This is a genomic window from Peribacillus sp. NPDC006672 (genome assembly GCF_050274955.1).
Classification (GTDB): domain Bacteria; phylum Bacillota; class Bacilli; order Bacillales; family DSM-1321; genus Peribacillus.
Window position 1 is genome coordinate 1 of sequence record NZ_JBNNOR010000021.1, and the last position, 57,671, is coordinate 57,671.

Consider the following 57,671-nt stretch of genomic DNA (forward strand, 5'->3'; position numbering starts at 1 on the left):
AAGACGATTTCCATTCAAGTATCGAATGAGAATCGTCTTTTTTTAATTTGATTTACCGTACTAGTTAGAAAAACGTGAGTTTTTCAGCAGCCTCCCGCAACGGCCATCCCTTTTTCCCAACTCATTCATCGACTACGATGTTTCCACCATAGAAAGTTACTCTCGTTAATGGAATCTCCAGTTCACGAGCCATTTTTTTCAACTCTCGCTCTTCTCTTTCCGTTACAATTGAAATAACAGTGCCATCTGCACCTGCACGCCCTGTTCTCCCTGATCTATGGATATATTGATCGATGTTATCAGCCATATCAATATGAACGACTGCAGTGAGGCCTTTTATATCTAGCCCCCTTGCCGCTACATCCGTTGCAATCAACATCGGGGATTTTCCGGAACGAAGCTTGCGCAGCGCCTTCTCCCGGTCGACTTTATTGGATTCCCCGTGAAGCACACCCATTTCAACACCTTTATAACTCAGCTTTTCATGTAAGACGCTCAGCTCTGCTATATCGTTGAGGAAGGCAAGGGCCTTCACATCTTTAAGTCTTGTGATTTTCTCAAGAATCTTGGATTTTTCCCGTCTCTCTACAACAAAGTAAAGATGGTCCACTTTCGATTCCATTTTTTCATGCTTATCGACCTTGATCATTTCTGGTTCATTCATGAATCCTCTGGCCGCTTTTTCAGTTTCCTCTGGCAGTGTTGCCGAAAATACCATGATTTGCCGGTCTTTTAACGTTGTTTTGATAATATTATTGATCGTTCCCATATGCTCTGGAGTGATCAATTGGTCACCTTCATCAAGTACAATCGTCTTAACTTCATGCATCTTCAATTTTTTTTGGGCAATCAATTCGTAAATCCGTCCTGGTGTTCCAGCAATGACCTGTGGATGCTTCTTCAGTTTGTCCAACTGCCTTTTTACATTAGCACCGCCGATGAATGCTGCACCAGTTATGCCGCTTCCCTCTGACCAAATGCGAATTTCTTCATTTATTTGCATGACCAGTTCACGGGATGATGCCAAAATCAAAGCTTGGGGCGATTTTTTTTCAGGATCTATCTTTTCTAGCAATGGCAGTAAATAAGCTAAAGTTTTTCCGGTTCCAGTCGGTGATTCAGCCATGATGTCTTTCCCCTCAACAATCACGGGAATCGCTTTCGTTTGAATCGGGGTAAGTTGTCCGAACCCGGATTTTTTCCAGACCTCTTGTATATATGGTTTTCTATCGTTCACTAATGCAGGTAATTCGCTCATATCGTTCTCCTTTTAATATAAAACTTTTCCTATCTTTCATAGTACCATTTATTCTTGTCCAGTAGCCAACGGAATACGAATAGTAACCGTCGTCCCTTTGTTTATCTCACTTTCAAAATGCATTTCCCCATCAAGGCGATGAACGATTTTCCGGCAAATCGCAAGCCCGATCCCTGTGCCCTTTTCCTTTGTCGAATAAAAAGGTTCACCAATCCGTTCGAGGCGCTCGGGTACCATTCCTATACCATTATCACTCACGCTGACTACAGCTTGATCATCGATGATTTGCAGCGACAAATCAATTTCCCCATTACCCTCAATCGCTTCAATGCTGTTCTTGACAATATTGATTATCAACTGTTTAAGTTCGATTTTATCAGCCATAATATAAATCGGTTCGGCGGTTTTAACCCTGAACCCCATCTCGATATTATTCAAATTCGTCTCTGCTTTCATTAACGTGAATACCTGTTGTAAACTGTCGGCAAGATCAATCCTTTGGAAAGCGACATCCTGTTTTTTTCCGAGAACCAACAGTTCACTTGATATTATATTTATTCGATCAATTTCCTTTAACATGATATCAGAATGCAGCGGATTAACTTCCTTCGTCATGTCCATTAACTGTACGAATCCTTTTAACGATGTCAGCGGATTCCTTATCTCATGTGCCACGGCGGCAGCCAGATGCCCGATTACGGATAGCTTTTCAGACATGATCATCAATTCCTCTTCGCGCCGCGATTCAGTAATATCCCTAACGATTGCATATACTCCAAGCAACTCCGCTTGAACGATGATCGGTAAAAAGGTTACACGGATTATCCGCTCTTCATCACTCTTATTCTGAATGGTCGTTTCGAATTTTACAGCTTCACCTTGAAGGGACTGTATAAAGAAAACAGATACCTTTTCCCGTTCATTCCAGTTGATGAGATGCTTCGCATTCTTGCCTTTCAAATTGTCGCTGTGATGACCTAGCAGCTTTTCAGCTTCTGGGTTAATCGAAACGACATTACCTTCGAGATTCAGTTCAAGGACACAATCCGGGTTATGGTTGAACAACGACTGATACTGTTCATCCTTCAGATTAAATTCCTGTTGGGACCTCAACATTTTCCCTGTCCAATACCTGATTATGAAGTATAAGAAAAGCCCGGTTATGAGAATGAACATCCACCCTTTGGAATGTTGAAACATTGCATATATCTGAACATCTTCCTTTGCCTGTGTCATAGAGATGTAATCCGTCACGATAATCCATAAGACCCCAATGATTATATATATAATAGCCACTTTACATGCAATTTTATGAGATTGGTTCATGTTTTATCCTTTGTATTGTTTTTTGGTTTATTATTCCCAAAACACTCAAAAAAAGCCCTCATGTTTTCAACATAAGGACTCTTTGGATATTGTATCATATATATTGCATTCATTGTTTCATATCTCTAAAAAATACAGCACCATTTTAACTGGACTGTTTCAAAAGATCAAGAGAGGTTTTTGATGGCCTGATTGAATTCCTTTTCTATATCTTTTGAAGGTTTGGCCGATAATAAGCTGAAGACAACCACCGCTATTGTACCAGCAATGAAACCGGGAATGATTTCGTATACTTCAGAGAACTTATCGATCATTTCCCAGACGATCACGGTTGCGGTACCGACAATCATTCCCGCCAGTGCTCCCCATTTCGTCATTCGCTTCCAGTACAGGCTAAACAAAATGACCGGACCGAAAGCCGCTCCAAAACCAGCCCATGCGTAACCCACCAATTTAAGAATCGTACCACTGGGATTAAAAGCTAAAACAAGGGCTATGGCGGCAATTGCCAAAACGCCGAACCGTCCCACCAGCACTAATTCCTTATCCGATGCATTCGGCCGAATGAACTGCTTATAGAAATCATCCGTCAGAGCACTTGCCGAAACTAACAGCTGAGACGCAATAGTACTCATGACCGCTGCTAAAATTGCCGCCAACAAGAAACCTGTAATTATAGAAGGAAACAGTTCTTTAGCTAAAATGATGAAGACAGACTCTGCATTTCTTTCCCCTAAAGGACTGCTTGTCAGGTTAAAATATGCAATCGCCACCAAACCGGTGAACATGGCTCCTACGATAGCAAAAATCATCCAGCCCATACCGATTCTTCGTGCACTTTTCAAATCTTTAACAGATGAAACCGCCATGAATCGAACGATTATATGAGGCTGCCCAAAATAACCAAGTCCCCACGCCAGAAGAGATATGATGCCGATGGTTGATGTTCCTTCAAAAGCATGCAATAAATTCGGGTTAACCGATTTTATTTCATTAAAGGTAGGATCCCAGCCACCAATATTTACAATCGTGACAACTGGTACTAGAATTAAGGCAATAAACATAATTGTACCTTGTACGAAGTCCGTCCAGCTAACAGCCAGAAATCCGCCAAACAATGTGTAAAGAATAACGACGCTCGCCGTCAGCCAGATGCCCCACCGGTAATCCAAATTGAAAACCGAGCGGAAAAGCTCCCCGCCCGCTACCATACCTGAAGATGTGTAAAAGGTGAAGAAAATTAAAATGACCGATGCTGATACCACTTTTAAAATCCGGGATCCATCTTTAAAGCGATTTCCTAGAAAGTCGGGAATCGTAATCGAATTGTCGGCCACTTCCGTATATGTCCGAAGTCGAGGCGCCACGAATAACCAGTTTAAATAAGATCCTGCACACAGGCCGATGACAATCCAGCCAGCACTTAAACCGCTTATGTACATTGCACCCGGAAGACCCATCAATAGCCAGCCGCTCATGTCGGATGCGCCTGCGCTCAGTGCAGTTACAGCTGGGCCCAAGTTCCGTCCACCAAGCATATAATCTGTTAAGTTGGCCGTTTTCCGATAGGCTAAATAACCAATTAACAGCATACCTGCCATGTATATTCCAATTGATATTATAATTCCATAATCCAAAAATGAATCCTCCTATTACTTATTGGTTTTCTGATAAATATAGGTTAAATTTTCATCTTGTAAGCTTATCAGAAAAAAAAACATATGTTAAGAAGTTCTTGCACCTTTCAACGATTTCACTTTCAATATAATTAAGATATAAATGAGTTTTCGATTCATTTTATGAGATTAGATTATTAGGAGGAATACGCCCATGCAATCCTATATCGATCAGCCAGATGGAGTCTTTCCCTCTGTTTGCTCTCTTGACTGTCCTGATCAATGCGGTTTACTGCTGCACAAAAAAGACGGGAAAATCATTAAAGTCCTAGGAGATCCTAATCACCCAGTCACCAAAGGGAGTATTTGCAACAAAGTCCGAAACATGACTGCTCGTCTATATGACCCCAATCGCTTAAAGCAGCCATTAAAGCGCATCGGTCCGAAAGGAGAAGGGAATTTCACTCCAATCAGCTGGAAAGAGGCCCTTGACACAATCACTTCAAAGTGGAAAGACCTGATCGAAATGCATGGCCCGGAAAGCATACTTCCCTACAGCTTTTATGGGAACATGGGCAACCTCAGCGCAGAAGGTATGGATCGGCGTTTTTTTCACAAACTTGGTGCAAGCATGCTTGAGCGCTCCATCTGTAACGCGGCCGGGTCAGTCGGATACAGCTATACAATGGGTGGTTCTTTCGGCACCGACCCTGAAGAAACGATTCAATCAAAGCTTTTCATCTTGTGGGGCATTAACGCGGTGAGCACAAATATGCACCAAGTTACGCTTGCCCAGCAAGCCCGAAAAAACGGGGCCAAAGTAGTTGTCATTGACGTACATAAAAACCAAACCGGTAAGTGGGCAGATTGGTTCATACCGATCCTTCCTGGTACAGACACTGCCCTCGCCCTCGGTTTAATGCATATTCTATATGAAGAGAATCTAGTCGATCAGCCTTTTCTTGATGAATACACAGTGGGTGCTGCTGAATTGCGCGAACACGTCCGCCAATATGACCCTGCGACCGTCTCCGCGATCACTGGCGTTCCAATTGATGACTTATATGAATTAGCCAAGATGTATGGCACCATCACTCCATCATTCGTTCGAATAGGCAATGGCCTGCAGCACCATGACAATGGCGGCATGGCAGTACGTACCATTGCTTGCCTGCCTGCGCTTACCGGCCAATGGATGGTGGAAGGCGGCGGAGCCATCAAAGGGAATTCAGGATATCTTGCTTTTAATACAAATGCCTTAAGACGTCCTGATTTATTAAATAATAAAGCTACCCGGACCATTAATATGAACCAAATCGGTCAAGCTCTTTTGGAAAAGGAAAACCCGATTCGATCCATGTTTGTATACGGTTCCAATCCAGCACTTGTCGCTCCGAATGCAAATAAAGTGAAGCAAGGTTTAATGCGGGAAAATCTATTCACAGTGGTCCATGACCTATTCTTAACCGAAACGGCCATGTATGCTGACCTTGTCCTCCCTGCCACATCTTCTTATGAAACGGAGGATTTTTATAATTCATACTGGCATAATTACGTCCAAATACAAAAACCTGTAGTCAATAAATATGGCGAGTCGAAATCGAATGTTGAATTGTTCAAACTTTTGGCTGTTGGAATGGGCTTTGAGGAACAAGCTTTTAGAGATTCAGAGGAAGAAATGATACGGCAGGCGCTGAATTTTCCCGATAACCCGCATTTAGAAGGCATCACCTATGACTCCCTATCAAGGAATCAATTTGTCAAAGCAAAGATGCGCAGGATTTTTCCAGGCAAACTACCGACACCAAGCGGTAAAATCGAACTTTATTCCGTTCGGATGAAACTGGATGGATACCAGCCTCTGCCAACATATACGCCAATCATAAAAGACAGCGACCTGCCATTTTTATTCATACCGGCACCTAATCACAACTTCTTGAATTCAACCTTTTCAAATAATGCCAAACATATCTCCTTGGAGAAGGAACCGAAGCTGCACATGAATGCCGCTGATGCCAAAACATTAGGGATAGCTTCCGGAGATATGGTTAAAATCTGGAACGGACGCGGTGAATGCTTGCTTACCGCTGCTCCCGGTGAAAATGTGTTACCCGGCGTACTAGTCAGCCAAGGCTTATGGCAGAATACACCTGAGACCAAACAACACATCAATTCCCTTACCCCAGATCGCCTTTCAGATATGGGTAATGGCGCCGTTTTCTTTTCAGGACGGGTGGATCTTGAAAAAGTCCAACAAAAGTAAATCAATGTCTAGCACTCTTTGAATATATCTGCGACTTTTTGGATTATATCTACGAATCTGGTATTTTATCTGCGGTTTTCGGATGATATCTGCGGTTCTGGCTTTTTATCTGCGGTTCTGGCTTTTTATCTGCGGTTCTGGCTTTTTATCTGCGGTTCTGGCTTTTTATCTGCGGTTCTGGCTTTTTATCTGCGGTTCCACAAAAAAGGCTGTTCCATAAGGAACAGCCTTTTTTGTCCAGTTATTTACTCTTCATCAAACCAACCTGTTGGTTGAATATCCAAGTTATTATTGATTTGCTTCACTTCCGTATAAGCCTCGTAACCGAAAGTGCCGAGTTCACGTCCATTCCCGCTTTGCTTGAATCCTCCCCAAGGAGCTTCATTATAGGTCGGATGATATGAGTTTATCCACGTGATGCCGGCACGCACTTTTTTAATGACACGGTATGCTTTTGCGATATCATTCGTGAACACCGCTCCCGCTAAACCATATTTCGTATCATTGGCAAGTCGAAGAGCTTCAGCTTCATCCTTGAACTTTTGAACGACAAGCACTGGGCCAAAAATTTCTTCCTGTACAATACGCATATCCGGTGTCGTATCAACAAAAATGGTAGGTTCGACAAAATACCCCTTTTCCAAACCTTTTCCTTTAATTCGATTCCCCCCGACGATTAACTTGGCTCCTTCTTCCTTTCCAATTTGGATATACGATAAGATCTTGTTCATATGTGCCTCTGAAACTACAGGGCCCATTTGGCTCTTTTCATCAGATCCTGAACCTACTTTGATCTGTTTTGCCTTCGCGGTAAGACTTGCAATGAACTGATCGTAAATGGACTCCTCCAAAAGTAACCGAGAGCCCGCTGAACAAACTTGTCCTTGATTACAGAAAACCCCATATAGAGCATAATCCACTGCAGTCTCAAAGTCAGAGTCCGCAAATACGATATTAGGCGATTTTCCTCCGAGCTCCAATGTCACCTTCTTCAGGTTACCTAGTGAAGCCTCCATGATCTTACGTCCTGTTTCCGTTCCACCCGTAAAGGCTACTTTATCGATTTCCTCATGTTCGGCAATGGCCTGGCCGACAACTGGCCCTGCTCCTAACACAAGGTTTGCGACACCTTTTGGCAATCCGGCCTCTTCCATGATTTCAAATAGTTTGACCGCTGTCACTGGTGTAACCTCTGATGGTTTGAACACAACTGAATTCCCTGCAGCAAGTGCCGGGGCCAGTTTCCAGGCTGACATCATTAAAGGGAAATTCCAAGGAACGATCTGCCCGCATACACCGATCGGTTCCCTTACAACCATCGCTTGCTGACCATCAGGAACTTCGTAAGTCTGACCTGTCGGTTTTGTAGCCAACCCTGCATAATATCTAAAACAGGCGGCTGAATCATCTATGTCATAACGAGCCTCACGCAATGGTTTCCCATTATCCAATGTTTCCAACGCAGCAAGTTCTTCAGCTTTTTCTTCTATTTTGTCGGCAATTTTGAACAATATGCGAGCTCGCTCCACTGCCGGAGTACCCCACCATCCACCTTCATAAAAAGCATATTTTGCTGCCTCGACCGCTGCATCCACATCTTCCTGTGTACCTTCCGCAGCTGTAGCAATAACTTCTCCCGTGGCCGGATTTAATACATCCCTCTTTTCACCTGAAGTCGAATTCACCCATTCCCCATTGATGAACATCTTTAAGTCCAGTGCTCCCGTTCCTTCTTTTTTCGTGTTATTTTGTAAAGTTTCCTGCATGTAAATTCCTCCTCGGTTTTAAGTTATCTACCTATATATAATATGAGCAAGATTCATGCCAGTTTGAAATATTAGGGAAATCACGTTTTCTTCCCCTTTCCCGTCAAACATTTAAATTCAATCGTGAATTACCTATTCATTTTTGCATAGCACATGGGCTATCTTTCATCTCAATCTCTTTCAAGATTTATAGAAAAATAAACCCTTCAGTTCAAAAAAGAGATGAGCAACTGCTCATCCCTTTTCTGATTAATTTCGATTAAAAATGACCAATTTCATTTCCGTCATCTCTTCAATGGCATACTTTAACCCTTCGCGGCCCATCCCGCTTTTTTTGACTCCGCCATATGGCATGTTGTCGACACGGTAAGTTGGGATATCATTAATGATAACACCGCCGACTTCCAATTTTTCTGCGGCAGAAAGAGCAAGATTGATATTTTCTGTGTAAATCCCGGCCTGCAATCCGAATTCGGAATCGTTGACCAAGTCAATCGCTTCCTCAACAGAAGAAACCTTATTGATCAAAACAATGGGAGCGAAGACTTCCTGACAAGATACCTTAAGCACTGCATCCACTTCCAGCAACACAGTGGGGTGCAGGATATTCCCTTCAGATTTCCCTCCTGCTGCAACGATCGCACCGTGTTGTTTAGCCTCATCGATCCAATCCAGGCTTCGCTGTACATCACCAGCGCTGATTAATGCCGAAATATCCACCGACGGGTCCAAAGAATCCCCAAGTTTCAAGCCATTCGTTGCTTCTGTGAATTTTTTGACGAACTCATCATATACCTCTTCATGAACATATGCACGCTGTAAGGAAATACAGACCTGCCCTTGAAAAGCGAATGCTGCCGATACACAGCGCTGGATGATTTTGTCGATATTTATCCCTTTATCAACGATGACTGCTGCATTCGAACCCAGTTCAAGACTCACTTTCTTTAACCCTGCCTTATTACGGATCCCGATTCCGACAGCCGGACTTCCAGTAAATGAAATGCTCTTCACCCTTGAATCAGTTACTAATTTATCACCAATCACCGAACCGCTTCCGGTAACTAAATTAAACGCACCTGCCGGCAAATCCGTTTCGGCTAATAGTTCAGCAAGAAATAGCGAAGATAGCGGTGTCTGGCTCGCAGGTTTCAGGACAAGTGTATTTCCGGCAGCAATGGCCGGGCCTACTTTATGGGCAACCAGGTTCATCGGAAAATTAAATGGCGTAATCGCACCCACAACGCCTAGAGGCTCACGGACGGTGTATCCTATTCTTCCTTCTCCGTCAGCTGTAGCATCCATCGTCAATGTTTCTCCATGAATCCTTTTGGCTTCCTCTGCTGCAAATTTATATGTGGCAATCGTCCTAGATACTTCAACCATTGCCGTTTTAATCGGTTTCGCTGCCTCTTTAGCAATAATTTCAGCTGCCTCATCTTTGCGGCTTTCTAAAAGACTCGCGAGCTTTTCAAGTATGGCAGCACGTTTATGACTAGGTAAAGCTGCCATTGTTTTTCTAGCTTGATAGGCTGATTCTATTGCCAAATCTACATCTTCAAGGCTTGCTGAAGGAATCTCCGCTAGAACTTCCCCGCTATAGGGAGACTTTAGTGTCGTGAACTTTTCAGCTTCTTGCCATTTACCATTAATGAATAATTTCTTTTTCAGCGTTTCCGTCATGACCATCCTTTTCACCTCTTATAAGATTTCTTTTTCGATAGCAGTAAATGTCTCATCAAGGATTTCAATTATTCTTTCGACTTCTGATTTTGTAATGATTAAAGGAGGTGCGAATACGAGTGTATCTTGATCAAACGTAACAGACCGACAAATCAAACCATTCTTCGCAGCTTCAGCAACTAGTCTTGGAGCAAGCTGTTTCTCAAAGCCTTCCCCTGTTTGTTTATCCTTTACGATGGAGATGCCGCCAATTAGTCCAAGTGCCCTGACATCACCAACAATCTGATGTTTGCTTTGAAGCTTCTTGAAGCCAGCTAGCAACTCTTCACCACGCTGTTTCGAATTTTCTATCAGGTTTTCGCGTTCAATTATTTCAATATTTTTCAAAGCAACCGCGCAAGCCATAGGATGGCCGCTGTATGTGTAGCCGTGTAAAAGCGTTCCTTTTGAAAGGGCAATAAAATCCTGATGCATCTTATCATTCAGGACGACCCCGCCTAACTGTGCATATCCGCTCGTCACACCTTTCGCAAAGCACATCATATCAGGTACAACACCAAAGTGTTCAATCCCAAAATAAGTCCCTGTTCTTCCGAAACCTGTAATGACTTCATCCGTCACCATTAAAATGCCGTATTCATCACAAATCTCCCTTACTTCCTTAAAATAGCCTTCAGGAGGAAGATTCACGCCACCGGCCCCTTGAATCGGTTCAGCTATAAATGCCGCAATCGTTTCTGGTCCTTCCTGTTCTATGACCTTACGCAACTCCTCAATGGAGGAACCATCCACATGGTAAAAATCCGGTGCGATTGAATTCGTGAAGTCCCGGAACGGCTTCAGGCCAGTCGCACTTGTAGCTCCCATCGCCACTCCATGATAGGATTTCGAGCGGGAAATGATTTTTTGACGATTAGGCTGCCCTTTCAAAAGCCAGTAATGACGAGCAAGCTTGATGGCTGTATCATTCGACTCCGATCCACCTGAAGTGAAGAAAACTGCATTCAAATCCCCAGGCGCGATGGAAGCGATTTTGGCCGCTAAACGGATTGCCGGCTCATTGCTGAAAGTGGCGAAACTTGAAGTGAAAGCTAACTTCGCCATTTGTTCCTTCGCGACTTCTGCCAACTCTTCTTGTCCATGTCCAATATTCACATTCCAAAGTGAAGCCATGCCATCAATGACGGTCCTGCCCGTGACATCCGTAAGATATATTCCCTTCCCTTCCTTAAAGATGAAACTTGGACCATCTGCCTGCTGTTGTTCGATTGCCGTAGTCGGATGAATAAAATGCTTTTTATCCAAATCGATTAATTCCTGAATACCCGTCGTTTCTTTGATCATGTAAAAAACACCCTTCTCTTGTAGTGGATTTTTTCAAGCTAGTTTATTTTTTTATTTATATATTTAGATATAGCAAGATGCATGCCAAATTATATGAGCCTTATATTAAAGGTATTTAAGGTATAACGATTCACAATCAAATCATCATGAGCATGTATTGATTCATATACAAATCATTCGATTCGTATTCAAATCACTAACACCCCCTACATTACATACGTGCTAAATTACAGGCATATTGTCGATTTCGACCTTTAATTTCTTATAGATGTAAAATAACCTGACATAAAACATTGAATTTTCGGAAGATTTGTATTATTATCACATTAATAATATTTCATTCATTTTGTGCCACTAGGTTAATCTAAACGAAAGCAGTTGGTATATATGCAGGTAGGTTTTGAACTGTACCAAAAACAAACCATGAAATTGTCATTAACTCCTGAATTACAGCAATCGATCAATATCCTTCAATATTCGACCTTTGAACTAATAGATTTCCTGTATCGACAAGCTAACGAAAATCCTGTTCTCGAAATAAGCGAAGCATTTAAAGAACCCCTCGCACTTTCTGAATCTAGCTTTCGTACACATAAAATAAGTTCTCATTTAAGAGGATCCTCCTCTAAAAGTAAAAGTTTCAACGGAGACACAGATTACAACCCTATCAATAATTATTCCGTCAATACAGAAACACTAGAAACCCATTTACTGGAACAAATAAGTATGCTGAGGGCATTCAAAGCTATCGAAAGGAAGATTCTCCAATTTTTGATAGGGAACTTAAATGAATATGGATTCCTTGAATTGGATGCAAATTGGACTGCCTCGCATTTTTCCGTGTCCGCGGAAGAAATAGAAGATATGATTCAAGTATTGCAATCCCTTGACCCCATTGGAGTCGGGGCTAAAGATCTGACTGATTGTTTACTCATTCAGCTGCGGGAGCATGAGGATTACAATGAATTGGCATATACGATCGTTAAAAAGCACTTACCGGATTTAGCAGAAAAACGCTACAGGAAAATAGCGGGCATATACAAAGTGACCATTCAGGAAGTACAAGAGGCCTCTGATTTCATCCGTACTTTAAACCCTCGCCCCGTCAGTCACTTTTCCAATGATATGACTCATTACGTCGTTCCGGATGTTTACGTGGAAAAAGAAGAAGAAGGATATCTGATTACAGTCAACGACAGCTACACACCCAAACTTTCCATCAATCCTTACTATAAGAACCACATCGCTATATATCCGGGTAATCCTGCTAAAGATTATGTCAAAGGTCACATAAATGATGCCCAATTACTTTTAAAAGGACTCTTACAAAGGCAAATGACACTTTATAAAGTGACAGCAACAATCGTGGAGGAGCAGCAAGAGTTTTTCATGAAGGGTATTGCTGGATTAAAACCTATGACACTGAAAGACATTTCGGAAAAACTCCAGCTTCATGAATCAACAATCAGCAGGGCGACGAGCAATAAATATATCCAGACTCCGCATGGCCTCTTTAAATTAAGGAACTTCTTTACTAGAGGATTAAACCGCGTAAACAGTCAAAAAACGGAATCAACGACGACCATCAAAGAAAAAATAAAGGTCTTGATTGCCGATGAAGATAAGATAAAGCCTTTTTCAGATCAGAAACTTTGTCAAATATTCGAAAATGAAGGGATGAAAATTTCCCGTCGTACTATTGCAAAATACCGTGAAGACCTCGGTATACCGGGATCTTTCAAAAGGCGCAGGTTTTAAAATCAAAAAGCTGACCATGTTAAACGTACAGCCAGTTTTTATTTTTAGTTTATTGTGTTCACAAAGCCCCCCCTTACCAGGATCAACGGAAATTATTGAATACGTACATTTAAAAAGACTCTTACAAAATATATACCATTCGAAAGAGTCTTCTATATTTTTACTGTTTCTTTCATTTACGACCACATTCGTGATGACTTCTGGTGCAGGTCCGTTGCCTTCCCACCAGGATTAATTCTTTTTAATCGCCCATAATGAGTGCCTTCTGGTTTTTTATCAGAAAACCATTTCCTTACAACAAAAACCCCTGAACCAGGGGCTTTATAACTTTGTTAATTCCCAATACCCGTGTAACTGATTTTCCCAAGTCCTCCCCGGTTCACTCGAAGAGAATTCAGAATCCATGTCCTTCATTATTAAAAAAGTTTTATCTTTTACCCCATTTATCCTCGAAAATAAGTTCATCCATCGGCCTTCTTTTTTCCCAATTGGCAAGTTCAAGAATGGGTTTATCCGGATATTGATCCGTATAGCCAATCGACATGAGTGCAATGGGTTCTACATGCGGTGGAATCTCCAAAATGTCACGAATATCATTTTTCTTATAAAAGCTTACCCATCCCATTGCTAATCCTTCCGCACAGGCAGCCAGCCACATATTTTGAATTGCACAGGCCGTGGATAGGATATCCGTTTCCGGGATGGAGTTCCTCCCCAAAACATGGGAGCCGCCACGTGTCGGGTCACATGTTACACAAATGGTGTAAGGTGCTTCTTTTAACCCTTCCACTTTCAAACTAAGAAACTTATTTTCTTTACCTCCTTCATAATGAATAGCTAGTGCCCTTCTTTCTTTATCCGCTGCCCATGCCAAACTGTTCTTGGTTTCCTGAGATGAAATTACAATAAAACTCCAAGGTTGCATGAATCCTACAGACGGCGCATGATGTGCAGCATCCAAAATTCTGCGGAGTATATCCTTTGAAATGGGCTTAGGCAAAAAACTCCTGATATCCCTTCGGTTATAAATGGCTTTATATACGGCAGCTTGTTCTTCATTAGTAAACATAATTTCCCCCTATGCTTCCGGCTCCCCAGAAATTTATCTAAAAATTCAATATGAATTTTACAGGTAAACCCTTACAATTAAAAGTGACTTTCCAGGTATCCCTGGATTCAGCTCGTTCCGTCCACAACAAGATTCGCTCTTTCTTGCGGCCTTTGCGCGTCAACATATAAATCTTCATGAACCATCCAATTATCCTCCCACATTTGACGCGCATTTTCACCATCCCGCTCGAGGCCACGTTTCAAACGCTGATCGCGGGGACATTCCACCCATATCATGAAATCATGGGACCCTGCCAATTCTTTACGGATAGAATACGTCCCTTCAATAATGACAAGGCCTTCAGCATGAACGATATGCCATTCGGCCATAGTGTCCGTTTCCCAATCATACCTTTGATACCTTGCATCTTTCCCCACAGTAAGTGGTTTTAGGACTTGGTTAAAAACCCGTTCCCAATCACAATCCGCTCCAATTTGTTTTTGGGCTGGGGGCAGCTGGATCCTTTTCGATGATGGCAAATAAAAATCGTCCATATGAACGACTGCGGTACCTGGACACTCCGCTTGGATACGGGAAGCGAGTGTACTTTTTCCAGACCCGCCCCGGCCATCAATGGCCATTATATATGGAGATCTTTTTTGGAAGATTTTGTGAATTTCAGCAATAAGATTTTTAAACGTATACTGTCCATTAAGTGTTGGAAAGTTCATAAGCATTCCTCCTATACTACTTATTTCTATTCGTCCTCCCTTATATTCCTTCCTAGAGGGGATAAAATGAAAAAAACTAAGAAGAAGGTGCTAGTAATGAATAAAATCCAATTTGCCGCCATTTTCGATATGGACGGCACCTTGTTTCAAACAAACAAGATATTAGGTTCTTCACTTGAAAGAACGTTTGAGATACTTCGGTCTGAAGGGAGCTGGACAGGGAATACCCCGCTTGCCACGTATCAAAAGATTATGGGCGTCCCCCTGACAGTCGTTTGGGAAACACTATTACCAAAGCATCCCGATCATATTCGCCGACAGGCTGACCAACTTTTTTTAGATTGCTTGATTCAAGAAATCAAACAAGGAAATGGTCAGCTTTTCCCTCTCGTCATGGAGACCTTGTCAATGATCAAACAGCTTGGAATTTCCATTTTTATTGCTAGCAACGGTCTAGTAAAGTACCTGGAAGAAATCTGTTCTTATTTTGGGCTGCATGAATTTGTTACGGACATATATAGCGTGGAAAGGTCCTCGAAAGGCTCAAAGACCGACTTGGTGCAAATGTTGTTGAAAGACTATCGAATTGAAAGCGCCATTGTGATTGGGGATCGAAAATCCGACATCGAGGCAGCAAAGAAAAATGGCTTATCGGCTGTTGGCTGCCAATTTGGATTTGCCGAAGAAAATGAATTGGCTGATGCAGATCTGTTCATCGCAGATTTTTCTGAACTTCAAACTTACCTTTCAAAATGGATACTAAAGGCCACTCACCAATAGCTTTTCCTGTTCTGCAAGCATCACGGCTATCTTATCCTGGATTGCCGTAATGCCTTTTTCTTCCACAAAATTATTCACGATGATCGAAAATATGACTCTTTCCCCTCTTTTGGTCGTCACATAACCTGATAGAGAGCTCGTTCCTGAAATGGTCCCTGTTTTCGCACGAACGTTCCCAGCTGCATTTGTCCCTTTCATTCTCTTTCTTAGTGTACCGCCTACCATCCGCTCTTCATCTCCTGCAATCGGCAAAGCCTTCAAGTAAGCAGGAAACCACGTTTTTTCCTGTACGGCATATAGCAGTTTCGTTATTTCATTCGCTGGAATCATATTGACTTGGGATATGCCAGATCCATCACGCATCTTGATCGTTTGCATATTGAGACCCATACCCTTCATTTGATTTCGAGCGACCTTCAAACCATCTTTCCAGCTTCCCTCCCCTTCTGCTTCTTTTCCCATTTCTTTCACCAAAACCTCAGCATGGCCGTTATTGCTCAATTTCATGAAAGGAATAAGCAGTTGTGAAAGTGGCATGGACTGATGAGTGGAGATCAAGTCCGCTCCTACAGGCGTTTTCCCTTTCTTCCTTTTTCCCAACACTTTAATTCCATATTTCTTCATTGACTTTTCAAATAGGCTCAGGGCATATTTTGTGGGATCTTTAACTGAGATCCATTCTTCGGTCACCCCGGCATGCTCCGGAATGGTCCCGGTCACCGTAATGACATCTGTGCCATGAGACCTTTCGACTTCAATTTTCTTTTTGCCGTCTGCCGCTACTGTTTTCGTTTTGTTGATGATCTTCACGTAATCCGTTTCCGGCTTCAGCTTCACTTTCGCCATTTTACCAGCCTTTCCCCCGGGGGTTATCTCCACGATGATGGTACCGGTATCGTAGTCATCATTCGGGGAAGCGGTTAAAGCTGAAACAGCTGCTCCGTAATATTCCTGTTCATCGCTCCAGACCAAGTCTCGGGAATAACGGATATCATCATACCAAGAATCATCCCCTATAAGATCTCCATGAACGAGCTTAACTTGCTTTTGCTTCAGTGATGATGCCAGTTCATCAAAATCCTTTTCCAATAATGTAGGATCTCCTTTTCCCTTAAGATAAACATTCCCCTGCAGAACATGGCCAACCTGCACCCCTTTTATGTATAGTTCAGTTTGAAAAACATGATCTTCCCCTAATGTTTCCAGCGCAGCTGCTGCAGTTAAAAGCTTAAGGTTCGAAGCAGGCCGCAATCTCGTTTGCGACCCTCGTTCATAAATCATTTCCCCCGATTCCGCTGATCGGATGGAAATTCCCGTTAACGCCCCTGCCAACCCTGGTGAACCATCCAGAATTTGTTGAATTTCCTGTCCTAGGTTTCCATCATCATTCGCAGCCTGCATCGATTCTCCATTAAAAAAACAAATCAAAAACAGGAAGAATATAAAACTCAACTTCCTTTTATATGTCAAACCTATCACTCCCACTCTAAAAACTCACCACTTCTATCTTGTCCATTTTACGGTCATTTAAAAAAGAAAATATCCACTTGATGGTCCCTATTTATACATACTCAAATAAAGGCAGGATTATTCGAACGCCATTCAATGGAATCCAATTGGCCATCCTGACTTCATGATTCATTTACATGTACGATTACAGGGAACTTTTTTGAATGATAATCCGTATAAGTATAAAGAAATAGTTAGGAGTGAATATATGTATTCAAAGATACAGCCACCAACGAAGAAAATCTCCAAAGAATCCGTGAAGGTTTGGCGGATGACCGAAGCCATTACCAATTTTATTATCCTCGCAGTCTTTGGCATCCTATTATATGTTGATGATTATTTCGCTTGGAAAGAATGGATTGGATGGATTTTATACGGACTTATCACATTATCTTTTTTCCATGCAATCTGGTCCATTTTCATTGAACCAATCTTGTTACAAAAGTATTGGCGTTACGACGTGAACGAAGAATTCATTCAAACAAAACACGGAGCTTGGAGTGAAACGCATGAACTCATTCCGATGACGAAGGTTCAGTCCGTCAAATTGAACCAAGGCCCGTTTTTGCGAAAATATAACCTTTATTCACTAAGTATCGGAACAATGGGGGACTCTCATGGCATACCTGCCATCCCCGAGAAAGAGGCGTATGAATTACGAGATAAAATTGCCCATTTCGCTAAAATTAAGGAAGTGGATTAACGATGGAAGAACATGCAAAACGATTACACCCTTTCAAAATCCCCTTCGAATTATGGAAATTGCTGAAAGGGAATGTGTTTTTCATAATCTTGCTTTATGTCCTGAACTTCGGTTCTGAAAAGATGTATATGAAGGTACTCCAAATCGCTTTTTTAGTTTATCTGATTTGGAATGTCCTTTCTATCATCCTTAAATGGTATACGTATAAATATCAAATCAAAGATGGAACCATATATATTACCTCAGGGCTTATTTCAAAATCTTATCGAACGGTCCCGCTTCATAAGGTACAGAATGTTCAACAACGTACGACGTTATTCCATAAGATTTTCCGCTTAACCTCTTTAACATTCGAAACAGGGATGACTGGTGATCAGGGTACCGTACCTTTTGAGGTTATTTCCCGAAAAGAGGCTGAACGGCTTGAGGTGGAATATTCTTCAAAACAGGAACTTCAGGTTATCGAATTGGATAGCTCCGAAGAACGAACAGCGGAGGATATGGAACCAATCAATAAAAAAACAATCCATTTCACGCCAACTAAACAGGAGGTTCTGAAAGCTTCCTTTACATCACTCAGCTTTTTGGCTCTTATCCCAATTCTGGCTACGTTATATAATACACTCGATGATTTTATCAATTTGGAGAATGCCGAAGGGTTCTTTGCCAAGTTATTGGATACGTGGTGGATCATAACAATCGTTCTAGTCGGCCTCATATGTATAGCCGTTGCCTTCGGAATCATTTCCACATTCGTTAAATATGGAAAGTATGAAATTTCATCCGATCACGATCGTATATATATCAAGAAAGGTGTACTGGATGAATCTGCTTTTTCCATTCAGAAAGAAAAAGTACAAGCTGTCGAAATCACCCAATCAATCATTAAAAGATTGCTAGGTTTGGCAGAAGTGAAACTAATCAGCGCAGGAAGTACGGGTGATGAAGAGCTTGAAACGAATACTCTCTATCCTTTTTTATCGATTGAACGGGCATATGGAATGGTAGAAGAGATTTTACCCGCTTACAAAGTGGAACGGTCAATGGAGTCGCTATCAAAGCAGGCCTTCAAAATCCGAATGCTGCGGCCCAGCTTTTTCTGGATTCTCACAACAGTGGCAATCTATTATTTCAAGCCCTCCCTATGGTATATATCGCTGATTTTACTTGCCTACATTTATACATTGAGAATTCTGAATTACAAAAATAGCCGTTACTTGTTAAATGATGAGTTTATTCAGTTTAAGTCCGGGAGTTTGGAAACATCACTATTCATTACCAAAAGAAGCAAGGTCATTCAAATTGAGGTGGAACGTACGAAGTTGCAAAAGCTTTTCGGGCTTGCCTCAATCGAAACAATCAACCGCTCCAAGCCTGTGCACCATACAAAGCTCCAAGATGTATCCGTTGAATGTGCTGACGAATTTTACACATGGTATACGGGCAGGACAAAAAATATCCAAGTCGAGTAAGATTCAATGATTGGAAGAGTTGACTATAGTCAGCTCTTTTTTATCATCTATATTCCCCTCCATGCCAACCGCATCCCATCCCTTATATATATGTTGGCGATTCACAAAATTAATATTGGCAATTTTCTAACTTCAATCTTCAAAAAAGTGAAAACAGACCGAAATATCTATAGAAGCCAAAATTAATTAGAGGTATATAAGGAGGATTGTCCATATGAAAAGTCTGAAAGACTGGTATTTTAATTCGCTGAAAAAACAAATATTGATTCCCTTTTTAGCTTTGATCATGATAAGCGGAATGGCCATCTCCTACATGAGTTATAAAAATAGTATCGATATGACGACCCAGGTATTTACCGGAACGACGGAAGAGCAAGTAAAATCAATGAACGATTCTTTCGAAATCTTCTTTCAAAAAACGGAGAATCAATTGGATAGGATCGGTAAGTACCCCATCATGAGTAATTTTGATAAGTACCCAGAATCCATAATGAATGAGTTTTCCAACACACAGTCCAGCAACTCTGAAATAAATAGTTTATATATTGGCACAGAGAAAGACGGAAAAATATTAATATTCCCAAAAGCTGAATTACCAGCTGACTTCGATCCAAGACAAAGGGATTGGTATCAATCCGCATTGAAACAAAAAAACAAGACCATTTGGACGGAACCTTATACAGATCAGGCGACGAATACACTTGTCATCACGGCAGCAAAAGCCAAATATGATGGTGATGAATTAATAGGCGTGATCGGCGTCGACATCTCGATAAATACATTGATCACGATGGTTAATCAAACTAAATTCGGAAAAACTGGTTATACGGTTTTGCTGGATAAGAAAGGGGTATTCGTTACACATCCAGACAAGAAAAAAATTCAACAGGATATATCAAAGGAAAATATCTTCAGAAAAATGAAAAGTGAATCCGGTTCAATGATCGAGGAATATGAAGGGCAAAGCCGGATCATCGGATACGCCACCAATCCAACCACTGGATGGCGAATAGCTGGAGTAATGGATAAAAATGAAGTGATAGTCCATGCAAGCCCGATGATAATCGGTAATATCATCACAATGTTGATTGTCTTTACTGTCACTGCACTATCTGCCATCTTCATAACCCGTTCTTTAACGAATCCCATTAAAATGCTGCAAGAATCCATTCGGAAAATGGCTGACGGCGATTTCACATCCACGACTTCCATTTCCAGGAAGGATGAGATAGGGCAACTTGCGGAAGACACCAACATAATGACCAGGAATATGAGCCATATGTTAGGGGTTGTCAACAACCTTTCCGATAAAGTATCCGATTCATCCATGACACTAGTGTCTAGTGCAGATGAGAATTCAGCGGCGGCTAACGAGGTGGCCATGACGATGGAACAAATAGCGTCCGGTGCCATCAACCAAATTGAAGTAGGGCAGAATAACGAAAGGGCTGTAAAACTTTTGGCTGACAAAATCAATAATCTTGAAGCGCAAGCTAGCAAGATGGCCACGGAATCCGAAAATATGTTCAAGGCTTCCGAAAACGGAATCACTCAAGTGCAAGACCTAAAACAGCAATTCAATGAAACTTCCCTGATATCCAGTAAGATGAGTACGGCAGTCAAATCTTTGGATGCACGGTCAAATGATATCAATGTGATTGTAAAGACCATAAGCGGAATTGCTGGACAAACTAATTTACTCGCTCTGAATGCTGCCATCGAAGCAGCCAGGGCAGGTGAACATGGAAAAGGGTTTGCAGTTGTTGCCGATGAAGTGAAAAAATTGGCCGAGCAGACGGAAAACTCACTGAAGGAAATCTCGGAAATCATTCAAGCCATGCAAACCGATACAACCAATACAGTTGATTTGATTGACCAAGTCAATCAAAAAATCCATCATCAAGATACTTCTGTAACGGATACTGAAAATGCCTTCAGTCACATTGCGTCAATTATCGCTAATACATTCAGCAATTTTGACGAAATAAAAAAGATGATGAACGAAATGGTATCCGAGGTCACACGGATGGCGGGTAATGCAGAACAATTAAACTCGATCAGCGAGGAAACTGCGGCAGGAACTGAAGAAGTATCTGCTTCCGTAGAACAAACGAATGCTTCCATGGAACAGTTAAATGCCCTGGCTAGTGAATTGGATGCCCTATCCCAGGAAATGCACAAGGAAATACAGAAATTTACATTCTAATCAAAAAAAAAGGACGGGCCCAAAAGGCTCCGTCCCTTTTCAACTTACAATTTATAGAGGTCTCCTACTGTTCGTTAGCGTTTCATCGGTCTCTGTAATTCCTGAGTAGGAAGAATTGGGTTTACTCGCATCCGAATCGACTAACACAAGCAGCTTGCCACTCTTAACATCCGCTTCATAACGATTCGCCTCTTCTTCAGGTATGCCCATACCGATTAATGTACCGGCCAATCCGCCAGTACCGGCTCCTACAGCCGCTCCGGCTAATGTGGCAGCAAGCGGGCCAGCTGCAAGTACCGGTCCTATTCCCGGAATCGCCAATGCACCCACACCTGCCAATAATCCGGCAGCGCCGCCCAAAATACCTCCGGTCGCCGCACCGGCTGCGAGCCCCTCTTCAACCTTTGTACCCGTTTCTTCATTCACTGTCTTTAATTCTTCTTTATCTTTCGCTACTACTGAAATATCTCCACGGTTATATCCTTGTGCCTGCAATGACTCAATAGCCTTAATGGCTTCCTCTTCAGTTTCATATACACCAATTATACGTTTATCCATATCTATCATCCTCCTTAAAGAATGTAAATTGTCGCTCTCCCTTTTCATACCCCAGGGGAAGAACAGGCTAAACGTTATTTAACAGGAAAATATTTTTGAGTTAACCCTTACTAAGAAAGGGTATATATAATAATAGTATGCATATTTTTAGGAGGTTTTCTTATTGCTAATCGAGTTACTTAAAGATTTAGTATCTATTGACAGTTCATCGAAAGAAGGAGCTAACGAAGCAGTTGAATACTGTGCGAACTGGCTTAAAAAACAAGGAATCACCGTAAATGTGATCGTTAATAACGGTTATAAAATGCTTGTTAGCGAGATTGGCAGCGGGGATAAAACCGTAATTTGGAATGGTCATGTCGATGTTGTCAGCGGGACGCCGGATCAATTTTTCCCTGAGGTTCATGAAGGAAATTTATATGGACGCGGGGCAGCCGATATGAAAGCTGGGGTTGCAGGGATGATGTGTGCATTTACCGAACTGAAAGATAAGGGCTTAGGTTTGAAAATCCAGCTTCAGATTGTATCAGATGAAGAAATTGGCGGGCTGAACTGTTCTGGATATTTAGCGAAACATGGTTACAGAGGGGACTTCGTAATCTGTGCTGAACCGACACAATTAGGAATCGGACTCCAGGCAAAGGGTGCACTTCAACTCGATATTGAAGTATCCGGCAAATCCGCACACGGAAGCCGACCATGGGAAGGCGTGAATGCAATCGAAAAGGCCTATGATCTCTATCAAAAAATAAAGGAACTTCCTTTCACCCGGGATCATACTCCCCTTTACTCTTCACCTTCACTTAACCTAGCAAAAATAAAAGGCGGGGATGTCTATAATAAGGTACCGGATGCCTGTTTGCTCAGTCTTGATATCCGCTATCTTCCTACGCAAACAATGGAAGAGATCATTGCTCAAATCAAAAGTGTGACAGGAAAGAATCTCCACCTTAATATGTACAGTAAACCTGTAAAAACAGAAGAGTCAGACCCATTCATCACACTGCTTCGTCCAATTATCGAAAAGAACACCAATCGAGATGCTGTCATTTTTGGACAACATGGCTCTGCAGATACCGTCTTTTTTGCGGCATATGATATACCGGCCATTGAATTCGGACCTAAAGGTGAGAACTGGCATGGAGATAGGGAATACGTTAATCTTGAATCTCTAGCAGTATATCAAAAAATGCTAGTCGATTTTGCTTCTGAATTTTCTTTAACTTAATCCATTTGGATGTTAAAATCTGGCATCGCTTAGATGTCGGATTTTTTTCATTTCCTGAAAATCCTCTCTCACTAAAATATACAGCAGGTAAATGTCTTTTATTGCGTTGTTTTTTTACAAAATATACGGGACTTTAAAACTAAGTATCAGGTAACCAAATTTTATATAATTAAACAAAATATTCCACAGCGTCAACACTATTAAACAAAAAAAGTGCTCATACTGACATAATAAATATATATTTCCATTTAATGAATAAGTCCTTTAGACCTAGTTTACATTACATTTATTTATCAACGGAAACGTTTTTGTAACACAATTACTATTCCACCGAAACATTATTGTCATATATACCTGTTATTCTAAGTCTACGATTTAAAACAAAGGAGACTATTCATTTTGAAAAAAATACTACTTCCACTATTCACTGCTTTCTTGCTGGTATTTAGTTTTTCCGGAGTTTCATCGGCTGCTACTACTACATACAAAGTTAAAAGCGGCGACACACTATGGGGTATCGCCAATAAACATAATATAACAGTCAATCAACTCAAAGGTTGGAACAACCTGAAAAAAGATAACATCCATCCAAATCAAGTTTTAAAGGTTAAGAAAACTTCGACCTCTGCTAAACCTAAAGCTAAAACAACTTCATCCAAGAAATATAAAACGATCACCGTCAATGCGACAGCTTACACAGCGAACTGCAAAGGTTGCAGCGGTATTACAGCATCAGGTCTTAACTTAAAGAAAAACCCTAACGTAAAAGCAATCTCAGTCGACCCTAAGGTCATTCCGCTAGGAACTAAAGTTCATGTAGAAGGATACGGGGAGGCCATTGCCGCAGATAAAGGCGGCGCAATCAAAGGGAATAAAATTGACGTCTTCTACTCTTCTCATTCAAAAGCAATGAATTGGGGCAGAAAAACGGTTAAAGTAAAAATCTATAAATAATGATAAGTGCCAGCCTGATATCTTTCAGGCTGGTCTTTTGTTTTTTCCACTTACACACTTTAAACAGCTAGTTCACCCTCAAACGATAAACATTTACCGAAAATTCAGTCAATGTTATGATTAGTACATCTTAACTAAAAGAGAGGTGTGCACTTTGAATATTGTCATTATAGGGGCCGGAGCACTCGGCTCCTACTTTGGAGGCAGATTGCAGCAGGCTGGTCAGCATGTTCAATACCTTGTCCGAAAAAAACGTGCCGAACAATTGAAAGAAAACGGTATCAGCATAACCAGCCCACATGGAAACTATCAATTTAACGACCTGCATATCACAGAAAATGTAATTGATATAGACAAGGTTGACCTTGTGATTCTCGCCGTAAAAGGCCAGCATCTGCAAGGTACCCTCACAGATTTAAAGGCCCTTGTTGAAAAGGGTGCAAAGGTCCTTCCGCTTTTGAATGGATTGGAACATATATCCATTTTACAGGAAGAACTGGGCGATGAAGCCGTCTTGGGAGGAAGTGCCTTCATCATTGCCACCCTTGATGAAAAGGGTCATGTCATTCACTCCAATGATAATCACGATTTAATCTATGGCCCGCTTCACCCTTCACAGAAAAAGATTTGTGATGAATTTGAACAGGCGGTCGGATCAGTTATCATGGAGGTAAGCAGGACGGAAAACATATTAATCAGGATGTGGATCAAATACATGTTCATCACCGCTTTCTCGGGTGTAACAACCGCCTCCAACCTCCCTATCGGCACGATACGGAGGTTCCCGGAAACCAATGGATTGCTGGAAAATGTCCTAGTTGAAATGAAGGAACTTGCAAACGCTTATGACGTCGGGATTACCGGGCAGAATATTGCTCAGGCTTTGGAAAACATGGCAGGTTTACCGGATGAATCAACCTCTTCCATGCATCAGGACCGCCGGAAGGGCCAAACCCTCGAAGTGGAGCATTTACAGGGCGGAGCACTGCGCCTTGCTGACAAGGCCGGTTTGAAACTTCCTGTGATTGAAACCCTTTATGCACTCATAAAACCATTTGAAAATTGATTTTCCCTAATACCGGAGCTCCGCCGGTATTTTTTTATGCTGCTCAGGAATACATATTTCCTCCTCTACCCATCATTTGAAATCCACAAGACCAAAAAGACCAAAAAGAACAATATCACCAAAAGAATATTCTGATTCTTCCTTCTGTTACACTATAGTCAAGTTAAGAAAGCGCTATCATATAGCAAAGGAGAATGTACCTTGAAAATATTAAAAAATCTAACAGTTCAGGTCATCATCGGTATCATATTGGGTATAACAGTCGGTTTCTTCTTCCCTGCTTTTGGTGAACAGCTGAAGATATTAGCTGATTTATTTATTAAAATGATAAAAATGGTCATTGCACCAATCATCTTCTTAACCGTCGTAATCGGGATCGGCGGTATGGGCGATATGAAAAAGGTTGGCCGCATCGGCGGAAAGGCCCTGCTCTATTTTGAAATCGTTACCACCTTCGCCCTTGCTATCGGAATTATCGTAGTTAATGTGTTAGGACCTGGTAAAGGTTTCAACATTGATTCAGTCGAAGGCGGAGATGTATCACAATATACAACAGCGGCTTCCGAAACTGAACATGGCGCAATTGCCTTTATTTCTAACATCATCCCTGATAATGCTGTTGCTGCAATGGCTGGCGGAGACTTGCTCCCTATTTTATTCTTTGCCGTATTATTCGGATTATCCATGGCTGCGATGGGACCAAGAGTACAACCTGTCGTCTCCTTCCTTCAACATATTGCTGATATTTTCTTCGGCATAGTCAGTATGATCATGAAAGTATCTCCATTGGCGGCTTTTGGGGCAATGGCTTACACAATCGGTAAATTCGGCCTTGGTTCTCTAAGGTCCTTAGGAGAATTAATGGGTAGCGTTTACATCACGATGGCTCTATTCATTATTCTTATCCTTGGTACAATCGCAAAAATCTATGGCTTTAATATTTTCAAATTCATTGCCTATTTAAAAGAAGAGATCTTATTAGTATTAGGAACATCTTCATCGGAATCTGCTCTTCCAAGCGTGATGAAAAAACTAGAAAAATACGGTTGTTCAAAATCCGTAGTCGGTTTAGTTGTCCCAACTGGTTATTCATTTAACCTTGATGGCACATCCATTTACTTATCCATGGCAGCAATTTTCATCGCTCAAGCCTATGGTATCGATTTAAGCATCTGGCAGGAATTAACCCTTCTGGGAATCTTGATGTTAACGTCCAAAGGTGCTGCCGGTGTAACAGGATCTGGTTTCATTACACTTGCTGCAACATTAGCTGCATTCCCGATGATTCCAGTTGAAGGTATGGCTCTTCTATTAGGGGTAGACCGCTTCATGTCTGAAGCACGTGCCATCACTAATCTTATCGGTAACAGTGTTGCTACAGTGGTCATTTCTAAATCCGAAGGTGAATTCAATCCAAATCAGGCCATCTCAGGTGATATGGGTGAAGTGGCCGTCTCATCGGAAAAATAATCGAAACCAATGAAGAGGTGTGCAACTTGCACCTCTTTTTTTTAATGTCTTCCTCCTACTCCCTCTTCAATGAATAGTCGAGTTTCAAAAAAATAGCCAATCAAATTAATTTCAGTATCATTGAAAAGTGTTTATACTTTTATGTAACAGGTAAAGGTATAAAGTTAAAAGTTTTTTAGTAGTTTGATGGATTTAACCAAAATAGGAGGCTATATCATGAAGGATTACGGATTATTTATTAACGGTGAGTGGTCGGATTTTGGGTTGGATAAAATTGAAGTGAAAAACCCGGCAACGGATAAAATAGTTGCCACCGTTCCTAAAGGCGGTGCGACTGAAGCAGCCAAGGCTGCAGATGCCGCTTATGAGGCCTTTACGGATTGGTCAGCACTCTCAGTCTACGAACGTGCCGAACTAATTTGGAAATGGCATCGATTGATTGATGATAATAAAGAAGAACTTGCCAAAATCATGACTGAAGAGCAAGGCAAGCCCTTTAAAGAGGCTCTTGGAGAAATGACATATGCAAATGGCTTTTTATCTTGGTTTGCCGAAGAAGGGAAACGGGTCTACGGCGAAACGATTCCTGCTTCCGTGTCCAATAAGCGTCTTTTCGTGACTAAGCAGCCTGTCGGAGTTGTAGCTGTCATTACGCCTTGGAACTTTCCTGCAGCCATGATTACAAGAAAAGTGGCACCAGCCCTTGCCGTCGGCTGCACAGTCGTCATTAAACCGGCAAACCTGACACCCATAACAGCTTTAAAAATGGCTGAATTAGCGGAAGAAGCTGGGATTCCAAAAGGAGTCATCAATGTCGTGACAGGAAAATCATCAGAAATCGGTGAAACTTGGCTTCAAGATACAAGGGTCCGTAAATTGACGTTTACCGGGTCTACAGAAGTCGGTAAAACCTTAATGAGGGGCTCAGCCGACACAGTAAAGAAAATCTCGCTTGAACTCGGAGGTCACGCACCCGCGATCGTTCTTGAAGATGCCGACCTTAATAAAGCGGTTGATGGCATCATCAGTTCAAAATTCCGTAACGCTGGACAAACATGCGTCTGTTCAAACCGCATTTATGTCCACGAAGCCATTCAGGAGGCCTTTATCGAAAAACTCGTTGCCAAGGTCAAAGAACTAAAAGTAGGAAACGGATTGGAAGATGGCGTCGATATCGGTCCGCTTATCGATCAAAATGCAGTGGATAAGGTTCAAAAACAAATTGATGAAGCAATCAGCAGCGGAGCTAAGCTCGAAGCTGGCGGAAAATCAATCGGCGGCCTTTTTCTTCAACCAACCGTACTGTCCAACATTGATGACAGCATGCTCTGCATGAAGGAAGAGACATTCGGTCCACTAGCTCCGATTGCATCCTTCAAGACCGATGAAGAGGCAATCAAAAGGGCAAATGACTCCATCTTCGGTTTGGCAGCTTACGTATTCACTGAAAATATCACCAAAGGCATCAAATTCACCGAGGCACTTGAATTCGGTATTGTAGGATTGAACGATGGACTTCCTTCCGTTCCACAAGCTCCATTTGGCGGATTCAAGCAAAGCGGGCTCGGCCGCGAAGGTGGACACCAAGGCATCGAAGAATTCCTTGAAGTAAAATATATTTCGTTAGGTTTGTAATTATTAAGCATTCGTTCCTTCACTAAGAAAACGGGCCCGACTCAAATGAGTCGGACCCGTTTTTTCATTCCAATATATCTTCTCCAAGCTTTTCCTCTTTCCGGATCCTGATGAACTTTACGATATTCAATACAATCGTTTTAACAACGGAATAAGTAGGAACCGCCAAAATCATACCGATGATACCGGAAATGTTTCCGGCAACGAGTAAAAGGATAATGATGGTAAGCGGGTGGGTGTTCAATTTTTTCCCGATGACTAACGGTGAGATGACATTACCATCCAGTTGCTGAATGATCGTTATAACAAGAATGACCAAAAACGCTTCGGCCGGTGAATGAATCAATCCCACAATGACTGCAGGCGCTGCCCCAATAAAAGGACCTACATATGGAATGATATTGGTAATCGCACCAATCAGCGCAAATAAGAACGCGTAAGGTAGATCAATGATTAAATATCCAATGAACGTTCCAATTCCAACAAACATGCAGACAAGCATCTGTCCTTGTATGTAAGTAGTAAGCGTGTCTCCCGTTTCCTTAAGTACCGTTAAAGCTGGTTTTCTATAGCGAACCGGTACAAATTTCATGATGGAACTTGGAAGCTTATCCCCATCTTTCAGCATATAAAATAGGATGAAAGGAACCGTCACTACTACTAACGTAATATTCGTCACTACACTGAAAACAGAAGACAAGCTATTCGTTATATTACTCGGTAAATTCATCAAATATTTTTGAAGCGAATCTCCTACTTCTTTCAAAGGAACATAATCTTGTTCCACCGTCCACAAAAACCATTTTGACTCAGCTGAATCTTCAATGAACTTCCTTACTTGATTGAAATAATCCGGGAGGTTATTGACTAAATCCGTGACCTGTCTGGAAAGTGATGGGCCAACCAGACCGACCAACAAACTAATCAATCCAAGGAAAAATACGTAAAGCAATAAAATTGCCAATCCCCTTGGCACCCTTCTTTTAACAAGGAAATCAACTGTTGGGTTGAACAAAAAGAAGAGGAAACCTGAAATCAAGATTGGAAAGAACAAAGTTGAAGTAAAAATCACAATTGGTTCAAAAAGAAAAGAAATCTTTGTACCAACATAAAAAAGTAAAGACAATAATAATAACTCTAACGTCCAAAAATGCAGTTTGGTCTTGAACAAATTATCTCCTCCACTATAACCATTCTATTTAACTCCCCTAAGGAAACAACATCATAAACTCGGAAAATCCTATGTATGATAATCTTTCATTGTTAGCAGTTTACCATATTTCTATAACTTGAATGAATAATTATATACAAAAATAAAAGAAAAAATCCTTATGACGCCATTCCCTATCTTTTTGATGGTTAAGCTTCATTTTACACTTTAAATCCGTTATATGTTGAAGGAAAAAGAACTAATCGGAAACATCATACAAATTACTTAAGGAAATAATCTATTTATCTTTCAATATTATTGGAGCGATCGAAGAGTTTCTCCAATATCTTAAAGAGGCTAAATAGCAAGGCGAACCCAATAAAAAAACCCGCTGTGATGGCGGGTTTTTGACTCTTATTTTTGATCTTGAAGTACTGCTTCAAGCATCGTACCGTTTTTAGCTAGGTTTGTATGCCATGAGAATGCTTTTTCAAGAACATGTGGAGTTTGATGCCCTCCAGTTTTCGCAACAGCTTCAGTGAAGTATGCACGAAGCTGCGGACGGTAGTCAGGATGCGCACAGTTTTCGATGATTAACTCTACGCGCTCTTTTGGTGCCAAACCGCGTAAATCAGCGATCCCTTGCTCTGTCACTAATACATCCACATCATGTTCAGTGTGATCCACATGAGAAACGAAAGGAACGATACTGGAAATATTGCCGCCTTTTGCATATGATTTCGTTACGAAAATACCTAAGCGTGCGTTACGGGCAAAGTCTCCTGATCCACCAATTCCATTCATCATTCTTGTCCCAGAAACATGTGTTGAGTTTACATTACCGTAGATATCACACTCTAACGCTGTATTGATTGAAATCAAACCAAGACGGCGGATGATCTCAGGGTGGTTAGATATTTCTTGTGGACGAAGAACTAGTTTATCACGGTATTTATCAAGTTCACCGTAAACCTGTTTTCCTTTTTCTTCAGCTAATGTAATCGAACACCCTGAAGCGAATTTAACTTTTCCTGCATCGATTAAATCGAATACCGCATCTTGCAGCACTTCTGAATACACTTCCAAATCTTTAAATTCAGAATCAAGGAAGCCAGCGAATACAGCATTTGCCACTGACCCTACGCCTGATTGAAGCGGAGCCAGGCTTTCAGTTAAACGACCGGCCTTGATTTCTTCACGAAGGAAGTTAATAAGGTGGTTGGCGATGGTTGCAGTTTCTTCATCCGGCGGCACGATTGTAGAAGGTGCATCAAGATCTGTAGAAACGACGACTCCCATTACCTTTTCAGGGTCAACCTGAATACCGATCGATCCTAAACGATCGCTTACGCTAGTCATAGGAATCGGTTCACGTTCCCCTTGTTTAGCTGGTGTATATATATCATGCATCCCTTCCAATCCTTCTGGATGGGATACGTTCAATTCAATGATTACATGTTTAGCTTCTTGAACGAATATGGCTGAGTTACCTACAGAAGTTGTCGGGATGATTAATCCTTCTTCTGTAATCGCCAGTGCTTCGATGATTGCAAAATCTATAGGGCCGACAATGCCTTGACGAACTTGTTCAGCTGTATGAGATAAATGCTGATCTACATATGTGACTTCATCAGCATTGATTTTATTACGAATGCCTTTGTCCGCTTGGAACGGTAAGCGTTTGTTAATGATACCAGCTTCCGCCATATGTTGGTCGACTTCCGGTCCTAATGAAGCGCCAGTATAAACATCAACTTTAAATTTTTCAGTTTTAGCTCTTTCAACCAGAGCCATTGGAATAACTTTGGCATCACCAGCACGGGTAAATCCACTCATACCAAGTTTCATCCCGTCTTTAATCCATGAAGCTGCTTCTTCCGCTGTAACAACTTTCCCCTTAAATTGTTCGTTGCGAATTCTTTTGAAAACGCTTTCATTCATACAAAAGACCCCCATTTTTCGCTTTTCTTACACTTAATTTTACCAAGCTAGTGTAATTGTTACATTCATTTCCGAATGAAAAGCCTTAAATAGAGCATAAACCAGCATTTTTTTTACACAAAGGAGTAACACTAAAATCCTAAAGCCCTTCTGAATTGACTTGCATATGTTTGACTGACTTGGATTTTGGAATTGTCCTTCATTATTAGTAAAAATGTAGAATGAAAATCAGGAAGGATTTCTTGTATATAGTTAATATTGACGATGTACGAACGATGCACACGAATGAATAAATCACTAGGTAAAATGAATTCCAATTCACTTAAATTCATTTTATGAAATCCACTCACACGTTCGGACTGAATTTTAGTTTTCCTATTTTGAGCTTCCAAATACATAATTTCATCATAAGGAAGCGGTATCCAGCGTTCCTCTGTTTTAATGGTCAAGAATGATGTCGGTAAAATTAATGGCTTTGAAGGCAAAATGGCTGTTACCGCCCCTAAAGGATTGCCCTCGTCCATGATAGGAACACTCAGCCCATAGTAAGGTACGCCAAAAACATTACTTTCAACTTGCACCCCTATTTTTTTACGAACACTCAGAGCTTTATATGTCGCCGTGTTTTCACTAATTAAATCACCCGGTTTTATTCTTAGGTCAACTTGTTTGCTCGGTTGATAATAAATATATTTTTTGGAATCAGCCACAGAAATTGAAGCATCCTTCGGAACAAACTCCCTGATGATATTTAAAACGGATTCGACCGTAAATTGATCCATTTCCCTTCACCTCTTAAAAGAACATATTAATAATTTCCCCATCATTAAACAGGGCATTCGCAAATAATTTTTTTGAAGGACTTACATTTTTTTGAATTTACTTTTCGGAAATTAAAGAAAAAACGAATTAACTAAGCGAAAAGTACCAAAAAAAGCAAAAAAATCGGATTTAAATTTATGTCCTTATCCATTATAGTTGGAAAGCTCCTAGATTTCCATGGGGGATTCAAGAAAAAATCTTCCTTATATAATAAAATTCACCCCGAAGTGATCCTTAAAATGCCATTGCCGAGAATTGGCATTAAAACATAAAGAAGCCGTTTCCTCTATATGGAGGAAACGGCTGAAAAGTTATTTTTTAGATCGAGGATCCTGAAAAGAGGATTTTATTCGAAGTGATAAAATTTCTTCTAAATTTTTCAATGGTAATTCCAATAAAAGGGGTCGGTCATCAGGTTGATATACATCCTCTAAAATGAGCGTATTAACGATCTTTTGTTTTTTTGCATTAACAATTCGGACCAGCCTCCCCATTTTCAGCTCCCTTTATTTATTGGATCCGGCACATTTGGTCATTAAATCACTGCATCAAATCTCATTCTTTAACGCATCATGGCCTTCTTTTCCGGTACGGATATTCACAACGTTTTCCAATTCATAAATGAAGATTTTTCCGTCACCTGGTTTACCGGTACTCAAGAATTCCCTTGCTACATCCACAACATCCTGAACCGGAACTTCACACACGACGATTTCGATCTTCATTCGATCATGTAATGACATTTCATGATTTCTTCCTCTATATGTTTCCACATAACTTTTCTGAAGACCCGTTCCTTTTACTTCCGATACAGTCATTCCGCTTACCCCTATTTTTGCAAGTTCCGTTTTGAATTATTCAAATTTAATGGGGCGTGTAATGATTTCTATTTTCGTTAAAACCTCGGACATATGATCACCCCCCTTTTAAATTGATTCGTGATAGGCTTTTTCTCCATGAAGTGTAAGGTCAAGCCCCATGTACTCATCTTCTTCACTGACACGTAACGGAACGAAAAGGTTAATGGCTTTAGCGATGATATATGTGACCACGGCAACAAAAATATAAGTTACAACGATCGCTACGAGCTGCTTCCATAATAGGTTGAAATCTCCATAGAATAAACCATTTGCCCCGCTTTCATTGACGGAAGTGGTCGCGAATAAACCTGTAGCGATGCCACCCCATGTTCCACCGATCCCATGTAATCCGAAAGCGTCCAGGGCATCGTCGTAGCCCAGTTTATTCTTCAAGAAGAATACGCCCCAAAAACAAACAGCGCCTCCTATGACCCCGATAATGATGGATGATGCAGGCGTTACAAATCCGCAAGCTGGTGTAATGGCAACCAACCCAGAAATAGCTCCGGATACTGCCCCCAGCAATGTCGCCTTTTTATTAGCCATATACTCAACGATCAGCCAGCCAACGATACCAGCTGCTGCTGCTACAGCTGTATTTACGAATACGTTCATCGCCACATCGTTGATTGTCAGTGCGCTTCCGACATTGAAGCCGTACCAACCGAACCATATTAATGATCCCCCTAGGAATGTTAAAGGAAGATTATGTGGTGCACTGTCCCCCGACTCTTTCCTTTTTCCTAGCAAAATCGCTAAAACCAGACCGGCAACTCCGGAAGAAATATGAACAACGTTGCCCCCTGCAAAATCAAGAGTACCCAACTCCGCTAACCAGCCGCCTCCCCATACCCAGTGAGCAACAGGAGCGTATACGAATAAAGACCAAAGGATCGTAAAAATCAGGAATGCCGAAAACTTCATCCGCTCGGCAATGCCGCCTGCAATGATCGAGACAGTTAAAACGGCAAAAGTCATTTGGAATAACATGAACAAACTATGAGGAATTGTTTCGCTGTATGGTCCAGGTGCAAAGCCTACATCCTTTAAACCAACCCAGTCCAGACCGCCCAGAAGTGTATTACCAGGTGAAAATGATAAAGAATAACCAATCAGCACCCAAAGAATCGAAATGACAGCAAGTGGAATGTAACTATGCATTGCTGTATTCAGGACATTTTTACTTTTTACCATCCCTCCATAAAATAAGGCAATCCCTGGTGTCATTAACCAAACCATCATCGTCGCCAAAAACATGAATACTGAATCTGCCATTTGCATATTGTGTTTTTCCCCCTCGTTTGGTATATGTTATATTTCTTAACATTAAATGTTATATTTTTTATCATAAACTTAATTTTCTAATAATTCAACTTATTTTTCATACTCCATAATAAAAATGTCAGGTTACATGACATAACTTGAATAAAGAACCGGAAAATTGCACTAAAAGTTTTCGTCGTTATATTTCTCCCTCTACTCATGCCCGCTTCATAGAATCCATTAAAAAAGGCCCTCTTATTGAGGACCCTTCAAAAAATATTCAGTTAACAGCAACGAGACACTTTCCCACCCTTTGCGTTATAGCGTTCATCCTGGGCTTCGCAGAAAAATTCTTTCCTGGTTTTCACGGGATCTTCAGGATGGTGCATTCTCATATGTGCCACATAGGTATCATAACTTGGCACGCCGACAAGCAAACTGACGAACTGCTTTCTGTAGCTGAGAATCTTAACTAATCTTTTCAACATTTCCTTCCCTCCCTTATGATGACCTCGATACATAAGGTGATTCATGTAAATCTATTTTCTCGTTCTTCAAGACCTTGATCCATAACTTAATGGCAGAAATCAGGACAGTGATCACAACAATCATGAAGATGGCACAAAGGGCAGCATCCACATAATCATTGACGATAACCCGTTTCATCTCGGCTAGATTTGCTGCCGGAGCGAGAATTTCCCCATTATCATAGGCCGCTTTAAATTTATCCTTATGTGCCAAAAAGCCAATCGCCGGGTTTTCGTGGAACAGCTTTTGCCATCCAGCCGTCATGGTCACTATCAATAAGAATGTAGTTGGCACAAGAGTGACCCATGTGTACGCTTTTTTGCCCATTTTGAAAAGGACTGTCGTCCCAAGCAGCAACGCAATGGCGGATAGCATCTGATTCGCAATTCCAAACAATGGCCAAAGGGTATTGATTCCGCCAAGAGGATCAATGACCCCTTGATATAGGAAATACCCCCAACCGATTACACAAATGGCAGTCGCAATAATATTGGGCAGCCATTTATTCGTTTCGGCAAATGGCTTGTAAAAGGTGCCGATAATGTCCTGTATCATAAAACGCCCTACCCTGGTTCCCGCATCAATGGTGGTCAATATGAACAATGCCTCGAACAGGATCGCGAAATGGTACCAGAATGCCATCAAGGACGCTCCACCGATCACTTGTGAGAAGATATGGGCCATACCGATTGCAAAGGTTGGCGCTCCACCAGTGCGTGATAAAATGGTCTCTTCCCCAACATCATCTGCAAGGCCGGTAATCATTTCAGGTGTCAAAATGAAACCCCAATCGGATATCGTAGCAGCGACTTGAGCTGGCTCAGTTCCCACAACGGCCCCCGGGCTGTTAATGGCAAAATAGATCCCTGGCGTCAGTACACAGGCTGCTATCATTGCCATGATGGCTACAAAGGACTCAGTCAACATAGCCCCGTATCCGATTGGGCGCGAATGGGATTCACGTTCAATCATTTTGGGAGTTGTTCCCGATGAAACGAGAGCATGGAACCCCGACACCGCTCCACAAGCGATCGTTATGAATAAAAACGGGAATAAATTTCCTGAAAAAACGGGTCCTGTTCCATCAATGAATTGAGTGACGGCAGGCATTTCAAGGCTTGGCATGACAATGAAAATACCAAGCGCAAGTCCGATGATCGTGCCGATTTTCAAGAATGTGCTTAAGTAATCACGAGGCGCCAATAACATCCATACCGGCAAAACGGAGGCAACGAATCCGTATACAATCAGCATGATGGCGATCGTTTCCCCACTGAAAGTGAACAACGGCGCCAATGTTGCGGATTCGGATACAAATCGGCCGAAATATAACGCAAGCATCAATAGTATGATTCCAATAATCGATCCTTCACCAACCCGTCCCGGCCTTATATAGCGCATATAGATGCCCATAAGCACCGCAATCGGTATGGTCGAGGCAATCGTGAACATACCCCATGGGCTGCCCACCAACGCTTTTACGACAACAAGGGCAAGTACCGCCAATAAAATAATCATGATACCTAGAATACCGATCATTGCTATCAAACCTGTAATCGGTCCAATTTCCTCTTTGATCATCTCTCCCAATGATTTGCCGTTACGGCGCATCGAGCCGAAAAGAATGATAAAATCCTGTACGGCACCAGCCAATACAACTCCGACCACAAGCCATAGTGTTCCTGGCAAATATCCCATCTGCGCTGCAAGGATGGGGCCAACAAGAGGGCCAGCTCCGGCAATTGCTGCGAAATGGTGGCCAAACAGCACCCATTTATTTGTAGGCACGTAGTCCTTCCCATCATTATTCGCTTCCGATGGGGTCTGCCGATTATCATCTAGCTCAAACACTTTCTGTGCAATGAATTTACTATAAAAGCGATATGCAATTGAATAAACACAGAGTGCTGCAGTGACAATCCACATGGCATTGATGCTTTCCCCCCGGTTTAGTGCGACGAAACCAAAGCTCCCCGCCCCCACCGCAGATATGATCCCCCAAAGAATGACCGATTTAAGCGCTTTCATTTTTCCATCTCCTCTCAATGGTTTACTTAAAGAATCTTCATACATATGGAGTTTGGCTCTGATCCATTTAATTCAAAGAATTTTATGTATATTCAGAATTATATGTTATTATAAGGTTTTTTAGCAATAGTAATTAAGTCAATTTGTCATGTATTTACAAATATCTTGTCGATTAATCTCTCTTGTTCCCACTTTATCTTTTGGTCACTTCACGATATGAACGTCAATATCACCGCCAGTCCGTTAAATATTCCGTGAATCAAAACAGATGGCCAGATGGACCCTGTCTTTTCGTATGCCCAAGCAAATACCAACCCGCTTATAAAATTGATTATTAATGTATTATAAGTAGGGATATGAACAACCATGAAAAGGAAGGAGCTGATGAACATTCCCCAACTCTTTCCCGTTCGGACTCTAATCCAACGGTATATGAAACCTCGATAAAAGATCTCCTCGTAAACGGGAGAAATGATGGCGGCAGAAATGAAGCCTATGAAGAAATTAAAGACTGTGACATTCTGTTTTACACTTTCCGTTTTTTCATTTTCACACGTTCCCCCTACTGCCACCATCAGGGCAAGCACCATAATACTGCTAATTATCAATAAAATGGTCCAACCTGTTATCGGCCCCCAGTAAGACGCAGCAAATCGGCGAACCCCCACTTCCTTCCAAGATAAGCTACACGGCCTTAAGCATACGGAATAAACCCCCAGCATAAAAACGATGGCCATAATGAAGCCCATGGTCGTTCCTGCATATAAACCATTCCGAAAAAATAAATCGAACTGCTCTCTCAGCAAGATTTCAATGAAAACAGGCACAATGAAACATGATAACCCCAACATCCATACTCCTTCCTTAATGCCCCAAGGATCACCTTTAAAATACTCATTCTTGTCAAAATCCATTTTATCCCTCCTGTTCAGTTAAGCTATAATGTAAGTGTAGATGATGACGCAACGTCATCTTCAATATTAATTTGGAGGTAAGGCAATGGAATTTTGGACCGTGGGGCAATTGTCCAAACTTGCGAACGTTACGATTAGAACGATTCGGTATTACGACCAAATCCAATTACTGACACCTGAGTTCCGACACGCAAATGGCCGTCGGTATTATACGGAAACAGACCTCAAAAGGCTTGAAAAAATTTGCTTGCTTAAAAGCCTTTCGGTCTCTTTAGATGATATAAAGACCGTGTTGGATAAAAAGGCCTTCAAAGAATTGCTCCTTCATCAACAACAACAGACAATATCAAGCATAGGGGAAGCTGAAAACACTCTTATGAACATCCAAACCTTGTTAAATAGCATAGAAGTCGAAGGAGATCTTGATTGGGAGCTGCTTCTGCCGCTAATCAAAAGAAAAGAACATAATCGTGATCAATTCTTCAGCAAAGAAGAAGGAAAAGCCTTGGACAAACTGCCTAAAATGGAAAAAGATAATATCCAAACGAAACAATGGATCAACCTAATAAAACGTATAGAAATAACCATCAAAAAAGGATTTCCTGCCGAATCCGAGGAAGGAAGGCTTATCGCTGAAGATTGCCTGCTTTTATCCGAATTGATTTTCCAAGGAAACAAAGATCTAGAGGAGAAATTCTGGGAAGTTCGTAAATCTGCAGCTGACTCTTCCTCGGCAGGTTTATATCCGGTAAAGGAAGAAATCCTCATATTTTTAGAGGAGGCAATCGCCTCGTTAAGTGAAATGAAATGCAAGTCCAAAGTATAAGGTTTTGTGACCAACACAAAAAATGTGCGCCAGACGGCACACATTTTTTTCTTCATCCGGTCTGATTTTCCTTTAATGAACTGCGATAGAGTTCGTAATAAAAACCCCTTTGCCTCAGTAATTCATCATGTGATCCCTTTTCAATGATCCTTCCTTCATCAAGCACCAGGATTTGATCACTTTGCTGAATCGTATTCAATCGATGGGCAATGACAAAACTTGTCCTTCCCTCCATCAAACGATGTAATGCTTCCTGGATTTTCAGCTCGGTAATCGTATCTATGCTGCTTGTCGCCTCATCCAAAATCAATAGAACGGGATTGGCTAAAATAGCCCTGGCAATCGATAAAAGCTGGCGCTGTCCCTGACTGATTCCACTGCCATCCTGATTCAAGATAGTATCATATCGATCAGGCAGTTTCATGATAAAGGAATGGGCATTGGCAAGCTTGGCTGCATCCACCACTTCTTCATCATTCGCCTCTAATCGACCATAGCGGATATTTTCACGAATCGTACCTTGAAACAAAAAGGAATCCTGTAAAACAAAGCCCATATGCTTGCGGAGACTTGACCTCGTCACCTGCTGGATATTCTGGCCATCGATCAAGATCCGGCCGCTGTTCGGCTCATAAAAACGCGCAAGAAGATTAATGATCGTAGTCTTACCGGCCCCAGTGGGACCTACAAGCGCGATAGTCTCCCCTTTTTCTGCATGGAAACTAACATCATATATCGTTTGGTCCTCATCATTGTACGAAAAGGAAACACCCTCAAAGTCCACCTCACCACGTACATCCAGAAGTTCAGAGGCCTGTTTCTCATCCACTTCTTCTTCTTTTTCATCAAGTATGGCGAAAACCCGCTCCGCACCGGCAACGGCCGAGAGGAGTGTATTGAATTGATTAGCCAGGTCATTGAGCGGACGGGTGAATTGCCTTGAGTACTCGGTGAAAATGACAATGACCCCGATGGAAACCGTTCCTATGCCGCTCAGCGCCAAAAAACCGCCGACAGCGGCTATTACAGTAAAACTTAAGTTGTTCAGTAAATTCATCAGTTTTGGAATCAGCCCAGAGTATGATTGTGATAGGAATCCGGCTTTCTTTAAGTTTTCACTCCGGGTGATAAAGTCACGGATCACTTTATCTTCCTGCGAAAAAGCCTTTACGATCCGTTGTCCCGAAATCGTTTCTTCTATAAACCCATTCAATTCTCCAAGGTTCTTCTGCTGTTCCTTAAAAAGCTTGCCCGTCCTGTTCGTTATCCACCTCAGCCCGAAAAACATAAGAGGAACGATGAATAAGGTTAAAACAGTTAATAAAGGGCTTAAATACAGCATCACTCCGATCGTCCCGACCAGTGTCAGCACACTTGAAAAAATCTGGATGACGGAACTATTCAAAGTGGAACTGACATTTTCTATATCATTCGTGACCCTACTCATCAATTCCCCATGCTGACGCCGGTCAAAAAAGGTAATGGACAGCTGGTGAAGCTTTTTGAACAATTGATTGCGCATCGCATAGACCGTATCCTGCGCGATTCCGATCATCCAATAATTCTGAAGCCACATGGATAGTGAATAGAATATATAGACTCCGAGAAGCCCGATAAGAAGGCTAATCAGCCCCCCGCTATCCTTTGTGACAATATAATCATCGATGGCCATCCCTACAAGAAAGGGGCCAAGCAATCCCAAAACCGAGCTTATCAGCACCATGAACAGGACATAAAATAGCAGGCTTTTATTCGTTGCTAAGTAGGGGATGATCCTTTTTATCGTATTCCATGAGTTGACCGGTTTTGCCTTTGCCTTATCGAGAGATATTCTTCGACTCAAGAGAAATCCCCTCCTCCCCAAACTGTGAGTGAACGATTTTTCGATAAAGATCACTTGTTTGAATCAAATCCTGATGTTTCCCCAGCGCAAGCACTTGGCCATTTTCCAGCAGCAAGATCTTGTCCGCCTCCATGGCTGTACTGATTTTTTGTGTAATGATGAGTGTTGTACATGTATAGGCCTTTAAAGCGGCGAGCAATTTACTTTCCGTTTTCAAATCCAGCGCACTCGTACTGTCATCCAGAAGAAGAATCTTCGGTCTGCGCACTAATGCCCTCGCAATCGATAACCGCTGTTTTTGCCCTCCGGACAGATTCACCCCTTTTTGCCCTAACTGCGTCTCATATTGTTTCGGGAGTTTCATTACGGTCTCATGAACCTGAGCATGCATGGCAGCTGCCATGATTTCCTCCATCGATGCCCCTTCTTTTCCCCAAGCAACATTGTTTTTTATGGTTCCTGAAAAAAGCAAGGCTTCTTGCGGTACATAGCCGATCCTTTTCCGCAGCGAATTCAAGGGAATATCTTTCACATCCTGGTCATCTATTAGAATGGATCCGCTCTCAACTTCGTATAATCTCGGAATCAGCTGAAACAAGGATGTTTTCCCAGATCCTGTCGCTCCTATGATGGCAAGCGATTCTCCCGGATCGATAGAGAAGTTCAAGTTTTTCAATACCGGTGCAACTGTTCCAGGATAGTGGAAAGATACATCCAGAAACTTGATGCCTCCCCCTTTGACGGCATCACTCTTGCTTTCAATTTTACCTTCATCAATATCTATCGGGGTTTCAAATATTTCCGTCACACGTTCCGCTGAAGCCTTTGCACGGGAAATGACCGTGATCAGCCATGAAAAAACGGAAAGTGATGCCGCAATCCTTGTGGCATAGTTGACAATCGCCACAACTTCCCCTACCTGTATATCTCCCGTTGTGATAAATTCACTTCCAAGCCAAAGAATGATCAGAATCGCCACATTCATGACCAGCATCAGAACAGGCATCGTCGTTTCAATTAAACGAAGGGAAGTCACAGTCTTTCTTTTCAACTCTTCATTCGCATCGTCAAACCGTCCGATTTCATGCTCCTTACGAAGAAAGGCTTTGATCAAGCGCATGCCTATCAGGTTTTCCCTCATGACCCCATTGACATTATCGAGCTTTTTCTGCACGAGCTTAAACATCTTAGCCGCTCGTTTCATAACCCATCCCAGGAAGAAAACAAGAACCGGAATCGAAATGACCAAAACAAGGGCGAGCTTCAAATCGACCGCAATCGCCATTATCGCCCCCCCGATTACTATCAATGGCGCCCTTGCCATGATACGCAGGCCCATGAAAACCGTATTTTGAAGTTGGGTTACATCATTCGTCATCCTTGTAATCAACGAGGAAGTCGGGATATTATTCAAATTCGCAAAAGAAAACGCCTGTATCTTACCAAAAAGGCTTTTCCTTACATCATGTCCAAAGCTCTGACTTACATGTGATGCTGCAAAGGAATTAACGATCCCGCCAAGAAATGAAAAAATGGAAAGTCCAACCATGACGCTTCCCCATATAATCACTACCGATAAATCTTTCTGTAAAATGCCATCATCAATTATTTTAGCAATAAATAGAGGTTGTAACAGTTCTACACCGAGCTCGACAATCATCAAGAATAAAGCAAGAATGATCAAGAGCCAGTATGGCTTAAGAAATGAGGCCAGTTTTTTCATCTATGACACCCTTCGATTCTTCATATGTAGATAGCATCTTTTTATCTCTCATTATACATTTTTATACAGGTTATTTAAAAGATTTTAACTGATTTAAAGGATTGGTAAATATCTTGTTTTTTTAAAAATAATACCCTTGACAAATAACAGGAAATAGGAGAGAATTCTAATTGATAATGATTTTCAATTTCATTATTGATCTCTGAAATTTGATAAACAATTACGATAATCTTATATCGTACCCTTTTGATATTGTACATAGATACAATGTCGCCCCGGCTTCTCTGTGCCTAGTAAAAATTATATGCTCATTAGCGAATGCAAGTCACTAGAATATTGCCCCCTCTTTATTCAAGTAATTTATTCACGTTGGAAGCATATTAGGCAGCCGGGGATTATTTTAAAAAAAACTAAAAAACATACATATATAAAGGAGCAGGATGATCATGAAACTCGAACAAATCATTAAGGAACGACGCAGTATCAAAAGATTTAAGGATACTCCTGTGTCACTAGATACTATTCAATCCTTATTGGAAACATCGACATGGGCACCGAACCATAAAATGACTCAGCCATGGCGCTTCATTGTGGTGCACGGTGATAGCCGATTAAAACTTGCTGAAGCAACTCGTGCTTTTATGGCAGGCAAAGAAAAAGACCCTGAAAAGAAAAAAGAAGCCGGTCAGCGCGGATACAACAAGCTAATCGGTGTTCCGATGTTTGTTGCAGTCGTAATGGAGGAAAACCCAAATCCAATGACTCGCGAAGAAGATTATGCCGCTACAAGTGCCTTGATCCAGAATTTCAGCCTGCTTGCCTGGGAACAAGGAATAGGGATGATTTGGGAAACGTACGGAATGATTCACAGCAACGAATTCCGTGAAGCTTTAGGTGTAAAACCTGGTGAAAAAATCGTTGGAAGTTTGCACGTTGGCTATCCCGATATGATTCCAACCCCGCGCCCTCGTAAACCGATAGACCAATTATTAACAGTGATGAACTAAAAAGGAAAGCCTCCATTTTCTATTTGGAGACTTTCCTTTTTTTAACGCTAAATTTTTTAAAGTGGAGAATATACTTTGCACCAAAGAAAATTGGTTACAGTATCGCCGGAACTTTAATTTTCAATATAAATTCTTCACTTTTATAGGTGAAATCCAAATAGCCTTGATGTTTTTTCACTATATCCGCGATGATTCTCGTACCTATTCCTTCATGTTCCCCCCGCTTCATCGTTTGACCATATTTCTCAAACAATGAATCCAAGATAGAATTAGGAATCGGCAGACAGCTATTACTACAAGATAATAGATACACCCCACTCCGTTTGTAAAACTGCAGGATGACATGGGCCGTTTCCCCCTTTTCCTCCTGCCACGCTTCAGCTGCTTCAATCGCATTAGCCAGCACATTCCCAATCAACGCTACGAGTTCCTGATCCTTAATAGGTAAAGAAGAAAGAGGTACATCCAGATGATAAACAATTTGTACTTCATTTTCCTTTGCCCTCCGGTACATTTGATGAAGGATCCCGGCAATGACCCCTTTTTCACCTTTAATCGATAGATTTGTTTCTTCAAATCCCTCTACTAATTCATTCATATACACTTTTGCCGCTGCCACCTCATCATGCTCAATCATAAATTGAAGCGCGGACACATGTTTCAGAAAGTCATGACGTTGACTACGGACCACCCGGAAGGTTTCATTAACCTGTAATCGTTCCTCTTTCATTTGTTTTTGTTGATTTTCCAGACGTAAACCTTTTACCCCAATATTCACTCGCACCCACTCAATTCCTATAAACAGAACAAATAAACCAAAATAGGAAATTGAAGGATTTAATAATAAATAAAGGATGGCAACCACAAACTGCATTCCTAATAAAACGCCATTCAAAAAATTTCCTAGGTAGAGTTGTTTATAGAGATAAGAACATTTCCAGTAAAAGCAAATGACGAAGAGGCAAACCAACATCACTACTATGTATAGAGGCAACTGACAAGTTGGTACCTTAGTTAATTCGTAAAAATTCCATGCTCCTAATAGAGCGACAATAATCGATAATGCATTCACAAAATTCACACCTTAAAAGTATTGGGCTTGCAAAAAGTCCACTCTTTCCTTCGTGATCATCGCCTGCTCCTCTATGCCTTCGAAACTCACGAGATAAGAATTTTTTGCGTACAATGAAAAGTTTTTCACAAAGTGAATATTAATGATGAATGAACGGTGAGAACGGATGAAATCTCTTTCCCTCAACTCCCCTTCCAGTTCATTCAACGTTTGATAGGTTTTAATCGGTCCATTTTTCGTATGTATGGTAGTCGAACGTCCAGAGCGCTCGATAAAAATTATATCCTTCTTTTGTAGAATATGGATATCATTTTTCTGTTTTAAGAACAGCCTTCCCGCCACTTCTGCCGTTTTGGACTTTTCTAGAAAACGATCAATTGATTTGACCAGCCGATCTTTCGAATAAGGCTTCATGATATAGTCATGTACGTTTAGCTCAAACGCATGGACCGCATACCCACTTGTACCGGTCACAAAAATGACAGCAATGTTCAATGCATGAGAATGAATGATATCCGCTAATTCATACCCGGACAAATTTGGCATTTCAATATCCGCTATTAGTAAGTCAATTGTTTCCTGTTTAATCTGCTCATAAGCATATTCAGCGGAGTCCGTAGAAAAAACAAGTTCGATACCCGGTATCTGAATTACAATACCATTCAGCTTATCCAAATCGATTCTCCGGTCATCCACAAGTCCTACTTTCATTTTCAACTCTCCTTATCTAGAATTATATTTATTTTACCATTCAAATATGGAAAAATGACCTTTTCGCGACAGTAAATGGTATTTTCACGACAAAACTACAGCTTCTTCATTCGTTTATTTGTATGATTAATACATCAAAAAGAGATTGCAGGAGGTTCTGAAATGATTGAAATTCATGAAGTCACAAAATCATTCCAAGATAAAAAAATATTTATAACCGCCCTTAAACACGTTTCCCTTGATGTGAGAAAAGGCCAAATTGTCGGGCTCCTTGGAGAGAATGGAGCAGGGAAGACTACCTTACTACGGTCTATTGCCACACTTTTGACACCAACAGATGGCTATATCAAAATTGACGGATTTGATACATTAGATAATCCGAATGAAATAAAGAAAAGAATCGGTGTCTTGTTCGGTGGCGAAACCGGACTATATGATCGCTTAACCACACGCGAAAACCTTGCTTACTTCGCCACACTTTACGGATTAAGTAAACATGAAACCAAAGTCCGAATTGAAGAGCTTGCCGTCATGTTCGGAATGAAGGATTATCTCGACCGAAAAGTTGGCGGGTTCTCAAAAGGGATGCGGCAAAAGGTCGCTATATCTCGTACACTCATTCATGATCCTGACATCATACTTTTCGATGAGCCTACGACAGGACTTGATATCACGTCATCCAACGTATTTCGCCAACTAGTCCTTCAACTGAAACAGCAGGGGAAAACGATCATTTTCTCAAGCCATATTATGGAGGAAGTTACTTTATTATGTGACTCCGTTGCCATGATGCATAAAGGGGAACTGATTTACAAAGGAAAGCTTGAATCGCTTTATATAGAGGAAAACAGTCGTGACCTGAACTATATTTTTATGTCAAAACTTGTAAGGGGGAACAAATCTCATGTTTCTTAATATGTATGTGAAAGAAATGAAGGAAGCGTTAAGAGATCGCCGCACATTGATTTTGAGTGTCTTCCTTCCTATTCTCTTATTGACTGGGTTAACACTATTTTATGAAAGTTTAATGACAACGGATGAAAATGAAACCTATACCCTAGCGGTCGATCCATCATTCAGCAAAGACGGCAAAGCCCTTCTGAGTGATTTTCCACAAATAAAAGTTAAATCATTCGGAAACCCAACTGAAGCTGTCCAAGAAGGCAAAGCCGCTGCTGCCCTTCAAGTAAGCGACGGTTTCATGGACCAAATTGAAAAGGGTGAGCAAGTCACTTTCAGCCTTTCCGGTGACACGTATAGCCAGGATAGTTCTTTCGCTCTTTCACAGGTCGAGTCAGCTTTAACACTTTTTGAAAAACAAATCATTCAAGATCGTTTGCAAAGCATCAATGCTGATTCTAGTTTGATTAGTCCGCTGCAGGTCAACATTAAGGAAGTGGGACTTGATACCGATAACGGGGCTTCCCTTAGCATTCTTTCCATCTTTTTACCGATGATTATCACGATGGCCATCAGCACTGGTGCCTACCCGCTTGCCTCCGACTTATTTGCAGGAGAAAAAGACCGCAAAACAATGGAAGCCCTGCTAATGACTCCCGTCAGCCGTGGGAAAATCCTTGTAGCAAAATGGCTGACGATTTCATCAATTGGAGCGCTTGCTGGAATCGTCTCCATTCTAGTCGTCACCTTAGAGCTCATTTTTTTAACGGAAGAACTAAGAAAAGGATTTGATTTCGGTAACGACATATGGATGATCCTTCCTATTGCCCTATTAATTACAGTTTTATTTTCAATGTTCATGGGGGCTTTGCAAATGTCAGCAAGCATCATATCCAAGACCGTCAAGGAATCCCAAAACTATATATCACCAATAACAATGCTTGTCATTCTGCCTGCACTATTCTTAGGCGGAACTGGGTTACATGAATTAACAACTAAACATTTTCTGATTCCTATTTTCAATATCTTTGCTCTTTTTAAAGAATTGATTTATGGTGTGATTGATTACCAGAACATCTTCCTTACAGCAAGCAGCCTCATTGTCTCAATCGTCCTATTCTTTGCTGTATCAAGGTTATTATTTTTGAAGGACAAGTGGGTATTGAATTAAAAAAGACGCGCTGAATTCTCAGCGCGTCTCTTATTTATTCGAACTGAATTTTCCTCATTCCTATAAATAAAAATACAAGAGCAAACACGAGTAAAATGGCTACCGAATCAAAAGGAAGAGAGCCATTTCCGGCGATATCCTTCAATCCCTTCATAGCCCATGTCTGAGGCAGAAAGTCAGCCATTTTCTGCATATAGATAGGTTCTATCTCAAGTGGCCAGTAAACGCCTGCAATCATGCAGGTGGATACAACAATGAGATTACCTGCCGCTGATTGCTGCTCTACCGTTTTAGCTAGACCAGCAATCATGAGCCCCAGACCCACAATCGCAAACAACATTGCTGAAACGAGAATCATCAAAGCAAACGGATCTCCCCACCTTACGTCAAAAAAGAAATGGGTAGCGACAATTAAGATACCGAATTGAATCCAGCCAATCAAGAAAAAGGATAACAGGTATCCAGCCGCAACCTCAAACCTAGATGCTGGAGTTGCCATTAATCGGTACCACACCCCGTTGCTTCTTGCTTCTAAAATCGTACCTGTTACACTCATCATCGTAATCATCAAGAACATGATGGAAAAGCCTGCAGCACTGCCTGATAAACCAATCTGTTTCGAAACAGCTCCCCCATCTGTGACAACTTTTTTAAGCCCTGCGCCTTCTAAATCCGAATTTTTTAATTTTTGATACATGACTTGCCATTCTTCTCCGCTTTGTTCACTCCAGGCCAAAGCAGCCCTCGTTTCAATCTCCAGCTTCGAAAGCTGATTGGATACGAATGCAGTAATCGTTTGATGGGAGGTAAATTCAGGAATATGCTGAAAATTAATCTGGGGATCTTCCCCCTCAGCCATTTTTGTTTCAAATCCCTTTTTAATGGAGATGACTCCCACAATTTTTTTTGCCTCAAGTTCCTGAAGCGCTTTGTCATTCGTACCTTTTTCTATAGTGAACAACGAGTTATTTTCATGAAGCTGTTCAAATAGCGACTGTGATAAATTAGTACCATCTTCATCAACCAATACTACGTTCAGCTTCTTTTGATCCCCATCCCCAAGTAACGTCCCGAACAAGAGTGTAAATAGCAACGGCATGGCAAACATGATGAGATAGCTTTGTGGTTTTTTAAAAATCCTTTGCATTTCCCAGCGGCAAATATTCCAGATCTTTCTCAAACGTATCGCCCCCTTAAACGCCAAACCCCTACTAATAAAGAAACAAAACCAATAGCTCCCAATATAATCAACGACGATAAAAGCTCGCTCCATCCTACCCCTGACATGATGTCTAGAAAACTGGACAATGCCCAATTATTCGGGGTAAAAGCAGATATAGGTTTAAAACTCTCCGGAAACACATAAATCGGCAGCATCGAACCGCCAATTATAGCAAAAATTTGGATACCAATTCCGCTGATTAAATCTGCTGTTTTCTCTTGCGTAATAAAAGCTGCTAACAGCATGGACAGACCCGCAACAGCCAAAGAATAAGCAAAACCTGTCACGATTACTTGCCCCTTGTTTTCACCCCAGTTAACGTTAAAGAAGATGGAGGTAGCTATATAAAAGAGACAAAATTGAATAAAGGCAAAGTAGAGTGTGCCCAAAAACTTTCCAACAAGGATGCCGTATTTACTCGTAGGTGTACTGTTTAAGCGTGCAAGCGTCTCTGTATGACGCTCTTGGATGATTGACTTTGCTCCAAGAGTCACGTTAAAAAGCAAGAACATCGCAAGCATGGCTGCGGCATAATATTGCATGGAAGTAACCGACTTTGCCCCTATGGATTGGTCACTGACTTCGATATTTTTTTTCCCACTTTCCATTAATGCTTTGGATACCTCACCGATATTTTCACTGCCAGTTGAAGCAGACCGTGTTGCAGCCAAGTCTTCCATAACGATTTGGGAAACCGTCGAAATCGTCTGTACCCGATCTACAAAGGAAATGATGATGGACTCGACCACCGCTGCTTTTACCTGTTTATCTTGATCCGTGAAAAGAGCAGCTTCTTCAAGGTGCTCACTCCACTTAGCAGGGATGGAAATCCCCACCTCTATATCACCATCTTTCACCATTTTTTCAAGCATTTCTTCACTTTCTACACTTTTTACTGTAAGGAATTTCGTCTTATCTAACACATCCCGTTTCAATAGATCCGCCATTTCATCTTTTTCGGTCACGTACAAGCCGACTGAAGTTTCCTGAAACCCCTCATCACCTCCAACTATATCTTTCAAGGCCGCTCCAAGAATCAACGTTAAGACGAGTGGCATGATTAACATCATGATAAATCCACGTTTATCAGTGGCTCGAACTTTAAAATCTTTCCATGCTATCAGAAAACTTTTCATTTTCCGCCCTCCTAATCACGTAGTGAACGCCCTGTTAATTGTAAGAAGAGACTTTCTAAGTTTGGTTCTTTCCTTTCAAAGGACAGCACCCTCACATCAGCTTCCACCGCACAGGAAATAATATCTGACACGATGTTCGAATGATGACTAACGACTAATTCCAACGTGTTCTTTTGCGTATTTGCAACGACATTAAAGACATTCTCCATCTGTTCAAGTTCCTTAAGCCAATTACCCTCAACGGAGTCAACCTGCAATGTAATCACGATTCCATCCGTTAACGAATTACATAATTCTTCTTTTCTCCCCAAGGCAATAATTTTACCTTCGTCGACAATACCTACCCGATCACATAAGTATTCCACTTCCTCCATATAATGGCTCGTGTAAATCACAGTCATCCCTTCTCCATTTAGCCTTTTTACTGTTTCTAAAATATGGTTGCGTGATTGCGGATCAATACCGACGGTTGGTTCATCCATAATCAAAAGTTCTGGCTCATGCATCAAGGCAGCCCCGATATTAATTCGTCTTTTCATTCCACCGGAGAACGTCTCGATTTTATGTTTGGCCCTGTTGGTTAAACCGACGATCCCAAGCACAACTTCCGCCCTTTTTTTAGCCTGTGATCGTGTCAGCCCATACATCCTCGCCCAGAAAAGTAGATTGTCAAGCGCTGACATCGTCGGATATAAGGCAATCTCTTGTGGAACAATCCCAATTTTCTTTTTGACCTTACGTGATTCCTTTTTCACAGAAAGCCCATTGATAAGAATTTCTCCCGCTTCATAAGGTAACAAACCGCAAATCATAGCAATCGTTGTAGACTTCCCAGCTCCATTTGGTCCCAGTAGACCGAAGGCTTCCCCCTTTTTCACGGAAAAGGAAACAGCATCAACAACTACCTTCTTACCGAATGATTTTTTAACCCCTTTCACCTCGAGCACCTAGTCATTCCTCCTCATTTACTCATTTCTCTTAATCTTATGTTGAAAGTAAAAATAAACCATCTACCTCAGGACAGAACTTGAAAATAAAAATGACCTTTAGCTATGCTAAAAGTCATCTATCCTTTGTAAGGTTTTATCTTCACTCTGAAAACGTGGTAATCCCATACCGCACGGCAAAGACCGCAGCCTGAGTTCGATCACGTAATTCAAGCTTGCTAATTATATTCGAAACATGGTTTTTCACAGTACCCTCAGTGATTGACAAGGTTGTTGCAATTTCCTTATTATTTTTACCATAGCCTAGATTCAACAGAACATCATGTTCCCGTTTTGTAAGATCCTGGAGGACTGCTGGTTTAACACACACTATCGTTTCCCTTTTTCTTTTAATCTCTTGCAGCATTTGAGCCGTTATTTCCGGAGGAAGCACCATTCCTCCGGAAATAACGGTCTTTATCGCATTAGTAATCATGTCCGCTGACATATCTTTAAGTAAATACCCGCTTGCTCCTTCTTGCAACGCAGAGAAAATGAGCTCACTATCTTGAAAAGTAGTCAGCATCAGCACTTTCGTACTTGGAAGGCTGGATGTGATTAGCTTTGTACCTTCTACACCATTTGTCTGAGGCATTCTAATATCCATTAAGACAATATCAGGCTTCATTTCCAAAGAGCTCTCATATGCTTCCATTCCATCGCTCGCCATCCCAACCACTTCAATCTCCGGCCGCAAATTCAAAAGCGCTGCCAGCCCCTCACGAATGAGGGGTTGATCATCAGCAATCAATATCCTTATCATGATGTTCCTCCTATCGCCCATCTTTTCTCAGCTAACGGAAACTCTACAAAGATGCGGAACCCTTTGTTCCCTACACTCTCGTATAATAACTCTCCACCCATTTCAGCGGTCCGGTCCTTCATGTTTTTTAACCCGATCCCTGGAATAATCTCACTTGCACCTTTACCATTATCTTCAATTTCAATCCTTATCTTTTCTGGCAAACAATCAAGCTTTATTGAGGTTTCAGAAGCCTCCCCATGACGCTTTGCATTCGTTAAACTTTCCTGTATCAACCGAATAATCGTTAGCTGAAGTGCGATTTGGATATTGCTTGGATTTCCTCGAAGTTCAAGAGTCGACTGCAAGCCTGTTGATTGATAAAAACCATCAAGCAGCCTATGCACACTTGGTAAAAAGGCTGTCTCTTCTTCCTCCTTCAAAGCTCGGACGGAAAAACGCATCTCTTCTAATGCCCCCTGAGCTAAATCCATACAAACCCCCATCGTCTCCTTCGCTTTATCCAAATCATACTTGATTAGCTCATTCGCTAATTCCATTTGCACAAATAAAGCCGTCATTTTATGCCCGACCGTATCGTGAATCTCCCTGGCAATTCTATTTCGTTCCCTGATTTTAGCTGCCTCCTCAACTTGATGAGAATAAGATTGTAGTTGTTGATGGGCCACCGATAGCTCTTCATGAGCCACATTCAATTGCAAGAATTGCTCGTTCATAACCTCGCTCGCTTCAATAAGTCGCCTAATCAAATTACCCACCACAGCTGAAAAGGCTACAAACGAAATACTCATCAAGTTATCCAGGAAATCTAACTCTCCTGTTTGCAGATAAGTTGCAGCCATAACCATCAGCCATAGCAAAACAAAAAGCAGCCCATATATTCTATGCCTCTTAGATTCTGCGACAACTATAAACAAGGTGACGGCTACCACGCCAACTAGAATCAAGTATAAAGTTGAATTCGGAAATAAAAAGCCTAACCCAAAACTAAGCAGGCCATCCAGGTAGATAACCCACAGCTTATTAGCTGAAGATTCATTATGAAAAAGCAAATAATGATTCAGCATAAATCCTACAGCAGCCACTATGACTACCCCTTTTAATAACACATCCGAATCAAGAATTCTCCAGTAATAGAAAAAGCTAATCATAAGAAACATGAAAATTCGTAGATTTATTAACCACACACCCATTTCGTCCGCCCTCTTTCGTTTCCTCTTCCTTCATCATGCCTAAATTATTGTGGAAAATAAAGGGTCAAATTGCAAAGGATTTTTAAACGACAAAAAAATGATAAAATAAGCCATCCATATGAACTCATGTTAATATGAATATACATTTAATTTTTTCATTTTGTCATGCTTCAGCATCAATTCCTGATTGTTACAGTGGTCGCATTGCATACCATAGTTTTAATAGCTATTGACATGCGCTTTTAGTCGAACGTACTAATTTTAAGCAAGTCCCCTTATTATCGTAAATACGTTTTGTTTACGAGGTTTTGAATTCACGGTAAAAAACCCCCTTTCCCAAGGAGGCTCTACATTCATTTTCTTAAAAAAATTCGTGGTATAAGGCCTGAATGGCCGTCTCTTCACTGTGCCCTTTCACACCGAACATCATGCTTACTTCCGAAGAGCCCTGGTTGATCATTTCAATGTTCACCTTTGCTTCGGCCAACGCTTTTGACGCCCTTGCCGTTGTACCGACATTATGACGCATTCCTTCACCTACAATCATGATTAAGGCAAGATTATGCTCCACATTCACTTCATCGGCATGAAGCTCTTTCTTGATTCGTGAAATGATTTTCTTCTCGGTTTCACCCTCCATCTGGTCCTGCCTTAGAATAAGTGTCACATCATCGATGCCTGATGGAATATGCTCATACGAAACTCCGTAATCTTCAAGGATATGCAGCAGCTTCCGGCCAAAACCAACTTCCCGGTTCATCAAATATTTGCTAATGTAAATACTGCAAAATCCTTTATCACTTGCAATCCCAATAACCGGCCCATTCGTATTATCCCGTGTACTTACAATGCGGGTCCCTTGTGCAGTCGGATTGTTTGTATTTTGTATATGGACTGGTATTCCCGCACGGAATGCAGGAATCAGCGCCTCGTCATGAAATACCGAGAAACCGGCATAAGAAAGCTCCCGCATTTCGCGATAGGTTAATTCCCTGATTCCCTTCGGATTGGAAACCACATTTGGATTCACCGCATAAACGGCATCCACGTCCGTAAAGTTCTCATACAAATCGGCTTTGACCCCATTTGCAAGAATCGAACCTGTAATATCGGAACCGCTTCTTGAGAATGTTAAAACCTCACCATCTAACGTGTATCCGAAGAACCCCGGGAATACTACTATTCCAGGCTCATCACGCAGAGCATATAACCGATCATACGACTCAGGCATCACCTGGGTGAATCCATCTTCATCTGTTACGATCAAGCCAGCCTTCTTTGGATTTATATAATGAGCCTCTACACCACGGCTTTGAAAATAACCTGCGATTAGCTTCGCATTATTATCCTCGCCACTGGCCATTAAAGCATCCAAATAGCGCTTCGGGTTAGATTGGTCTGCATGCAACAGTGTTTTTAAATTTCCATGAATTCCAGTGATGACCTCCTCGGATATATTTAACTCCTCAGCAATGCTCGCATAGCGGGATACTACATCTTCTATCAAATGCTCCCCATTATCCCCGCGCAGCTGCTGTTCCGCAGCCTCAATCAATAAATCCGTCACCTTTATATCATTTGAATTGCGTTTCCCTGGAGCCGAAACGACCACAATCTTCCTCTCTGGTTCAGCAACCACAATTTCGAATACCTTTTTCACCTGTTCACCTGACGCAAGTGAACTTCCGCCAAACTTTGCAACTTTCATTACGACATCCCCTATTTTTGAAAATATTCTGTCAAAATTATCTCTTCCTATTATTACGTTTTTTTACGAAACAATCAAGCAATAATTCCATTCCGAGAGGACATTTGTATTTTTAAAAAGCACAAAACAGTGAGTTTACTGAATGAGAATAGCAAAAATAAAAAAAACAAAGGCATATGCCTTTGTCTACTTTTTTATGGCTGGTACAATTTGAACGTTGATTGGAACGTAGGGGCACTCGCTTTCCGCGGGCGGTCCGGGAGCCTCCTCAGCTTTCAGCCTGCGGGCTCTCCCTTGGACGCGTATTTCCCGCAGGAGTCTCGCACACCCGCTCCAATCAACTTTGTTTTAACATTTAGATAGAACCGCTTTTGCCTATAGTCTCAGTTTGTAGACAAAAGGGGTTCGGAATGAAAACGTTCCGAACCCCTTTTGAAATTCCCTTTGAATTTTGCTCAAGATTAAGTGCATTTGTCTTTTTCCAATCTTTAGCGATTATCCACGGTTTCCGGGTATAAGTCATGATTCATCAAGCGGAAATTCGCCATTTCCTCAAACTTCGTCCCTGGTTTACCATAATTTGTGTATGGATCAATAGAAATTCCGCCCCTAGGTGTAAACTTGCCCCAGACTTCAATATATTTCGGGTCCATCAACTCAATTAAATCATTCATGATGATGTTCATGCAGTCTTCATGGAAATCACCATGGTTGCGGAAGCTGAATAAATAAAGTTTCAAAGACTTGCTTTCCACCATCTTTACACTGGGGATATAGCTGATGTAAATGGTTGCAAAGTCCGGCTGGCCAGTAATTGGACATAGGCTTGTAAACTCCGGACAATTGAATTTGACGAAATAATCACGGTTTGGATGTTTGTTATCGAATGACTCCAGAATTTCAGGCGCATAGTCGAATGTATATTTTGTCCCTTGATTCCCAAGCAGTGTGATATCTTTTTTTAATTCTTCTTCTTTTCTTCCAGACATAAAAAGTCCTCCTCATCCACGTTTGTCAGGGGAGATTCATAAAATGGGCCTCTATATAACAAAAACCATATCTCCTCAAAGATATGGTTGATTCGCAAAAAAAATCAAAGCCATAGTTTTTTTAAGAGGGTGATGCTATGAACCTCTCCCGTTTTTCGGGAAATATTTTAAAATTGTCATAGTAAATATAGAAAAAAATATCTAATCTGTCAATCATACTTTTAAATTTGGTTTGATTCCTACATGTATACGGCTTAAAATGTAGAAGAAGTTTATCCTACATGAAGGAAGAGATAAAAGCAATGTGGATTTTTGCGGCTCTCATCACCAGTTTATGTTTCGGAATCAATAACAGCATTTTTAAATGGAGTAGCGGAAAAGGTTACTCAAAGGTACATATCCAATTTTTCTTTTATTTTTCAGCTTTTATTTTGTCCATTTTTTATGGAGCTTTTATGGATGGTTTGAAGCTTGACTGGCTATCTATCTTGCTTGGTGCAGCTATTGGTGTACTGAACGCTAATGGTAACATCCAGATGGCAAGCGCCTTTGAAAAAGGGCCGGCAAGTTTGACATCACCACTGATCGCGGCAAATGCAATATTTCCCATCCTATGTGCTGCATTAATTTTTCATGAGCATATTTCTTCGCTGCAGTGGAGCGGAATCGTCTGCATGTTTCTCGCTACCTTAGTCATTCAGTATACACCTAACGCTAAGGGCAATCATCAATATTTACCTTGGATGATGCACACATTATTCTCCATCTTATCTTTTGGTGTGCTCGGCATTCTTATGACGACATCAACACGTCTTCATTTAAACTCCCTTGATATCCTTGTATCAATGTATGGAGGCGGAATGCTTTATCTTCTTTCGGCCCTGGCCTTTAAAAATGAAAAAATCAAGCTAAAGGAAGTCAAAATCGGTTCCTTAGTAGGCTTTTTAAGCATGATAGGCTATGGGTGTTATTTCTTTGCGTTGAACACCGGGATCGCAAGCATCATTTTCCCTGTCGTCAGCCTGAATTGTTTAGTTGTCGTATTCGCTGGATGTTATTTATTCAAAGAAAGACTAAAAACCTATCAAATTGCTGGAGTACTTGCAGCATTAATCGGAATTATCTTAACAAAAATATGAATTGTTAATTTCACAAAAACAACCTGGCTGTTATGCGCACACAAGCCAGGTCGTCTTTATATAGCCACAAAATATGGTATGGCCTGACCCCAATACAACAATCCTCTAAACATAAAAATAAGTAAGGAAATGGAGTCTGTCGAAAAAAAAGTGTTGACATCCCTCTTTAAATATCAGATAATTTTGAATATTAAAACCCGCACTGTACTACTTCGCAATGTTTGAAAAATCTTTCCCCTCGGGTATAAAAGAAGTAGGCACAACCAACTCATATAATATTGAACCAGGAAAGGAATGATTCATAATGGTAAAAGTTACAGTAACAGTTGATTTCCAAGGAAAATCTTATCAAACTAACGTCCTTACTAAACCAGGTACCAATCAAGAAGAAATTTTACAACAAGCCCTTCATCAAGTGGAAAAACAATGGAAAGCATAAAAAAGCAGGCATCGCTTTAGATACCTGCTTTTTTTATTACCTTTTTAGATATAATCAGCAAAATTACTTTTCACATTTCAAACCGATTTATAATGTATTTTTGAATTTTTTCTATTCAAAGAACCCCACGATAAACGATTTTTCCCTTAAATTTACTTTTTATAGTTTTTTTCATATGATGCCAATTTAAATGCTTCAGTTTGTGAAAATTAAACTCTCAATCTGAACCATAAAAAAGAGCGTCTTTTTTTATGTTCCTTTTAAACTAATTCCCTTATTAATGGCATTGAACGTTCTTGAAGGCTATTGGAAAACAGGCTATACGCAACTACTTTCTTCTTGTACTGTTTAACTACATCCACGTGGTCGTTGTAAATGTATAAAAATAATCTTATATCCTTCTTGCCTTCTTTAGTATCAATGACTAATGGAGTCCCACTGTTCTCTGGATGTAAAAATAATTGTTCATTACCAGGGAATATATGATTCTTTTTCAAAAATTGAGCTTTGTTGAAATAATTAATAACTTGTATTTTTTCTTCACCTTCCAACCTTTTTCCGTCAAAGGTTACGGTGGCATTCGCGTCACTAAGTTCTGAATGCATTTTAAATTTGCTGATTATCCAATTCACTGCATCGGTTGGAAGACAGGTAACTAATAATTTGATCACACTTATGAGAATTGTCACAATCAAAACAGGTAATGTCATATTCATCATCTCCGCTAAGGCATAAGTTAACTACTATATCACTTATTATATCAAAAGAGCGGAAAGCTTTTCTTAGGAAATGTGTCTGTTCTATTAACGTTTAACTATTGGTGAATATAAAAACTTTATACTAAATCACAAAAATATAATGCAGGATACACAATTAAAATTAAGGAGCCACTAATATTTTCCATCACAGTATTCTCCTCTTCTTTCTTAAAAATACAAATTTCTATGCGCAGTGAATTGA

46 protein-coding genes, 1 pseudogene and 1 riboswitch are annotated in these 57,671 nt (G+C 41.1%); of the genes and pseudogenes, 17 read left to right on the forward strand and 30 right to left on the reverse strand.

Going from position 1 to position 57,671, the window contains the following annotated elements; all coding sequences use genetic code 11:
- Positions 1 to 121 precede the first annotated feature (121 nt).
- The 3 genes from ACQKKK_RS23000 to putP all read right to left on the reverse strand — a co-directional run bounded on the left by ACQKKK_RS23000 (position 122) and on the right by putP (position 4,221).
- Complete coding sequence (locus ACQKKK_RS23000) at positions 122 to 1,258, reverse strand: DEAD/DEAH box helicase (RefSeq protein WP_427619364.1); 1,137 nt, start codon at positions 1,256 to 1,258, stop codon at positions 122 to 124.
- Positions 1,259 to 1,306: 48 nt separating this feature from the next.
- Positions 1,307 to 2,584, reverse strand: coding sequence for an ATP-binding protein (locus ACQKKK_RS23005; RefSeq protein ID WP_427619366.1), 1,278 nt, complete (start codon positions 2,582 to 2,584; stop codon positions 1,307 to 1,309).
- Between the two features lie 167 nt (positions 2,585 to 2,751).
- Positions 2,752 to 4,221 carry a sodium/proline symporter PutP gene (gene putP, locus ACQKKK_RS23010; protein WP_427619368.1) on the reverse strand — a complete coding sequence of 490 codons (1,470 nt, stop codon included), beginning with the start codon at positions 4,219 to 4,221 and terminating at the stop codon, positions 2,752 to 2,754.
- A 193-nt stretch (positions 4,222 to 4,414) separates the two neighbouring features.
- Here putP and ACQKKK_RS23015 point away from each other — a divergent pair, with 193 nt between their 5' ends.
- Positions 4,415 to 6,463 carry a molybdopterin oxidoreductase family protein gene (locus ACQKKK_RS23015; RefSeq protein ID WP_427619369.1) on the forward strand — a complete coding sequence of 683 codons (2,049 nt, stop codon included), beginning with the start codon at positions 4,415 to 4,417 and terminating at the stop codon, positions 6,461 to 6,463.
- A 245-nt stretch (positions 6,464 to 6,708) separates the two neighbouring features.
- Here ACQKKK_RS23015 and ACQKKK_RS23020 read toward each other — a convergent pair whose 3' ends face one another.
- From ACQKKK_RS23020 to ACQKKK_RS23030, 3 genes are all read right to left on the reverse strand, one after another.
- Positions 6,709 to 8,229, reverse strand: a complete 1,521-nt coding sequence (locus tag ACQKKK_RS23020) for an aldehyde dehydrogenase family protein (RefSeq protein ID WP_427619371.1) — start codon at positions 8,227 to 8,229, stop codon at positions 6,709 to 6,711.
- A gap of 249 nt (positions 8,230 to 8,478) precedes the next feature.
- The gene (locus tag ACQKKK_RS23025; RefSeq protein WP_427619438.1) at positions 8,479 to 9,912 is read right to left on the reverse strand and encodes an aldehyde dehydrogenase family protein; all 1,434 of its coding nucleotides are present in this window, start codon (positions 9,910 to 9,912) and stop codon (positions 8,479 to 8,481) included.
- Positions 9,913 to 9,930: 18 nt separating this feature from the next.
- Positions 9,931 to 11,256: an aspartate aminotransferase family protein gene (locus ACQKKK_RS23030; protein ID WP_427619373.1), complete on the reverse strand. Its 1,326-nt coding sequence runs from the start codon at positions 11,254 to 11,256 to the stop codon at positions 9,931 to 9,933.
- Positions 11,257 to 11,643: 387 nt separating this feature from the next.
- On the opposite strand from ACQKKK_RS23030, the gene rpoN reads away from it, so the two are divergent.
- Positions 11,644 to 13,014, forward strand: a complete 1,371-nt coding sequence (gene rpoN, locus ACQKKK_RS23035; protein WP_427619374.1) for an RNA polymerase factor sigma-54 — start codon at positions 11,644 to 11,646, stop codon at positions 13,012 to 13,014.
- Between the two features lie 427 nt (positions 13,015 to 13,441).
- On the opposite strand, the gene bluB is transcribed toward rpoN, so the two are convergent.
- Positions 13,442 to 14,083, reverse strand: coding sequence for a 5,6-dimethylbenzimidazole synthase (bluB, locus tag ACQKKK_RS23040; RefSeq protein WP_427619376.1), 642 nt, complete (start codon positions 14,081 to 14,083; stop codon positions 13,442 to 13,444).
- Positions 14,084 to 14,190: 107 nt separating this feature from the next.
- Positions 14,191 to 14,796 carry a uridine kinase family protein gene (locus tag ACQKKK_RS23045; RefSeq protein ID WP_427619378.1) on the reverse strand — a complete coding sequence of 202 codons (606 nt, stop codon included), beginning with the start codon at positions 14,794 to 14,796 and terminating at the stop codon, positions 14,191 to 14,193.
- Between the two features lie 66 nt (positions 14,797 to 14,862).
- On the opposite strand from ACQKKK_RS23045, the gene ACQKKK_RS23050 reads away from it, so the two are divergent.
- Entirely contained in the window at positions 14,863 to 15,576 is a 714-nt protein-coding gene (locus tag ACQKKK_RS23050) for an HAD hydrolase-like protein (protein ID WP_427619380.1), read from the forward strand.
- Here the strand turns inward: ACQKKK_RS23050 and dacB are convergent.
- Entirely contained in the window at positions 15,556 to 17,046 is a 1,491-nt protein-coding gene (gene dacB / locus ACQKKK_RS23055; RefSeq protein WP_427619382.1) for a D-alanyl-D-alanine carboxypeptidase/D-alanyl-D-alanine endopeptidase, read from the reverse strand. The two genes, ACQKKK_RS23050 and dacB, sit on opposite strands and share 21 nt — an antisense overlap.
- Before the next feature lie 247 nt (positions 17,047 to 17,293).
- Between dacB and ACQKKK_RS23060 the strand changes: the two genes are divergently transcribed.
- The 3 genes from ACQKKK_RS23060 to ACQKKK_RS23070 all read left to right on the forward strand — a co-directional run bounded on the left by ACQKKK_RS23060 (position 17,294) and on the right by ACQKKK_RS23070 (position 21,466).
- Positions 17,294 to 17,788 (forward strand): PH domain-containing protein, encoded by a 495-nt coding sequence (locus ACQKKK_RS23060; protein WP_427619383.1) that lies wholly within the window; start codon positions 17,294 to 17,296, stop codon positions 17,786 to 17,788.
- Positions 17,789 to 17,790: 2 nt separating this feature from the next.
- Positions 17,791 to 19,260 (forward strand): PH domain-containing protein, encoded by a 1,470-nt coding sequence (locus ACQKKK_RS23065; protein ID WP_427619385.1) that lies wholly within the window; start codon positions 17,791 to 17,793, stop codon positions 19,258 to 19,260.
- Between the two features lie 214 nt (positions 19,261 to 19,474).
- A complete protein-coding gene (locus ACQKKK_RS23070; RefSeq protein WP_427619387.1) occupies positions 19,475 to 21,466 on the forward strand; it encodes a methyl-accepting chemotaxis protein in 1,992 nt (663 codons plus the stop codon).
- A 51-nt stretch (positions 21,467 to 21,517) separates the two neighbouring features.
- On the opposite strand, the gene ACQKKK_RS23075 is transcribed toward ACQKKK_RS23070, so the two are convergent.
- On the reverse strand, positions 21,518 to 22,024 hold the full coding sequence (locus tag ACQKKK_RS23075; RefSeq protein ID WP_427619388.1) for a general stress protein: 507 nt from the start codon (positions 22,022 to 22,024) through the stop codon (positions 21,518 to 21,520).
- 163 nt (positions 22,025 to 22,187) lie between these two features.
- On the opposite strand from ACQKKK_RS23075, the gene ACQKKK_RS23080 reads away from it, so the two are divergent.
- The 5 genes from ACQKKK_RS23080 (at position 22,188) to ACQKKK_RS23100 (ending at position 28,377) form a co-directional block, all read left to right on the forward strand.
- On the forward strand, positions 22,188 to 23,252 hold the full coding sequence (locus ACQKKK_RS23080) for a M20 family metallopeptidase (protein WP_427619390.1): 1,065 nt from the start codon (positions 22,188 to 22,190) through the stop codon (positions 23,250 to 23,252).
- 399 nt (positions 23,253 to 23,651) lie between these two features.
- Positions 23,652 to 24,206 (forward strand): 3D domain-containing protein, encoded by a 555-nt coding sequence (locus tag ACQKKK_RS23085; RefSeq protein ID WP_427619392.1) that lies wholly within the window; start codon positions 23,652 to 23,654, stop codon positions 24,204 to 24,206.
- Between the two features lie 154 nt (positions 24,207 to 24,360).
- Positions 24,361 to 25,272: a ketopantoate reductase family protein gene (locus ACQKKK_RS23090; protein WP_427619393.1), complete on the forward strand. Its 912-nt coding sequence runs from the start codon at positions 24,361 to 24,363 to the stop codon at positions 25,270 to 25,272.
- A 201-nt stretch (positions 25,273 to 25,473) separates the two neighbouring features.
- Positions 25,474 to 26,742: a dicarboxylate/amino acid:cation symporter gene (locus tag ACQKKK_RS23095; RefSeq protein ID WP_427619394.1), complete on the forward strand. Its 1,269-nt coding sequence runs from the start codon at positions 25,474 to 25,476 to the stop codon at positions 26,740 to 26,742.
- A 216-nt stretch (positions 26,743 to 26,958) separates the two neighbouring features.
- Complete coding sequence (locus ACQKKK_RS23100; protein WP_427619396.1) at positions 26,959 to 28,377, forward strand: NAD-dependent succinate-semialdehyde dehydrogenase; 1,419 nt, start codon at positions 26,959 to 26,961, stop codon at positions 28,375 to 28,377.
- Positions 28,378 to 28,441: 64 nt separating this feature from the next.
- On the opposite strand, the gene ACQKKK_RS23105 is transcribed toward ACQKKK_RS23100, so the two are convergent.
- The 8 genes and pseudogenes from ACQKKK_RS23105 to ACQKKK_RS23140 all read right to left on the reverse strand — a co-directional run bounded on the left by ACQKKK_RS23105 (position 28,442) and on the right by ACQKKK_RS23140 (position 37,883).
- The gene (locus ACQKKK_RS23105) at positions 28,442 to 29,548 is read right to left on the reverse strand and encodes an AI-2E family transporter (RefSeq protein ID WP_427619398.1); all 1,107 of its coding nucleotides are present in this window, start codon (positions 29,546 to 29,548) and stop codon (positions 28,442 to 28,444) included.
- Between the two features lie 393 nt (positions 29,549 to 29,941).
- Positions 29,942 to 31,468 carry an acetyl-CoA hydrolase/transferase family protein gene (locus ACQKKK_RS23110; protein ID WP_427619399.1) on the reverse strand — a complete coding sequence of 509 codons (1,527 nt, stop codon included), beginning with the start codon at positions 31,466 to 31,468 and terminating at the stop codon, positions 29,942 to 29,944.
- Between the two features lie 131 nt (positions 31,469 to 31,599).
- Positions 31,600 to 32,250 (reverse strand): LytTR family DNA-binding domain-containing protein, encoded by a 651-nt coding sequence (locus ACQKKK_RS23115; RefSeq protein WP_427619401.1) that lies wholly within the window; start codon positions 32,248 to 32,250, stop codon positions 31,600 to 31,602.
- 588 nt (positions 32,251 to 32,838) lie between these two features.
- A pseudogene (locus ACQKKK_RS23120) lies at positions 32,839 to 33,201 on the reverse strand (P-II family nitrogen regulator).
- A 15-nt stretch (positions 33,202 to 33,216) separates the two neighbouring features.
- Positions 33,217 to 34,431 (reverse strand): ammonium transporter, encoded by a 1,215-nt coding sequence (locus ACQKKK_RS23125; RefSeq protein WP_427619403.1) that lies wholly within the window; start codon positions 34,429 to 34,431, stop codon positions 33,217 to 33,219.
- Positions 34,432 to 34,697: 266 nt separating this feature from the next.
- Positions 34,698 to 34,901 (reverse strand): YbdD/YjiX family protein, encoded by a 204-nt coding sequence (locus tag ACQKKK_RS23130; RefSeq protein ID WP_125163283.1) that lies wholly within the window; start codon positions 34,899 to 34,901, stop codon positions 34,698 to 34,700.
- Positions 34,902 to 34,914: 13 nt separating this feature from the next.
- Positions 34,915 to 36,969: a carbon starvation CstA family protein gene (locus ACQKKK_RS23135; protein WP_427619405.1), complete on the reverse strand. Its 2,055-nt coding sequence runs from the start codon at positions 36,967 to 36,969 to the stop codon at positions 34,915 to 34,917.
- Between the two features lie 209 nt (positions 36,970 to 37,178).
- Complete coding sequence (locus ACQKKK_RS23140) at positions 37,179 to 37,883, reverse strand: CPBP family intramembrane glutamic endopeptidase (protein WP_427619407.1); 705 nt, start codon at positions 37,881 to 37,883, stop codon at positions 37,179 to 37,181.
- An 85-nt stretch (positions 37,884 to 37,968) separates the two neighbouring features.
- Between ACQKKK_RS23140 and ACQKKK_RS23145 the strand changes: the two genes are divergently transcribed.
- Complete coding sequence (locus ACQKKK_RS23145; RefSeq protein WP_427619408.1) at positions 37,969 to 38,709, forward strand: MerR family transcriptional regulator; 741 nt, start codon at positions 37,969 to 37,971, stop codon at positions 38,707 to 38,709.
- Positions 38,710 to 38,761: 52 nt separating this feature from the next.
- Here ACQKKK_RS23145 and ACQKKK_RS23150 read toward each other — a convergent pair whose 3' ends face one another.
- A complete protein-coding gene (locus ACQKKK_RS23150; protein ID WP_427619409.1) occupies positions 38,762 to 40,552 on the reverse strand; it encodes an ABC transporter ATP-binding protein in 1,791 nt (596 codons plus the stop codon).
- Positions 40,527 to 42,275, reverse strand: a complete 1,749-nt coding sequence (locus ACQKKK_RS23155; protein WP_427619411.1) for an ABC transporter ATP-binding protein — start codon at positions 42,273 to 42,275, stop codon at positions 40,527 to 40,529. Before ACQKKK_RS23155 ends, ACQKKK_RS23150 begins: the two co-directional genes overlap by 26 nt.
- 446 nt (positions 42,276 to 42,721) lie before the next feature.
- Here ACQKKK_RS23155 and ACQKKK_RS23160 point away from each other — a divergent pair, with 446 nt between their 5' ends.
- Positions 42,722 to 43,282 (forward strand): nitroreductase family protein, encoded by a 561-nt coding sequence (locus ACQKKK_RS23160; protein ID WP_427619413.1) that lies wholly within the window; start codon positions 42,722 to 42,724, stop codon positions 43,280 to 43,282.
- A 94-nt stretch (positions 43,283 to 43,376) separates the two neighbouring features.
- Here the strand turns inward: ACQKKK_RS23160 and ACQKKK_RS23165 are convergent, their stop codons facing one another.
- Complete coding sequence (locus ACQKKK_RS23165) at positions 43,377 to 44,354, reverse strand: sensor histidine kinase (protein WP_427619415.1); 978 nt, start codon at positions 44,352 to 44,354, stop codon at positions 43,377 to 43,379.
- Between the two features lie 12 nt (positions 44,355 to 44,366).
- Positions 44,367 to 45,065, reverse strand: coding sequence for a LytR/AlgR family response regulator transcription factor (locus tag ACQKKK_RS23170; protein WP_427619417.1), 699 nt, complete (start codon positions 45,063 to 45,065; stop codon positions 44,367 to 44,369).
- Positions 45,066 to 45,227: 162 nt separating this feature from the next.
- Between ACQKKK_RS23170 and ACQKKK_RS23175 the strand changes: the two genes are divergently transcribed.
- Positions 45,228 to 45,980: an ATP-binding cassette domain-containing protein gene (locus ACQKKK_RS23175; RefSeq protein WP_427619418.1), complete on the forward strand. Its 753-nt coding sequence runs from the start codon at positions 45,228 to 45,230 to the stop codon at positions 45,978 to 45,980.
- On the forward strand, positions 45,970 to 47,136 hold the full coding sequence (locus ACQKKK_RS23180) for an ABC transporter permease (protein ID WP_427619420.1): 1,167 nt from the start codon (positions 45,970 to 45,972) through the stop codon (positions 47,134 to 47,136). Before ACQKKK_RS23175 ends, ACQKKK_RS23180 begins: the two co-directional genes overlap by 11 nt.
- 34 nt (positions 47,137 to 47,170) lie before the next feature.
- Here the strand turns inward: ACQKKK_RS23180 and ACQKKK_RS23185 are convergent, their stop codons facing one another.
- The 7 genes from ACQKKK_RS23185 to queF all read right to left on the reverse strand — a co-directional run bounded on the left by ACQKKK_RS23185 (position 47,171) and on the right by queF (position 55,133).
- A complete protein-coding gene (locus ACQKKK_RS23185) occupies positions 47,171 to 48,316 on the reverse strand; it encodes an ABC transporter permease (RefSeq protein ID WP_427619422.1) in 1,146 nt (381 codons plus the stop codon).
- Positions 48,313 to 49,494 carry an ABC transporter permease gene (locus ACQKKK_RS23190; protein ID WP_427619423.1) on the reverse strand — a complete coding sequence of 394 codons (1,182 nt, stop codon included), beginning with the start codon at positions 49,492 to 49,494 and terminating at the stop codon, positions 48,313 to 48,315. The genes ACQKKK_RS23185 and ACQKKK_RS23190 overlap by 4 nt, the downstream gene beginning before the upstream one ends.
- Positions 49,495 to 49,505: 11 nt before the next feature.
- The gene (locus ACQKKK_RS23195) at positions 49,506 to 50,441 is read right to left on the reverse strand and encodes an ABC transporter ATP-binding protein (protein ID WP_427619424.1); all 936 of its coding nucleotides are present in this window, start codon (positions 50,439 to 50,441) and stop codon (positions 49,506 to 49,508) included.
- Positions 50,442 to 50,583: 142 nt separating this feature from the next.
- Positions 50,584 to 51,243, reverse strand: coding sequence for a response regulator (locus ACQKKK_RS23200; protein ID WP_427619425.1), 660 nt, complete (start codon positions 51,241 to 51,243; stop codon positions 50,584 to 50,586).
- The gene (locus ACQKKK_RS23205; protein WP_427619426.1) at positions 51,240 to 52,436 is read right to left on the reverse strand and encodes a sensor histidine kinase; all 1,197 of its coding nucleotides are present in this window, start codon (positions 52,434 to 52,436) and stop codon (positions 51,240 to 51,242) included. Before ACQKKK_RS23205 ends, ACQKKK_RS23200 begins: the two co-directional genes overlap by 4 nt.
- A 361-nt stretch (positions 52,437 to 52,797) precedes the next feature.
- Positions 52,798 to 54,144, reverse strand: coding sequence for an aspartate kinase (locus tag ACQKKK_RS23210; protein WP_427619428.1), 1,347 nt, complete (start codon positions 54,142 to 54,144; stop codon positions 52,798 to 52,800).
- 488 nt (positions 54,145 to 54,632) lie between these two features.
- The gene (gene queF, locus ACQKKK_RS23215) at positions 54,633 to 55,133 is read right to left on the reverse strand and encodes a preQ(1) synthase (protein WP_053344304.1); all 501 of its coding nucleotides are present in this window, start codon (positions 55,131 to 55,133) and stop codon (positions 54,633 to 54,635) included.
- 106 nt (positions 55,134 to 55,239) lie between these two features.
- Positions 55,240 to 55,285: riboswitch (PreQ1 riboswitch) on the reverse strand.
- A gap of 129 nt (positions 55,286 to 55,414) precedes the next feature.
- Between queF and ACQKKK_RS23220 the strand changes: the two genes are divergently transcribed.
- Positions 55,415 to 56,272, forward strand: a complete 858-nt coding sequence (locus ACQKKK_RS23220) for a DMT family transporter (RefSeq protein ID WP_427619430.1) — start codon at positions 55,415 to 55,417, stop codon at positions 56,270 to 56,272.
- A gap of 304 nt (positions 56,273 to 56,576) precedes the next feature.
- Complete coding sequence (locus tag ACQKKK_RS23225) at positions 56,577 to 56,711, forward strand: BA3454 family stress response protein (RefSeq protein ID WP_098176965.1); 135 nt, start codon at positions 56,577 to 56,579, stop codon at positions 56,709 to 56,711.
- Between the two features lie 260 nt (positions 56,712 to 56,971).
- Here ACQKKK_RS23225 and ACQKKK_RS23230 read toward each other — a convergent pair whose 3' ends face one another.
- Positions 56,972 to 57,421 carry a YfmQ family protein gene (locus tag ACQKKK_RS23230; protein WP_427619432.1) on the reverse strand — a complete coding sequence of 150 codons (450 nt, stop codon included), beginning with the start codon at positions 57,419 to 57,421 and terminating at the stop codon, positions 56,972 to 56,974.
- Between the last annotated feature and the right edge of the window lie 250 nt (positions 57,422 to 57,671).

What these genes read in the sequence shown, in the direction of transcription:
- ACQKKK_RS23030 (WP_427619373.1), bottom strand. Translation starts at nt 11,256, where the DNA reads ATGATCAAAGAAACGACGGGTATTCAGGAATTAATCGATTTGGATAAA.
- ACQKKK_RS23045 (WP_427619378.1), bottom strand. Translation starts at nt 14,796, where the DNA reads ATGAACTTTCCAACACTTAATGGACAGTATACGTTTAAAAATCTTATT.
- ACQKKK_RS23125 (WP_427619403.1), bottom strand. Translation starts at nt 34,431, where the DNA reads ATGCAAATGGCAGATTCAGTATTCATGTTTTTGGCGACGATGATGGTT.
- ACQKKK_RS23070 (WP_427619387.1), top strand. Translation starts at nt 19,475, where the DNA reads ATGAAAAGTCTGAAAGACTGGTATTTTAATTCGCTGAAAAAACAAATA.
- bluB (WP_427619376.1), bottom strand. Translation starts at nt 14,083, where the DNA reads ATGTTTACTAATGAAGAACAAGCTGCCGTATATAAAGCCATTTATAAC.
- ACQKKK_RS23210 (WP_427619428.1), bottom strand. Translation starts at nt 54,144, where the DNA reads ATGAAAGTTGCAAAGTTTGGCGGAAGTTCACTTGCGTCAGGTGAACAG.
- ACQKKK_RS23170 (WP_427619417.1), bottom strand. Translation starts at nt 45,065, where the DNA reads ATGAAAGTAGGACTTGTGGATGACCGGAGAATCGATTTGGATAAGCTG.
- ACQKKK_RS23180 (WP_427619420.1), top strand. Translation starts at nt 45,970, where the DNA reads ATGTTTCTTAATATGTATGTGAAAGAAATGAAGGAAGCGTTAAGAGAT.
- ACQKKK_RS23220 (WP_427619430.1), top strand. Translation starts at nt 55,415, where the DNA reads ATGAAGGAAGAGATAAAAGCAATGTGGATTTTTGCGGCTCTCATCACC.
- ACQKKK_RS23050 (WP_427619380.1), top strand. Translation starts at nt 14,863, where the DNA reads ATGAAAAAAACTAAGAAGAAGGTGCTAGTAATGAATAAAATCCAATTT.
- ACQKKK_RS23015 (WP_427619369.1), top strand. Translation starts at nt 4,415, where the DNA reads ATGCAATCCTATATCGATCAGCCAGATGGAGTCTTTCCCTCTGTTTGC.
- ACQKKK_RS23075 (WP_427619388.1), bottom strand. Translation starts at nt 22,024, where the DNA reads ATGGATAAACGTATAATTGGTGTATATGAAACTGAAGAGGAAGCCATT.
- ACQKKK_RS23115 (WP_427619401.1), bottom strand. Translation starts at nt 32,250, where the DNA reads ATGGATCAATTTACGGTCGAATCCGTTTTAAATATCATCAGGGAGTTT.
- ACQKKK_RS23160 (WP_427619413.1), top strand. Translation starts at nt 42,722, where the DNA reads ATGAAACTCGAACAAATCATTAAGGAACGACGCAGTATCAAAAGATTT.
- ACQKKK_RS23020 (WP_427619371.1), bottom strand. Translation starts at nt 8,229, where the DNA reads ATGCAGGAAACTTTACAAAATAACACGAAAAAAGAAGGAACGGGAGCA.
- ACQKKK_RS23025 (WP_427619438.1), bottom strand. Translation starts at nt 9,912, where the DNA reads ATGACGGAAACGCTGAAAAAGAAATTATTCATTAATGGTAAATGGCAA.
- ACQKKK_RS23140 (WP_427619407.1), bottom strand. Translation starts at nt 37,883, where the DNA reads ATGGATTTTGACAAGAATGAGTATTTTAAAGGTGATCCTTGGGGCATT.
- ACQKKK_RS23060 (WP_427619383.1), top strand. Translation starts at nt 17,294, where the DNA reads ATGTATTCAAAGATACAGCCACCAACGAAGAAAATCTCCAAAGAATCC.
- ACQKKK_RS23145 (WP_427619408.1), top strand. Translation starts at nt 37,969, where the DNA reads ATGGAATTTTGGACCGTGGGGCAATTGTCCAAACTTGCGAACGTTACG.
- ACQKKK_RS23065 (WP_427619385.1), top strand. Translation starts at nt 17,791, where the DNA reads ATGGAAGAACATGCAAAACGATTACACCCTTTCAAAATCCCCTTCGAA.
- ACQKKK_RS23110 (WP_427619399.1), bottom strand. Translation starts at nt 31,468, where the DNA reads ATGAATGAAAGCGTTTTCAAAAGAATTCGCAACGAACAATTTAAGGGG.
- ACQKKK_RS23000 (WP_427619364.1), bottom strand. Translation starts at nt 1,258, where the DNA reads ATGAGCGAATTACCTGCATTAGTGAACGATAGAAAACCATATATACAA.
- ACQKKK_RS23135 (WP_427619405.1), bottom strand. Translation starts at nt 36,969, where the DNA reads ATGAAAGCGCTTAAATCGGTCATTCTTTGGGGGATCATATCTGCGGTG.
- ACQKKK_RS23225 (WP_098176965.1), top strand. Translation starts at nt 56,577, where the DNA reads ATGGTAAAAGTTACAGTAACAGTTGATTTCCAAGGAAAATCTTATCAA.
- ACQKKK_RS23155 (WP_427619411.1), bottom strand. Translation starts at nt 42,275, where the DNA reads ATGAAAAAACTGGCCTCATTTCTTAAGCCATACTGGCTCTTGATCATT.
- queF (WP_053344304.1), bottom strand. Translation starts at nt 55,133, where the DNA reads ATGTCTGGAAGAAAAGAAGAAGAATTAAAAAAAGATATCACACTGCTT.
- ACQKKK_RS23200 (WP_427619425.1), bottom strand. Translation starts at nt 51,243, where the DNA reads ATGATAAGGATATTGATTGCTGATGATCAACCCCTCATTCGTGAGGGG.
- ACQKKK_RS23190 (WP_427619423.1), bottom strand. Translation starts at nt 49,494, where the DNA reads ATGAAAAGTTTTCTGATAGCATGGAAAGATTTTAAAGTTCGAGCCACT.
- ACQKKK_RS23230 (WP_427619432.1), bottom strand. Translation starts at nt 57,421, where the DNA reads ATGACATTACCTGTTTTGATTGTGACAATTCTCATAAGTGTGATCAAA.
- ACQKKK_RS23005 (WP_427619366.1), bottom strand. Translation starts at nt 2,584, where the DNA reads ATGAACCAATCTCATAAAATTGCATGTAAAGTGGCTATTATATATATA.
- ACQKKK_RS23175 (WP_427619418.1), top strand. Translation starts at nt 45,228, where the DNA reads ATGATTGAAATTCATGAAGTCACAAAATCATTCCAAGATAAAAAAATA.
- rpoN (WP_427619374.1), top strand. Translation starts at nt 11,644, where the DNA reads ATGCAGGTAGGTTTTGAACTGTACCAAAAACAAACCATGAAATTGTCA.
- ACQKKK_RS23100 (WP_427619396.1), top strand. Translation starts at nt 26,959, where the DNA reads ATGAAGGATTACGGATTATTTATTAACGGTGAGTGGTCGGATTTTGGG.
- ACQKKK_RS23130 (WP_125163283.1), bottom strand. Translation starts at nt 34,901, where the DNA reads ATGTTGAAAAGATTAGTTAAGATTCTCAGCTACAGAAAGCAGTTCGTC.
- ACQKKK_RS23205 (WP_427619426.1), bottom strand. Translation starts at nt 52,436, where the DNA reads ATGGGTGTGTGGTTAATAAATCTACGAATTTTCATGTTTCTTATGATT.